Origin of the sequence: Tunturiibacter gelidiferens, assembly GCF_014201335.1 — a bacterium.
Taxonomy (GTDB): domain Bacteria; phylum Acidobacteriota; class Terriglobia; order Terriglobales; family Acidobacteriaceae; genus Edaphobacter; species Edaphobacter lichenicola_E.
Window position 1 is genome coordinate 173,015 of record NZ_JACHEB010000006.1, and the last position, 57,671, is coordinate 230,685.

At 54.7% G+C, this 57,671-nt stretch carries 42 protein-coding genes (2 of these 42 running past the window's edge); 21 read left to right on the plus strand and 21 right to left on the minus strand.

Features of this window, described 5'->3' with window-relative positions; genetic code table 11:
- The 3 genes from HDF14_RS14005 to HDF14_RS14015 all read right to left on the minus strand — a co-directional run.
- Window positions 1-41, minus strand: partial view of a TonB-dependent receptor gene (locus HDF14_RS14005; protein ID WP_221304692.1) — the beginning only. It extends 3,232 nt beyond the left edge of the window; only the first 41 of its 3,273 coding nucleotides appear in the window; its start codon is at window positions 39-41; the stop codon falls past the left edge of the window.
- Window positions 42-222: 181 nt separating this feature from the next.
- On the minus strand, window positions 223-732 hold the full coding sequence (locus HDF14_RS14010; RefSeq protein WP_183977727.1) for a hypothetical protein: 510 nt from the start codon (window positions 730-732) through the stop codon (window positions 223-225).
- Between the two features lie 27 nt (window positions 733-759).
- A complete protein-coding gene (locus tag HDF14_RS14015) occupies window positions 760-1,761 on the minus strand; it encodes a VOC family protein (RefSeq protein WP_183977729.1) in 1,002 nt (333 codons plus the stop codon).
- A gap of 197 nt (window positions 1,762-1,958) precedes the next feature.
- Here HDF14_RS14015 and HDF14_RS14020 point away from each other — a divergent pair, with 197 nt between their 5' ends.
- Entirely contained in the window at window positions 1,959-3,221 is a 1,263-nt protein-coding gene (locus HDF14_RS14020) for an MFS transporter (RefSeq protein WP_183977731.1), read from the plus strand.
- On the opposite strand, the gene HDF14_RS14025 is transcribed toward HDF14_RS14020, so the two are convergent.
- Genes HDF14_RS14025 through HDF14_RS14035 form a run of 3 tightly spaced genes read right to left on the minus strand, consistent with a single transcriptional unit; the run spans window position 3,218 to window position 6,183 of the window.
- Window positions 3,218-4,258: a ComEC/Rec2 family competence protein gene (locus HDF14_RS14025; RefSeq protein ID WP_313899579.1), complete on the minus strand. Its 1,041-nt coding sequence runs from the start codon at window positions 4,256-4,258 to the stop codon at window positions 3,218-3,220. The genes HDF14_RS14020 and HDF14_RS14025 overlap by 4 nt on opposite strands.
- A 36-nt stretch (window positions 4,259-4,294) precedes the next feature.
- Window positions 4,295-5,116, minus strand: coding sequence for an SDR family NAD(P)-dependent oxidoreductase (locus HDF14_RS14030; RefSeq protein WP_183977735.1), 822 nt, complete (start codon window positions 5,114-5,116; stop codon window positions 4,295-4,297).
- Window positions 5,113-6,183, minus strand: coding sequence for a galactitol-1-phosphate 5-dehydrogenase (locus HDF14_RS14035; protein WP_183977737.1), 1,071 nt, complete (start codon window positions 6,181-6,183; stop codon window positions 5,113-5,115). The genes HDF14_RS14030 and HDF14_RS14035 overlap by 4 nt, the downstream gene beginning before the upstream one ends.
- Before the next feature lie 207 nt (window positions 6,184-6,390).
- On the opposite strand from HDF14_RS14035, the gene HDF14_RS14040 reads away from it, so the two are divergent.
- The gene (locus tag HDF14_RS14040) at window positions 6,391-8,880 is read left to right on the plus strand and encodes a beta-galactosidase (RefSeq protein WP_183977739.1); all 2,490 of its coding nucleotides are present in this window, start codon (window positions 6,391-6,393) and stop codon (window positions 8,878-8,880) included.
- Complete coding sequence (locus HDF14_RS14045) at window positions 8,873-9,718, plus strand: aldo/keto reductase (RefSeq protein ID WP_183977741.1); 846 nt, start codon at window positions 8,873-8,875, stop codon at window positions 9,716-9,718. Before HDF14_RS14040 ends, HDF14_RS14045 begins: the two co-directional genes overlap by 8 nt.
- A gap of 8 nt (window positions 9,719-9,726) precedes the next feature.
- Here HDF14_RS14045 and HDF14_RS14050 read toward each other — a convergent pair whose 3' ends face one another.
- The 3 genes from HDF14_RS14050 to HDF14_RS14060 form a co-directional block, all read right to left on the minus strand.
- Complete coding sequence (locus HDF14_RS14050) at window positions 9,727-10,347, minus strand: response regulator (protein ID WP_260698276.1); 621 nt, start codon at window positions 10,345-10,347, stop codon at window positions 9,727-9,729.
- Between the two features lie 98 nt (window positions 10,348-10,445).
- The gene (locus HDF14_RS14055) at window positions 10,446-11,318 is read right to left on the minus strand and encodes an alpha/beta hydrolase (protein ID WP_260698277.1); all 873 of its coding nucleotides are present in this window, start codon (window positions 11,316-11,318) and stop codon (window positions 10,446-10,448) included.
- A 5-nt stretch (window positions 11,319-11,323) separates the two neighbouring features.
- Entirely contained in the window at window positions 11,324-13,348 is a 2,025-nt protein-coding gene (locus tag HDF14_RS14060; RefSeq protein ID WP_183977747.1) for a hypothetical protein, read from the minus strand.
- A 263-nt stretch (window positions 13,349-13,611) separates the two neighbouring features.
- Between HDF14_RS14060 and HDF14_RS14065 the strand changes: the two genes are divergently transcribed.
- Complete coding sequence (locus HDF14_RS14065; RefSeq protein WP_183977749.1) at window positions 13,612-16,122, plus strand: glycoside hydrolase family 2 TIM barrel-domain containing protein; 2,511 nt, start codon at window positions 13,612-13,614, stop codon at window positions 16,120-16,122.
- Window positions 16,123-16,135: 13 nt separating this feature from the next.
- Here the strand turns inward: HDF14_RS14065 and HDF14_RS14070 are convergent, their stop codons facing one another.
- From HDF14_RS14070 to HDF14_RS14080, 3 genes are all read right to left on the minus strand, one after another.
- Window positions 16,136-19,066: a sensor histidine kinase gene (locus HDF14_RS14070; protein ID WP_313899580.1), complete on the minus strand. Its 2,931-nt coding sequence runs from the start codon at window positions 19,064-19,066 to the stop codon at window positions 16,136-16,138.
- Between the two features lie 102 nt (window positions 19,067-19,168).
- On the minus strand, window positions 19,169-20,032 hold the full coding sequence (locus HDF14_RS14075) for a TIM barrel protein (protein WP_183977751.1): 864 nt from the start codon (window positions 20,030-20,032) through the stop codon (window positions 19,169-19,171).
- A 24-nt stretch (window positions 20,033-20,056) separates the two neighbouring features.
- Entirely contained in the window at window positions 20,057-20,929 is an 873-nt protein-coding gene (locus tag HDF14_RS14080; RefSeq protein ID WP_221304693.1) for a sugar phosphate isomerase/epimerase family protein, read from the minus strand.
- Window positions 20,930-21,212: 283 nt separating this feature from the next.
- On the opposite strand from HDF14_RS14080, the gene HDF14_RS14085 reads away from it, so the two are divergent.
- Window positions 21,213-23,828, plus strand: a complete 2,616-nt coding sequence (locus HDF14_RS14085) for a hypothetical protein (protein WP_183977753.1) — start codon at window positions 21,213-21,215, stop codon at window positions 23,826-23,828.
- 665 nt (window positions 23,829-24,493) lie between these two features.
- Here the strand turns inward: HDF14_RS14085 and HDF14_RS14090 are convergent.
- Window positions 24,494-27,943, minus strand: a complete 3,450-nt coding sequence (locus HDF14_RS14090; protein ID WP_183977755.1) for a TonB-dependent receptor domain-containing protein — start codon at window positions 27,941-27,943, stop codon at window positions 24,494-24,496.
- A gap of 503 nt (window positions 27,944-28,446) precedes the next feature.
- On the opposite strand from HDF14_RS14090, the gene HDF14_RS14095 reads away from it, so the two are divergent.
- The 3 genes from HDF14_RS14095 to HDF14_RS14105 all read left to right on the plus strand — a co-directional run bounded on the left by HDF14_RS14095 (window position 28,447) and on the right by HDF14_RS14105 (window position 30,734).
- Window positions 28,447-29,001, plus strand: a complete 555-nt coding sequence (locus tag HDF14_RS14095) for a hypothetical protein (RefSeq protein ID WP_183977757.1) — start codon at window positions 28,447-28,449, stop codon at window positions 28,999-29,001.
- 200 nt (window positions 29,002-29,201) lie between these two features.
- The gene (locus HDF14_RS14100) at window positions 29,202-29,519 is read left to right on the plus strand and encodes a hypothetical protein (protein ID WP_183977759.1); all 318 of its coding nucleotides are present in this window, start codon (window positions 29,202-29,204) and stop codon (window positions 29,517-29,519) included.
- Window positions 29,520-29,708: 189 nt separating this feature from the next.
- Window positions 29,709-30,734 (plus strand): alpha/beta hydrolase, encoded by a 1,026-nt coding sequence (locus HDF14_RS14105; protein ID WP_260698278.1) that lies wholly within the window; start codon window positions 29,709-29,711, stop codon window positions 30,732-30,734.
- A gap of 213 nt (window positions 30,735-30,947) precedes the next feature.
- On the opposite strand, the gene HDF14_RS26645 is transcribed toward HDF14_RS14105, so the two are convergent.
- From HDF14_RS26645 to HDF14_RS14130, 5 genes are all read right to left on the minus strand, one after another.
- Window positions 30,948-31,532: a tagaturonate epimerase family protein gene (locus tag HDF14_RS26645; RefSeq protein ID WP_313899590.1), complete on the minus strand. Its 585-nt coding sequence runs from the start codon at window positions 31,530-31,532 to the stop codon at window positions 30,948-30,950.
- A 611-nt stretch (window positions 31,533-32,143) separates the two neighbouring features.
- A complete protein-coding gene (locus tag HDF14_RS14115) occupies window positions 32,144-34,027 on the minus strand; it encodes an alpha-L-arabinofuranosidase C-terminal domain-containing protein (RefSeq protein ID WP_183977763.1) in 1,884 nt (627 codons plus the stop codon).
- A gap of 47 nt (window positions 34,028-34,074) precedes the next feature.
- Entirely contained in the window at window positions 34,075-34,785 is a 711-nt protein-coding gene (locus HDF14_RS14120) for an L-ribulose-5-phosphate 4-epimerase (protein WP_313899581.1), read from the minus strand.
- A 40-nt stretch (window positions 34,786-34,825) separates the two neighbouring features.
- Window positions 34,826-36,280 carry an L-arabinose isomerase gene (gene araA, locus HDF14_RS14125; protein WP_183977765.1) on the minus strand — a complete coding sequence of 485 codons (1,455 nt, stop codon included), beginning with the start codon at window positions 36,278-36,280 and terminating at the stop codon, window positions 34,826-34,828.
- A 458-nt stretch (window positions 36,281-36,738) separates the two neighbouring features.
- On the minus strand, window positions 36,739-38,331 hold the full coding sequence (locus HDF14_RS14130) for a ribulokinase (RefSeq protein ID WP_183977767.1): 1,593 nt from the start codon (window positions 38,329-38,331) through the stop codon (window positions 36,739-36,741).
- A 197-nt stretch (window positions 38,332-38,528) separates the two neighbouring features.
- Here HDF14_RS14130 and HDF14_RS14135 point away from each other — a divergent pair, with 197 nt between their 5' ends.
- From HDF14_RS14135 to HDF14_RS14150, 4 genes are all read left to right on the plus strand, one after another.
- Complete coding sequence (locus HDF14_RS14135; protein WP_183977769.1) at window positions 38,529-39,620, plus strand: LacI family DNA-binding transcriptional regulator; 1,092 nt, start codon at window positions 38,529-38,531, stop codon at window positions 39,618-39,620.
- 368 nt (window positions 39,621-39,988) lie between these two features.
- Complete coding sequence (locus tag HDF14_RS14140; protein ID WP_183977770.1) at window positions 39,989-41,722, plus strand: CRTAC1 family protein; 1,734 nt, start codon at window positions 39,989-39,991, stop codon at window positions 41,720-41,722.
- Window positions 41,723-43,000: 1,278 nt separating this feature from the next.
- Entirely contained in the window at window positions 43,001-45,304 is a 2,304-nt protein-coding gene (bglX, locus tag HDF14_RS14145; protein WP_313899582.1) for a beta-glucosidase BglX, read from the plus strand.
- 229 nt (window positions 45,305-45,533) lie between these two features.
- Entirely contained in the window at window positions 45,534-47,720 is a 2,187-nt protein-coding gene (locus tag HDF14_RS14150) for a beta-glucosidase family protein (RefSeq protein WP_183977772.1), read from the plus strand.
- A gap of 94 nt (window positions 47,721-47,814) precedes the next feature.
- Here the strand turns inward: HDF14_RS14150 and HDF14_RS14155 are convergent, their stop codons facing one another.
- Window positions 47,815-49,044: an amino acid deaminase gene (locus HDF14_RS14155; RefSeq protein ID WP_260698279.1), complete on the minus strand. Its 1,230-nt coding sequence runs from the start codon at window positions 49,042-49,044 to the stop codon at window positions 47,815-47,817.
- 126 nt (window positions 49,045-49,170) lie between these two features.
- On the opposite strand from HDF14_RS14155, the gene HDF14_RS14160 reads away from it, so the two are divergent.
- The 9 genes from HDF14_RS14160 (at window position 49,171) to pstS (ending at window position 55,946) form a co-directional block, all read left to right on the plus strand.
- Window positions 49,171-50,625, plus strand: a complete 1,455-nt coding sequence (locus HDF14_RS14160; RefSeq protein WP_183977777.1) for an N-acyl-D-amino-acid deacylase family protein — start codon at window positions 49,171-49,173, stop codon at window positions 50,623-50,625.
- 53 nt (window positions 50,626-50,678) lie between these two features.
- Window positions 50,679-51,071, plus strand: a complete 393-nt coding sequence (locus HDF14_RS14165; protein ID WP_183977779.1) for a RidA family protein — start codon at window positions 50,679-50,681, stop codon at window positions 51,069-51,071.
- A gap of 7 nt (window positions 51,072-51,078) precedes the next feature.
- The gene (locus tag HDF14_RS14170) at window positions 51,079-52,428 is read left to right on the plus strand and encodes a gluconate:H+ symporter (protein WP_183977781.1); all 1,350 of its coding nucleotides are present in this window, start codon (window positions 51,079-51,081) and stop codon (window positions 52,426-52,428) included.
- A 127-nt stretch (window positions 52,429-52,555) separates the two neighbouring features.
- The gene (locus HDF14_RS14175; RefSeq protein WP_183977783.1) at window positions 52,556-53,110 is read left to right on the plus strand and encodes a CorA family divalent cation transporter; all 555 of its coding nucleotides are present in this window, start codon (window positions 52,556-52,558) and stop codon (window positions 53,108-53,110) included.
- Between the two features lie 840 nt (window positions 53,111-53,950).
- On the plus strand, window positions 53,951-54,385 hold the full coding sequence (locus HDF14_RS26650; protein WP_260698280.1) for a hypothetical protein: 435 nt from the start codon (window positions 53,951-53,953) through the stop codon (window positions 54,383-54,385).
- A complete protein-coding gene (locus tag HDF14_RS27575) occupies window positions 54,295-54,585 on the plus strand; it encodes a carbohydrate porin (RefSeq protein WP_406707224.1) in 291 nt (96 codons plus the stop codon). Before HDF14_RS26650 ends, HDF14_RS27575 begins: the two co-directional genes overlap by 91 nt.
- A 25-nt stretch (window positions 54,586-54,610) precedes the next feature.
- The gene (locus tag HDF14_RS14185; RefSeq protein WP_183978083.1) at window positions 54,611-54,997 is read left to right on the plus strand and encodes a hypothetical protein; all 387 of its coding nucleotides are present in this window, start codon (window positions 54,611-54,613) and stop codon (window positions 54,995-54,997) included.
- A complete protein-coding gene (locus HDF14_RS27580; protein WP_183977787.1) occupies window positions 54,967-55,293 on the plus strand; it encodes a substrate-binding domain-containing protein in 327 nt (108 codons plus the stop codon). The genes HDF14_RS14185 and HDF14_RS27580 overlap by 31 nt, the downstream gene beginning before the upstream one ends.
- Entirely contained in the window at window positions 55,290-55,946 is a 657-nt protein-coding gene (gene pstS, locus HDF14_RS14195; protein WP_183977789.1) for a phosphate ABC transporter substrate-binding protein PstS, read from the plus strand. Before HDF14_RS27580 ends, pstS begins: the two co-directional genes overlap by 4 nt.
- A gap of 326 nt (window positions 55,947-56,272) precedes the next feature.
- On the opposite strand, the gene HDF14_RS14200 is transcribed toward pstS, so the two are convergent.
- On the minus strand, window positions 56,273-56,959 hold the full coding sequence (locus HDF14_RS14200; protein ID WP_183977791.1) for a rhodanese-like domain-containing protein: 687 nt from the start codon (window positions 56,957-56,959) through the stop codon (window positions 56,273-56,275).
- 43 nt (window positions 56,960-57,002) lie between these two features.
- A protein-coding gene (locus HDF14_RS14205) for a serine/threonine-protein kinase (protein WP_183977793.1) crosses the window boundary here: on the minus strand, window positions 57,003-57,671 show its end. 2,127 nt of this gene lie beyond the right edge of the window; only the last 669 of its 2,796 coding nucleotides appear in the window; its start codon lies beyond the right edge, outside the window — the gene reads right to left on this strand; the stop codon is at window positions 57,003-57,005.

Sequence of the window (57,671 nt, forward strand, 5' to 3'; positions counted from 1 at the left end):
AAACTCCCAAATCCCCGAAATGCTGACACACCGGTCTTCAAGTTACAACCTCCAAAAGTGTTGCGAACAGATGCCTAAGCCGCTCTTCCTGAACCGCGAACGATGACGAACACCTATGTTGCGAATCGGACACACATTACTCTCTCGGAACCACGACGCGAATCAGTCAAAAGTAGGAGTGGTCAGCTCGAGGAGGAGCTGCCGCGCCTGCGCGGGCACAGGTCAGGACAACAATCGATGAAGCGCCACAGCTCTAACGCCGAACCCTCCGACTGTGGAGTTTGAAATGGCCGGACGCTGCGTCGTCGAAGGCGAGGCCTCCGGCATCCCGAGAGCCCTCTCTCGCGAGCTGTTGATGGTAATGCGCGAAGGAAGGCGTTCTATAACTCTGTGCTGCATCAAAATGCGGAGCAAATCGATCTTCAGATTAACTACGAGCTGGAAGCTAGAGCCCTTCCTTGAGCTTCGACAAACCCGCTCGGGAAACCTGAACATCATCTTCGAACTCCATGATTGGAGCGTGTCACCTTCAAAGTAAGCAACCACCGCAACGCCGCCGATCTTCAACTCGCCGGCTTGTGCTCGCATCGCCAGAAGTGCCGCATCTGCGACGGTATCAAAACGGTTCACGTACGCTGTCGGAACGGACTCTGCCATGTGCTGTGGTTGTCCCACTCCTTTCGTTCCGACAAGCGAAATTACTGCCAGAAATAGGACTTCTGAATGCTTCACCCTGCCTCCTTCATATGAGTCGCGTTCCTACCAATCCGTAGAAGCCGTCGGCGGTTTGCCCGTGAAAGACGAGCAGCACGGCGTCCGCGTTGTATGAAATTCCATGAACTCAATCCGCGTGCCATCCGGGTCGTTCAAGTCAAGCTGTAGTTTCCCATCGACGCCAAGCACCTGCGGATTCTTCCCGGCTTGCGCTTTCCAGCCACGCTCTTCCAACTGACGTTGCAGCGTAGCCACGCTGTCGACTCCAGGTGCTATATGATCTGCACTGGCCAGCGCAGCGCGCGAAGGGTTTATCGGCAGATAGAGCATGTACTCGATCCAATCACTCCCATCAGGCACCTGCATCATCACCCAGTCGATATCACCCTCTTTCGCTCCGCCCTGCCAGTAAAGATGAAATCCCAATAGATCTTTGTAGAAGTGGTCGAGTGCAACGCGATCCTTCACGACATATCCTGCATGCATGATATGAGTGCTCAGGCGGTGTCCCAGCGCAGCGGGTGAAGGAGATGTAGGCGACTTCTTGCCCTCCTCTGTGAACTCAACCGGATTGCCCTCTGGGTCGTGAACGAGAAAGCTGCGGCTTCCATCCGGCTCTGTCTTTACTGAATCCGGAACAGGCAGGCCCTTGGCTGCAAGAAACCTCCGGAGTCCGTCAGCGTCGTTTGTAGCAAAGCCCACAAGGTCCAGCCGATGATCCTGTCCCGCAACGGGTGGTGAAAGAAGCTCTACATATTGCGCGTGGTTTGGATAAAAACGAGGGGCATTGTTCGTCTCGCCTGTGGGCACATACTTCCACCCGAGCAACTGTTCATAAAAGGTTACAGACTGTGCCATGTCATCCGCATAGAAGACAACATGAGAGATGCCCGTGATGGTGGGTCTCTGGGCAGTGAGCGGCGCTGTAGCCACAATCAGGAACATCGTCACTCTATAAAGAAAGTAATCTCCGAGGGCGCTTATCCAACGCAGAAAGCTGGACCTGCCAACGCGCTCGCAAGAGCAGCGTCTTGTGACAGCAATCATCGTATTCATCCTTTTTACATTAGTTACTGTGAGTATTCCTCGACATACATTCCCCATCGTTCCCTACGGTCGCAACGCATGTATAACAGAACGGGAGAACGGTACGCTCTCACGCTTACAACGCGAATCCGGCAAAAGTTGGAGTGCACCTCAATGCCATTGGACAACCGATCGTGATACCTAAGCGGGCACACCCTATGGGCCGGCGCCGATGGAGCATTGCATGGCTCCTGGCTGCTGGAGTTCTTGTCAATTACTTTGACCGGGTCAACCTCTCCGTCTCTCATCTTGCGTTGTACTCAACCTTCGGCATCTCCGATATTGCATTTGGCTATCTCTCAGGAGCCTATAACTGGACATACGCTCTCTGTCAGCTTCCAGTCGGCCTGCTTCTGGATCGACTCGGCGTCAAGCGAATCGGCCGCGTAAGTATCTTGCTCTGGAGTATGGCCTCCTTCGGGGCTGCACTTTCCCCCGGGGTCGGCAGCTTTTTCGGCGCTCGTCTTTTACTCGGTGTTGGGGAGGCTCCAACGTTTCCCGCAAATGCAAAGGCGATCGGCTATTGGTTCCCCCAATCTGAACGCGGCCTTGCAACGTCGCTCTTTGATGCCGCGGCCAAGTTCGCCTCTGCCATCGGGGTGCCCCTTCTCGGCCTTCTGCTTTTGCGTGTCGGATGGCGCTGGAGCTTCGCTATGACCGGAGTTCTAAGCCTTCTCTACTTCGCTGTCTTCTGGAGGTTCTATCGCGATCCCAATGAAGATCCGGATCTGAGCCTTGAAGAACGAACCTACATCGCAGACGAATCGGAACAGCGCGCGGAAGCCGCGCCGCCATCCTCTCTGGGATACATGCTACGACAACGAAAAGTTCTCGGTCTGGCTCTTGGTCTCGGATCGTATAACTATGTCTTTTACCTCCTGCTTACCTGGCTGCCTAGTTATCTCTCTTCAACACTACACATCGATCTGCTGCATTCCTTTCTCTACACTGGAGTACCCTGGCTGATCGCAACAGGCACCGACCTCCTCGGAGGTTGGGGATCTGACGCACTCATTCAACGGGGATGGAATGCAAGCCGCGTCCGCAAGACAGTGCTCGTCTGTGGAACCGCGTTCGGGCTCGGGATTCTGGGTGCTTCGAACGCGCATACGCCGACACGGGCGCTCATTTGGATCAGCGTCTCAATCGGAGGCCTCGCCGCGGCAGCTCCGGTGGGGTGGTCGATACCCTCTATGATCGCTCCGCAGGGCAGCGTCGGAACTGTTGGAGGTATCGTAAATTTCTCCAATCAGATCTCCGGCATTGCCGCTCCAATCATCACCGGCTATCTCGTCGCGGCGACCCACAGTTACGTCTGGGCCTTCCGCATCTCCGCTATCTACGTGGTCATTGGGGTCTTGAGTTATATCTTCCTGCTGGGAGAGATCAGGCAGATCGCTCCTGAGATCATCAGGACTTAACGCGCGGGATATCTCTCCGTAAAGCCGGTGCTCGAATTGCGAACCTCAAAGCTCCCATCATGATCTGCACTCACTTCGAGAGAATGACCGTCCTCGCCAGGAGGGTTAGCAATATATCTTTCTGCAGTATTGAACTGGGGTCCACCTTCTTCCGAGAAGTGAAGCTCCCACAAACGTTCGAGTGCCGACGTATTCGTAATCGTTTCCAAAGTAGGGATTGAGCCACCCTTCTTCGCACCGTTATCCATGATGGCAACGCGAGGACGGATCGCATCGATCAGCGCCGGACTATTGCTCTGATACCAGCCATGATGGGAAACAACATCGATATCGATACGTCCAAGCTTATTGGTCGGGCACATCAGTTCCCTTTCTTTATCCCAGGTCAAATCGCCGAGATCGAGAACCTTCAACTTGCCGAAGGCAAGCAAAACTCCAAGCGATCGGCCATTCTCGGTATTATCGGCAGGACGAGTCTCGGAGCCTTTACAGAAGGAGTTCGCCTGACCTCCGCCCTTCACAGGTTCGGAAATCAGCTTGCCATCCGCGCTGACCACGATCACATCAAGCCCATGGATCGGTAACGTATCACCCGGCCGAGCCACAATATGGTGCGCTCCCGTAGCAGCCAAAACCCTCTGATACTCAGCGTAACCATGTTCCGTAACTCCATGATCGAGCTCCCGGTTCGGACCATGATCGATAAAAGTTCCGACAGGAATCTGTGCTACAAGTTGCGGAACGCCGCCAACATGATCGTCGTGATAATGCGTGATGAGCAGGTAGTCGATTTTTTTGAGTCCCGCCTCCTTCGCCGCGGCGACAATCCTATTCGCATCTCGTCTATCGTTACCCGGCCAGCCTGCATCGATGAGCAGCGACTCCCCAGACGGCGAAACAAACAACGTAGCTTGACCGCCCTCTACATCGACAAAGAAGATTCGTAGCTTACCGTTTGTGGTGGCATGTGGAGCGTCTTGCGCCTGCACTCGCGTGGACGCTGTTCCAGAAAAAAAACCTACGGTTATTGAAACCACTGCTCCTTGTAGCAGACACCTGACCCTTCGAATCATCTAGCTCTCCTTAATGCCGGCATCGTTCGCAGAAGGTTTGTTGATCGTGGCGCGCATGGCCCCGGTGGAGATCCCTCCGTCGATAAGAAGCGTCTGTCCTGTCACATAGCGGCTCGCCTCGGACGCGAGAAAAACAACTGCGCCGTCAAGGTCGTGCGGCTCTCCCGGCCGCTTCAGCGGAATTCGGTCGACGAGATATTCAACCCACTCCTTGTTCTCGTACATCACGCGGTTTTGCGCAGTCTCAAACCACCCAGGAGCAAGGCAGTTCACCGTAATCCCATACCTTCCCCAATCATCCGCCAAGCTCATCGTGAGCTGTCGGATGCCGCCGCGGCTCGCGCCATAGGGTGCAAGTCCCGCATAACCGAAGACGCTTGTGACCGATCCGATATTGATGATGCGACCGTACTGTTCCGCCTGCATCCGCTTTGCAATCTGCTGAGAGACGAAAAAACTGCCGCGCAAATTTGTATCCAGTATCAGATTCCAGTCATCCCAGGTCACCTCGAAGGCTGGCTTCCTAACATTGCATCCCGCATTATTCACGAGGATATGAATCTTCCCATAAGCAGCGAACGCGGCCTCCGCCATCTGCTCGATGCTGCTCTGATCCCTCACATCCAACGCCAGTGGAACAGCACGCCTGCCCATCGCTTCAATCTCACCGACAAAAGGTATCAGATCCTCTCTTCGTCGGCTCGTAAGAATCAAATCAGCGCCTGCTCCGGCAAGAGCCCGCGACAGATACTGGCCCAACCCACGGCTCGCGCCAGTTACTAATGCCACCTGTCCCGTCAGATCAAATAACTTCGAGCTCACTGTGTCACCTGCGCGTTCTTCTCGTCTTTTCGCATGCGAGGATCAAGCACAATCTTCATCAGGTTCGGCTCACGCGCGTGCAGGCGTGAGAACCACGACGATCCTTCCTCGAGTGGGGCAACCGCCGTAATCAACGGCTTCACCTTGATGACGCCGTTTGCGATCAGCCGGATAGCCTCTGGATACTCACCCGCCGATGCGCAAGATCCCTGCAACCGTATCTGCCTTGACACAATCTTCTGCAGCGGCAACGCTACCTGCGGAGAGATGTTCCCTACCAGCGTCACCGTGCCGCCCTTTCGCATACAGTCGATTGCCGTTCGAATGGTCTCTTCGCGCCCCACCGCTTCCAGCGCAACATCCACACCACGGCCCTTGGTGACACGAGCAATCTCGGCGATCAGCACTGCCCCGGACATACAGAATGTTGCATCGGCCCCCAGCTCCTTCGCGAGGCGTAGTCGCGTCTCATCGACGTCTGAAACGAAGACTCGCGCTGCCCCCGCGGCCCTGGCTGCTTGCAGTAACAGCAGCCCAATCATCCCCGCGCCAATCACCAGAACCTCTTCATCGCCCTTCATCGCCGACACCGCAACTCCATGCAGAGCGACAGACACCGCCTCCAGCATCGCCGCCTCCACGAACGAAAAATTTTCCGGCAACTTGTAAATAATTCGGGCAGGCACCACAAGATACTCTGCAAACGCGCCCGCGCGGCGATAGTCTCCGCATGACACCCCCATCACCTCCCGGTGATCGCACAGATTGACCTCGCCCTTCTGGCAAAAACTGCACTCTCCGCAATAAACCGTGGAATCGAACGTTACACGATCCCCGACCGACAACCCGCTCACCTGCGAGCCAACGCCAGCCACAACACCAGCCGCCTCATGTCCCATCACGATGGGAGGAATCCGTCTGCCGCTGGAGCCATCGTAACCGTGCACATCGCTGCCGCAGATACCGCATGCCGCAACCTCTACCAACACTTCATCCGCCCCCGGTACCGGGCGTTCCATTTCGGTCACCTGAAGATCGTTATATTCAGAGAGAAGTAGTGCTTTCATCAGGCAATCTCCGCTATGCAAAATAGCCACCGCTTGTATTCTGGCGCTCCCTTGCAGCCACCATCATAGAGAAGCAAGGCTGAAGCAGCAAAACGAAGTATCTACTCGGCGTTTCATGCAATCGTTGATTCTTTTTTTCGCCGCACTCCATCCTTCGGAGGATGCGTCAATTCCATCGCAGATATCCAATGTCGCAGAGGTTATCGATTGCTAAGCCCAAGGCAGATCATCGCACCAATATTCGTCACTCTGCTTGCTCCCATCCTCTTCGCCCAGTCGATAGCTGTCGGCCCGATCACGGTTGACGCGACCTCTCCCTATCTCGACCCGGCGCCATCGTCATTTCAACCCGGATCTGCTCGGAGTCCTGACGGACACACCATCGGCTTGAATCAGCGCTATCTCACCCTCGACGGGAACCCCTGGCTTCCCGTGATGGGCGAATTCCATTTCTCCAGACTTCCAGCCGACGAATGGGAAGATCAGATTCTCAAAATGCAGGCTGCGGGTGTCAACATCATCGCGACTTACGTTATATGGATTCATCACGAAGAGATCGAAGGCAAGTTCAACTGGACTGGCGACCGCGATCTTCGTCGCTTCGCGCAACTCTGCGCCAAACATCATATGTATCTCTACGTCCGAGTCGGGCCATGGGCACATGGCGAGGCGCGCAACGGGGGCTTTCCAGACTGGCTGATCGCCAAGGGACCGACACGCGTCAACGATCCGACCTACCTCAATTATGTGACTGGTTTTTATAGGGCTATCGGGGAGCAACTCCACGACCTTCTCTGGAAAGACGGTGGCCCTGTCATCGGCATCCAGCTTGAAAATGAATACGCCAATCGCACCGCGAACGGTGGAGAAGCGCACATACTCAAGCTCAAACAACTCGCTATCGCCAGCGGACTCGATGTGCCACTCTACAGCGTGACTGGCTGGGATAACGCGACCATCCCCTCCGGCGCGGTCCTGCCTGTTTTCGGCGGATATCCCGATGCGCCTTGGGACGCGTCGCCCGGAACTCTCCCCGCCAGCGAAGTCTATACTTTCCGTTTTGGCAGTCGCGTTGCAGGCAACATGGGCATGATCGGCGGTAGCGCAACAGCCCACACCACCTCAACCGACACTCCCTTCATCACCGCCGAGATGGGGGCAGGAATCGAAGACACGTACCATCGACGTCCCGTCATCTCGGCCAATGACGTAGCCGCCATGTTTCCTGTCATGCTTGGCTCCGGTGTCGATCTCTACGGCACCTACATGTTTCAAGGTGGCGAAAATCCCGACGGCGAATTTTCTACCCTTCAGGAGTCGCAGGCAACCGGCTACCCCACCGATGTCCCCATCAAATCCTACGACTTTCAAGCTCCCCTCGGTGAATTCGGCGAGGAACGCGAGTCCCTTCGCAAACTTAAACTCGTGAATTATTTCCTCAACGACTTCGGCGATCAACTCGCTCCCATGATTCCGCATCCACCCTCCAAACTCCCGAAGACACCTGCCGATCTGTCCGTGCCACGCTTGTCCGTACGTTCCAGCGGAGAACGCGGCTTCGTCTTCGTCAACAATTACGTTCGCGGCGCCGTCATGCCCTCACGTCCTTCCTTTCAACTGAAGATCTCTCTCCCGAACAGCACGCTGCTTCTTCCCGACCAGCCCGTGGATCTTCCCACCGGCTTGTACTTCGTCTGGCCCTTCAATCTTCAATTGGGCAACGCTCATCTGCGCTACAGCACGGCCCAACTTTTCACACGACTCGCCAACCCCACAGGCTCTACGTTTGTCTTCTTTTGTCTCTCAGGCATCCGCTGCGAACTCTCCTTCGTAGACCAACCTGGCATGACCATTTACGGAACCCACGGTCGCATCCTGCGAGCTAATGGCATCATCACGGCCACAGATCTGCCCCCTGCCCTCGACACCACACTCTCCCTGAGGTTCGAGGGCAGATCCCCCGCTCAAATCCTCATCCTCTCTCAGCAACACGCGGAGGACGCCTGGAAGGTACGCCTCAAAGGCGAAGAACATCTCCTCATAACCCAACAACAGTTCTTCGCCAGTGACTCGCAGGTCACGCTTCAGTCCGACGAAGACCCCGCCTTCCAATTCACTGTGATCCCCGCCAGTCACGCGTGGCCCTTTCCCGCCAGCAGAACCAGAGTTCAGCAACAATCCAACGGCACGACTACCGTATCTGCCCATCTACCGGTTGCTCACCCAACTCTGGCACTCACCCCGATCAAGCAGGCTGGAACGGCGGCCCCGGTAAAGATCGGCCCTCCACCATCGTGGCGGCCACAAGGAGTCCCACAAGCCCCAGCTGAAGACACCTTCGCCGCGACTGCCGCAGCATGGAAACTCTCACTCTCCAACGCCTCGCTCAGCAATCTCGGCAATCTTTATTTGCGTGTCGATTACACTGGTGACATCGCTCGTTTGAGTAACGACCACCATCTGCTCGTCGACAACTTCTTCAACGGAGACCCCTGGAAGATCGGCTTGAAACGGTTTGTGAATCGAAATCAGACCGGCGATCTGCTCCTTCAGATACTCCCACTTCGAGGAGACAGCCCCATCTTCCTCGAAGACCGCATTCGCAAGACAATCCCGGCCACCGGTCAGACTGAGCAACTACGCTCCGTTCAGCTCATCCCGCAATATAAACTCACGCTACCGACAACCCATGACTGATCTGCGTGCTGCAACCACCCAATCCCCGCAACGTTGGTCACTCCCGAACTCACTCTTTCCCTCCGTTGGCCGCCGTCTCACCCTTGGCCTCGGTCTTATCGGCATCGGAAAACCGTGGGGCCATGCCAACGACTCAGTTCCTGATGAAGCCAGCGTCCGACAGCTTCTTGAAACCGCATTCTCTTTGGGCATTCGTTACTTCGACACAGCTCCCTCCTACGGCGTCAGCGAGCAGCGCTTCTCCGGCTTCCTCCGCAGTCTCACGCCGATTCAACGAGCCTCTCTCACCATCGCCACCAAATTCGGGGAGCACTGGGATGCAGCCCGCCAGCAGCCGTTCGTGGATCACCGCTACGACGCCCTCTTCCGCAGCCTCGACGACAGCCTCGAGCGCCTCGGGAAGATCGACATCCTTCAATTGCACAAGACAACCGCCGCCGCCCTTCGCAGCTCCGATCTGCACCGTGTCTTCCGGCATGCGGAGTCGCTTGGAATTCGTAACCTGGGTGCCAGTGTCAGCGATCTCGAATCCACAGCGATCGCCCTCGATCTGCAGAACCTCTCCGTCCTGCAACTGCCACTGAATCCCTCGTCGCTTCAGTTCCATGAAGTTGTCAGACAAGCCACCGACGCAGGCATTCTGGTCGTTACGAACCGCCCCTTTGCCATGGGCAGCCTCCTATACGCCGAACAGCCCATCACCAAGCACGCCGCATTCAACTTCCTCAACCGCGCAACCTTCGACGGGGTCGTGCTCACAGGCACAAAATCCGCGGAGCACCTGCATGAGAACTGGACGGCCTTCCACCAGGCTGTACTCTGTGAGCCGACGTCGTAGAGATCGTTTTAAAAATGAACCAGCCCACGCTGCAACGCCGACACCACAGCCTGCGTCCGGTCCTCCGCGTTCAATCTCATCAGGATCGTGCTGACATGGCTCTTTACAGTCGCCTCGGTAATACCTAGAAGCTCTCCAATTCCCTTGTTGCTCTTGCCTGCTACCAGCAGCTCGAGAACCTGCCGTTCGCGATGGCTCAGATCGGAGTCCGGCATGCGTGAGGCGAGGGCCCGCTTGATCGGAGGCGGCAGAAATCGTCCGCCTGCATGCACGCGTTCGAGCGCCTGCAGCAGCAAATCGTACGGCATGCCTTTGATGATGTACCCCTGCGTCCCCGCTTCAAGCGCCTGATGAATATCCTCGTCGCCCTCGTAGGTCGTTAGCACAACGAACCGCGCCTGCGGATGCCGCTGCCGGATGGTGCGTATCGCCTCCACACCGCTCATCTGCGGCAGGCGAAGATCCATCAGAGTAACGTCAGGTCGATGCTGCTCATAAAGTTCAACTGCCTCTTCGCCCGTGCTTGCCTGAGCAACCGTCATCATCGTGGCCTGCCCATCGATAATCGCAGCGACCCCAACCCGCATCAGAGGATGGTCGTCGACAATAAGCACTCGAATCTTTCGCATCTCTGACATCCGTGTACTCCAGTCGTTGAAAATTTTACGCCTGCAGAATACAAAGCGATACTCTCTCGCCCGACGTCGACTTGTCGTCTTCCCGCCCGTTACGTGTGCCTCAACAACTTCTCTGTCGCCATCCAATCAAGAAATAACTCCGGCCAATCCGCCACCGGCTTTGGATTGTTGCTACGTATACCGAAGCCATGGCCTGTACCGGCATATATATGCAGCTCCGTTGGCACCTTCAGTCGCGCCAGGGCGAGGTAATACTCCGCCAGCCCCTGCGAAATCCTGGCCTGGTCCATCGCTCCGCATGCAAGGAACGCCTTCGGGGTGTCAGCCGTTAGTCGGCTGTCATGTGGCAATCCCGGATAGATCAACGCCTGAAAATCGGGTCGCGAACTCACGTGATCCACTGCATCCGCTGCGTCCTGCTTTCCAGAGTCGGAGCGGGTACTGGCCAGGGCCGCCAATTCTCCTCCCGCTGAGAAACCGATTACCCCAATACGAGCCTTATCCACACCCCATTCCTCGCTCCTGCTTCGCACCGTGCGAATCGCCCGCTGAACGTCTCCGAGTTCAGTTCCCTCGACCGTATAAGTCGAACCCTTCTCCCGAGCCAGTCGGTACTTCAGCACAAACGCGGCGACGCCATGGCTACTGAGATACTCCGCAACCGCATACCCCTCATGATCGATCCACAACTCGCTATGCCCTCCGCCGGGAATCACAACCACCCCCGCACCAGTCGCCTTATCCGCACCAGGCAAATAAACCGTGATCGACGGTTGATCCACATGTGTGATGACGTGATCACCTTCCGGGGCCACGCGCATCGTCTCAGGCGTCGAGCCCTGCGAGTCCGGCGCGCTGTTTGCCCATAGTTGTACTGTCAGATGTCCGTTCGCACTCTGCCCCAGGGCGGTCATCGCAATCAGCCCTAACGCCATTCCTCCTACTCGAAAGAACCTCTTCATCCTCATCATCGCTCCACCGTAATCTCATACCAGGTTGTGGTGATAGTACCTAACGGAACCTTCCATGTGCCCTGCTCTTTGCGTACTTCCACCGGAGCGCCCAGCGACTGGCCAGCCCCATCGATCGCTTGAATCTTCACGCTCCGGGCGCCTTCAAGTCCTTTCAGGGTGAGCAAGCCCGTCACTGGCTCAACCAGTGTTGGCGACTCTCCCAGAGAGATCACACCCGTTCTAGCGGTATTCCATCGCTGCCCTGTATTTTCCGCACGCCCGCCCGCAACCAGCAGCAGCCTTGCACTCTTCGCAATTGGCAATGCATCCATCGAACTCAACCATATCGTGCAAAAATGATTGTTCGTCTCCGCACTCATATTCTGCAACGAGATGGCTCCATGCTCTTTCACAAAACCGATCAAAGCCTGGTTGTTCGGAGTGTTTACTGTCACCAAACCGTTCGTGTGCCCCTCGTCCAGTGACCACTTGAGCTCATGGGTGTCTGAGACGATCGTGTTGCTCGCGATAGATTTTACGAACGTACCTGTCGGCGGCCCACTGAGCGAAGAGATCCGCACCTCATGCTCCAGCGGAAGAGTCAACGGAAATCCATCGGTGTAATACGGCCTCTCCGTGGTCGGAATCAACATACTGTCAAAGACCTCCTGCTCCGAATACGACCGCTCACTGGTCGTACGAGCCTTTGCCACATCGCCCCGTAGGAACTCAAGTGCTCCCGCAGCCAGCTCCGGCATCTTCAGTGGGTCAAGAGAGATATCAAACGCATCCCCGACATAAGGCTTCCATACCGGATCGCTCTTCGGCTCAAACGTATACCAGTAGATTGCATCCCAATCCTGCAAACCCGCATACGCCGCAAGAATTGGAATCCCCTCCCCCGCATAATCATTCGGAAAAGGATTGTTGACCTCACTTACCGTGTAAGGCTTGCCGGCAAGCGCCGACCGGGAAAGCTCAACCACAGTGGAGTTCTCAGGATCGTTTACCATCGGTAGCTTCCTGACGTAAGACTCAGGATGTTGCCAGTAAGTATGACCGTCGATAATATCCATGCCGGTTGTCGCCCGCAGAATCGGGTAACCGCTGTTTGCGTGACTATGATCTGCAGTCGCAATAATCAACGATCGCGACTTCAGCCTCTCTCGAAGATACTTTTTCATCTCGAGAAAATAATCCCGCTGTAGATCGTTGTAGAACTCGGCCTCCGCATAAAACCTCTCAGTCGGCGCCTGCGCGACCTGTGTCTTGCGCTCCATCAAGGGCACAGCTGCCTCTCCTGCGACCTCGCACACCTGGCGCAACCGCTCTCGTTCCGCTACGCTGCGATGCTTAGCAAGCCACTCGTTGTACAGCCCCCTCAACTCATCACGGTAAAACTCCGATGGCGCGCGAAACCCGGTACTAATCGCATTCTCATTATTGATCTCAACAATCGCCACCGCCGGGTCTTCAACGTAAGTGAGTTTTGTGTAAGGGTTTCGATGTGTCAAAAGCTGCTTCGCATACTCCTTCTGTAGCTCGATCATCTTCGTATCGTAGAGCGAAGTTCCCTTCGATCCCTGATGCAGGAGATCAACATCCTTGACGCCTTCCTCGGCAAGGAACCGTCTGCCCACTAGGAGGTTGAAGTCGATATAGATCCCTCGCCTCTCCAGCTCCGCAATAAAATAGTCCTCGCGGTCCAGCGCATCCGCATCGAAGATCTCCACGTCGGTTCGTTGTTTCTTAAGCAATCCACGTGGAACGTCGAGATCGAGAAACTGGAACCGAACACTGTTCACTCCAAACCGAGCGAGCGTTGAAGCCAGAAAGACCGAGTCCTCTTTCGAAGGAATCTGCTGCGATCCTTTGCTCCAGTCGGTGATGTTCACTCCCCAGAATCTGATCCGTCTGCCATCACCCGTCGCCAGGTGACCATCCTTCATCTGAATGAAGCCATGCTTACCGGCTGGCGCATCGAGCAGGAACGAGACATCCACCGGCGACCGCGCCAACGCACCTCGTCTATGATCCATGCTGAACGGCTTCATCAATGACTCGCTTTGCGCACTCACGAGCTGCCCTATAATCAGACTGCCACCTGCCAATGCAATAGCAGCCGCGGCGGTTATCAAAAATCGCCGGCTCTTCATCCACGATCACCTCTGCCTCTCTAAGTGCGCGACAAGCCTACGCTCAGCATCACATCGCGCGAATCCGACTTTCGTCGGATTCGCATCCGGTAGCCACACGCTACGCTTTACCTCCATGGTCAAAAGACCCGAAAGGCTGCCCTACTATGTCTTCCCGCCTCACACGCAGAGATTTTCTGAGCGATACAGCCTTGGTTGCAGCAGCCTCCGCCCTAGGAGTCGCCACACCCGTCACTGCAGCCACCACCTCATCTCCCCGGAAAACTCAGTCCATCGCCACCAGAAGATCGAACTTCGATCAACAATGGCGCTTCTTCCAGGGCGATGCTCCGGATGCAGACAAAGTTACATTCGCCGACGCCACATGGCGCACGCTAGATCTGCCTCATGACTGGAGCATTGAAGGCTCCTTCGATGAACACGCTCCTGCAAAAGGAAACGGCGCCTATCTACCCACTGGAATCGGATGGTATCGCAAGAGTTTCGTTTTGCCTCCGTCTGCCAGGCAAAAGCGAATCGTGCTTGAGTTCGATGGTGTCTATCAGCGCAGCGAGGTCTGGATCAACGGAACCTTCCTGGGGATGCGGCCTTACGGCTTCATCGGCTTCTCCTATGACCTAACGCCGCATCTGGCTCCCTTGGGCCGCCTCAACCACATTGCTCTTCGCGTCGATAACTCGCTTCAGCCTAACTGTCGCTGGTACTCGGGCTCCGGAATCTATCGCCACACGTGGCTCCGTATCACGGATCCAGTTCACATCGCTCAGTGGGGCATTTGGGTGCGCACGCCTTCTGTCAATGCGCAGACTGCCACGATCATGGTTTCGGCGCATCTCTCCAACCTCGGTACGCAAGACACAGATCTCAGCCTGACCACCGAGATCCTCGACCCATCTGGCAACGTCATCCAGCACGCGACAACGTCACATTCGCTTTCGAAGGGAGCCGATGCGCTAGTGGACCAGCAGCTCACCATTGCTGCTCCCTCGCTTTGGTCGCCAGCAACGCCGCATCTCTACCAGGCTCGCTGCACCATCCGCACTGGCGACACGCAAATCGATCAGCAGACAACTACCTTCGGCATACGCTCTGTCCAATTCGACGTCGACCGCGGCTTTCTCCTCAACGGCGAACACATTAAGATGAAAGGCGTCTGCATCCACGGCGACGGAGGCTCAGTTGGCACTGCGGTTCCCGAACGCATCTGGGAACGCCGCCTGCAGTTACTTCAGGAGATGGGCTGCAACGCGATCCGGCTAAGCCACAATCCCCCTGCGCCGGAGCTGTTAGATATGCTCGACCGCAAGGGCTTCCTAGTCATGGCCGAAGCCTTCGATGAGTGGAGACAACCAAAACTGCAGACTCCCGAATTTGGTTATCACAAATACTTCGATGAATGGTCCGAGCGCGATATGACAGCAATGATCGAACGCGACAGAAACCATCCTTCCATCGTCATTTGGAGCGCAGGCAACGAAGTGCCGGATCAGAGCGACCCACAGGGACCCGCGACTTTGCAGACTCTTATGGACATCATTCGCAAAAACGATCCGACGCGACTTATCACCGTCGCGTGCGATCAGATTGCCGCAGAGCCTAAAGCTGCGCTCCCGGCATTCCTCGACAAGCTCGACGTAGTCGGTTACAACTACGTGGATAGATGGCGTGACCGCCGCGAAAAGGCCTATAGTATCGATCGTCACGACTACCCGCAACGCCGATTTGTTGGCACCGAAACGACCGCTCCCTACGGTGCGCGCGGAGTCTACGCAGTCGATCAGTCGGACGATCTCTTCTTCGAGCGAACCTCCAACAACGCCATCGAGGTAGAGCAACTGCAGAAATTCATTCAGACCTATGATTACGTATCCGGAGACTTCATATGGGTGGGCATCGACTATCTCGGAGAAGCACGTTGGCCAAATAAACTCGCGGCAACGGGCCCGCTAGATACCTGCGGTTTTAAAAAAGACATCTTTTACTTCTATCAAAGTCTCTGGACGAGAGAACCAGTTCTTCACCTCTCGCCGCACTGGAACTGGGCAGGTCAGGAAGGCAGGACAATTCCCGTCACCTGCTACACCAACTGTGACACCGTGGAGCTCTTCCTCAATGGAAAAAGTCTTGGCGTTAAAGGCTATGCCTTCCCACGGCCAGGAATGGTGGGGACCTATGGTAACTACCCACCTCGCGCAAAAGCCCTTCAAACAACTGCAGATCTCCATATCACCTGGGACGTCCCCTACGCCGCGGGAGTGCTCTCTGCCAGGGGCGTCAAGGATGGCAAAGTCATCCTTACCTTTGAAAGAAAGACTACAGGTGTTCCGGCTAAAATTTTGCTTACAGCCGACCACAATCGCATTCGCACCTCGCCCGAGGATCTCTCTCACATCACGGTTTCGATCGTCGACGAACAGGGACAGGTCGTACCTACAGCCAACGACGAGATCACCTTCTCCGTAAAGGGAGCGGGTCGAATTCTCGGTGTTGACAACGGTCAACCGGACAGCCACGAACCATATAAGGCCACGAGTCGGCGCGCCTTCAGCGGTCTCGCGCTCGTTCTCCTTCAGTCCAGTGGTACTGCCGGCGCGATAACCCTCTTCGCCTCTAGCCCTTCGCTGACTTCTGCGGACATCACAATCAACGCGAGCTGAAAACTGCTGCGTCTCATCGCCATGCCTCGGCCTTCTTCAACACAAGCGCCGGTCGTGCGATAGACAGCTCTGCACGCGTTCCCTTTCCGGGCTCGCTCGTCAGCTCAAATTCTCCCGAGACGCGTTTCATGCGTTCATACATGCCGATGATCCCATAGTGTCCCTCGGCAGGCACAACTCCGGTCTGAAACCCGACACCGTCATCGACCACAAGGATGCTCAGACGTTTCGCATCATAGCAAGTCGTAATCGATATCTTGTTCGGTTGTCCATGCAGAGCCGCGTCATACACAGCCTCCCTTACAACCATCAAAAGTTCCCTCGAGATCGATCCCGGTACAGAGTAGACTTCGCCCTCTACCTTACAATCCACCTCAACTTCAAACTCTTTGGTAGTCTGCTTTGAGATTGCCTCGATCGAAGTCGGCAGATCAATCGCCTCGCCATCATCGTGCCTCAAATTCCACACCGCATAGCGGGCCTCATCGATAGTCGCGCGAACCTGTGTCCTTGCGTGGGACAGCAAGTCCTCGACTACCGGGTTCGGCTCTTGTCGTCGGCTCGCAACTGCCTCAAGCAACGCCGATACGCTGGTGCATCCCTGAATCACAGTGTCATGCATCTCCCGTGCCAGTCGCCCGCGCTCTTCCAGAACCGCTTTGAATCGTAGCCTTACCTGGTGCATCCGAAGCCGGTAGATGACCCACGTCAATAGCAGCAGGACTGCCACGCTCAGCACGAGGAACCACCAGGTCTGCCACAGAAATGGCTCGCGATGCACCTCCACGTGAGCCTCCATCACCCTTGCAGGATCGCCTACGTCAAACGCCTCCACCTCGAAGCGATAGTAGCCCGCAGGGAGGTTTGTATACGAGGCGGTCAGATTGGTACCCGCATACACCCAGCCTTTATCAAACCCCTTCAGTCTGTATTGGTAACGGATTCCGCCCTGCGGCTGTAACGAAAGAGGCGCATAACCGAACTCCAGGCGAGTCATTCTTGCGGGCAACTCAACCGTGCCCGCAAAAGGAAGGCTCCTCCCATCCAGCGTTACACTTTGCAGCGTGATGCGCGGCAGCGACGGAGCAGAAGGACTATCCAGCACGATATGCGTTGGCCCCTTACTGCTCGGAAACCAGACGCTCCCATCCGGAGCCAGGTACCCTGAGGGCTGACGTCCGCCGTACATCTGTGCATCCTCCGCACCGTACGGCATCGTGTACAGCGACACGCTCAGATGATCCGCAGATATCGGAACCTTGTGCAGCTGCCGTTCATCCATTGATGAGATCGTGTTCGGGCCACTTAGCCAGAATCTCCGGTGAGGATCTTCCAGTATTTGATAGATGCTGTTGCTCACCAGGCCCTGCGCAGTGCTGAAGTGCGCAATCTGTCCATCCTGGTACCGAAAGAGCCCATGGTCTCGCGTCCCATACCAGATCGTATGAGTCAGATCCTCGTAGATCGACCACACCTTCTCCTGCCGCAACGTCTCCGTCGCCACATCCTTGACGAACCGGCCCTCATGCCAGTGACTGAGCCCCTGCTCCGTGCCGATCCAGACATCCCCCGTATGGTCTTCGAACAGGCTGCGAATACTGAAGTGAACCAGACCATCCTTCATCGTCAGCTTGCGCATTCCCTGCGGTGTCACATGACTTAGACCCTCGTCGGTACCGATCCACACCTCTCCCCGGCGAGTCTCGAGAAACCCCCTCACAAAATTGTTTGTAAGCTCGCGCGGCGCCGAGTAGTGCACGGTCCCATGCTTCGTGATGTGAAAAGCGCCGCTACCATCGGTGCCGACCCACAGATCTCCTTCATGGTCGCGAAACACATTCCGCACCATCACCCCCGGCAGCTCCTTGAACTGATAAGGCCGGGCCACGCCGTCACTGATCTTATAAACTCCAGAGCTCACTGCCCAAAGACTTCCGTCACCGTTCCCCGAGATCGTCGCAAAATCCGCATCCGCGCCGCCCGGCAACGGTACGACATGTACGGACGTCTGGTTGAGCCGAACCAGTCCTGCCTGCAGGCCCAGCCATATCTGGTGATCGGCATCCTCAAAGATCTTTAGGACTGTATTGCTCGGCAACAGTCCCGTAAGGTGCGAAAACACCCCCTGTTTATAAGTCCACAGACCATTTCCGATCGTGCCGATCCACAACGTCCCATCGGCTGCCTGCTTCAGGGTACGCACAGTGCCTTCAACCTCCGGCACGCGTTTGAACTTTTCACCCTCCAGCCGTTCCAGGCCATTGACCGTCCCCACCCACAGCGCTCCATCCGTCGTCTGCAGAACCGTCTTGACCCGGTTGCTGCTATAACTTCCCGGCAAATCATAAAAATGAAGCTTCCCGTCTTCGATAGTGAGAAGCCGCGAGCCTCCCACCCAGATCCTGCCCTCTCTGTCTTCAGAGATCGCGTGAACCGCCAGCGGTCCCATTCCCGCCGCCATCTCCACGCGCTCCACCCTGTTCCCCTTAACCTTGAAGAGCCCGTTATCCGTGCCTACCCACACTGTCCCTTGCCGATCCTCAAGCACAGCCCTCACAAAGCCGTCCGTCAGACCGCTCGCCACCCCATAGCTCCTCACCTGCCCGTTCAGCAGATGCAGCAGCCCTCCGCCCTCGGCCCCGATCCACAAACCGCCGTCGCCCGAGGGCTCCAGGCAGAAGATGCTATTCACCCCTAACGCTGGCATGGACGACGACGCTTCGTACATCGAAGACCTAGTCCCGTCGAAGCGCGTCAGGCCACCCGTCGTTCCCACCCACAAATACCCATCTTTCGTCTCAGCAAGTGCCTGAACGGTGTCCTCGGGCAGACCATCCTGCACCCTCCACACGGTCCGCGTGTACTGCGGCTGCGCGGGACTCACGCCAAACATCCCATGAGTCATCATCAGCAGGAGCAACAGCCCTAACATGGAAGCCCGCACTCCCGCGATCCTGTCTCTCTGAACTGGCAAGCGATTCGTTTCGGCCGTCGTAGACGACGCTCGATTCTATAACGCCTTACCGGCCAACAGGAACAAACGCCCCTAAACCGTCCCAAGCGCCCTCTGCGCCTCCGCCTTCGTCTTCTTCAGCGAAGCCACCGGATCTTCCGTAGGGTAGTACTCCATCGCGATCCAGCGGTTGTACTTCAGCTCCGCCAGCTTACGATAGATCGTCGTATAGTCGATCTCTCCGGTCCCCGCCTCATGTCTTCCCGGAACGTCCGCTATATGAACCAGCCCCACCATGTCCACATTTTTCTCGAGCTTCTCGATCAGGTTTCCGAAGCTCCTCTGCTCATGGTAGAAGTCATAAAGCACCTTCACCTGTGGCATATTCACCGCGCGCGCAATCTCGAACCCATCGCGCACGCTCGCCAGGTAGATCGGTGGATTCTCAATCAAGTCGATCGGCTCGATCACGATCTCAACGCCTTCTTTCGCCGCAATCTCCGCCGCACGCTTCAGATTCTCAACCGCTGTCTCACGCTGCCCCGCTGCTCCCGCAACACGTTTGCCGGACAGCAGAATCACCTGGGGGCACTCCAGCTCCTTCGCATAACGCAGATGTTCGACGAACTGCTCGCGAAAAGCCCCCGTCTCCTCCGCCACCGCGAACCCGGCTCGAACCCCACTCATCGAATCCACCACCAGCCCCAGCGAACGCAGTCTCGCCATCACCCGCCGCCGCTCCTCCGGCGACCACTTTTGAAACTCTCCCGTCAGCTCAATCCCCTGGTAACCCGCCTCAGCAACAATCTCCACGCAGCGGTCGAAAGGGGCCTGAATCTCCAGCGCCCACAGCATAAAGGAAAACCGCACACCCTTCGCCGTAGTCCCTCTGGCGTGAAGCCACCCAGGTTTCGCCAACGCAGCGGTCATCATTTGAGCAAACGCTCGACGGTTCATCTCTCTCCCAAACGGCAGCGCGATCTAGATCGCACGCAGATAACGATAATCCACTCCAACTGCTTCCATCGCCGTCATCGAAATAAACGGCGGCTCCTGCTCAATGTAGTAGTCCTTGATTCCCGCCTTCGCCGCTGCCGCAAGAATCGGCTTGTAATCGATATGTCCTCGGCCCAGCTCCGTACCCTGCGGTCTCTGATCCTTGGCGAGCGAATAAATCGGCGCAGGCGTCGCCACAAAATCCTTCACATGCAGCATCCGAAAGCGTCCAGGATTTCGCACAAAATAATCAGCCGGATTTACGCCTGCCGACACCGCCCACCCGCAGTCCAGCTCGAAGGCAACCGCCTCCGGATCAGTCTTCGTCAGCAAAATGTCATAACCGGATTGACCGCCTTGCAGCTTCTTAAACTCGAAGTTGTGATTGTGATACGCATATTGCAATCCCGCCTTTTTCGCCTGTCTCCCAATCTCGTTCAGTCGCTCCGCCAGCATCGCGTAGTCCTCAACCGTCGCCTCCTGCCCCTCCTGTCTCTTCGGTAGTTGCGCAGAACTCACCACATAATGCGCGCCAACCGCGTGGGCATCGTCGAACAAGTGCCCCAAGTCGCCGTCGCCCAAAGGCATATGTGCGCTCAGACAGGTCAGTCCAACCTGGTCCAGACGAACCCGAAACTCCCTGGCTCCCAATCCCGCAAATCCCGACGACTCCACCCTCGCATATCCAATCGCGCGTAGTTTCTTCAGCGTTCCCGTTACATCCTTTTGTAACTCATCGCCCACAGTGTAGAGCTGCAGACCAATCGGCACACTCGCCGACAACGACAGCATCGGCCGCGCTGCCATCGCCGCCGCTCCTCCGCACGCAACAAACCACCGCCTCGTATACAAACTCATAACCCTCGCATCCCCTCAGTCTTAGCGACGATCACCTTATGCCCTCCGCCCCGCGTCGCGAATCCGACGAAAGTCGGAGCGCACCTCTTTCGCAAACTCTCTCCTCTTCAATTTCGAGCCCGTCACAGAAAAGACACCGTTCGACTTTAGGAGGATGACACCTGAACCCATCGAATCCTACCATTCGCTTGCAGTTTTCTAAGCTTGGAAAATCTTCACAACAATGTGTCGGTCTCATTTGCAACCCCTCTTCCACAAACCAGAACCTTCACGAGAAAACACAATGCGTCGCTTCCTTTCCGCTGCCCGTAACTGGAATCTGCCGTCTAAGCCTCTCCTCCTCCTTGCTCTTGCCGCAACTTCAGGGATCTGCCTCGCACAGGCAGACCACATACGGTCCGTGCGGCTCGACGATCAGGGTGTCGTCCGCTGGACTGACGACAACTCCGAAGTCAGGCTGCTTGGCACCAACTACTCCCCCATGTCCGCCCACGACTACATGACCGTCGGCTTCTACGCCAAAGACACCGAAGACCGCCACAAAGCCATCGACCAGGATCTTGCCCACTTCGCTCGCATGGGCTGGCACATCATCCGGCTCGCCACCTGGGGAGACTGGGAGAGCAGTGACGAACAAGGCAATCTCATCCAGAACGATCACGTCGATCTCATGGACTACCTCATCGCAAAAGGACGAGAGAGAGGAATCTACTTCCTCCTCACTCCCATGCACACCTACAGGCCGTCCATTCCGAAAGAACAGACAGACAAGCTTCGCGGCTTCGAGCACTTCTACAAAAAAGATGAGCTGGGAACCAATCCCAAAGCCATCGCCGCGCAAGTCAACTTCCTCCAGCAGACGATGAACCACATCAATCCCTACACCCACGTCGCGCTCAAGGACGAGCCTTCTATCCTCTTCGTCGAACTCATCAACGAGCCCATCGATCATGCCGAAGACTTCAAGGGCTCAGTCGCCTACATCAACGCCCTCGCGGATGCCGTTCTTTCCACTGGCTGCAAAAAACTTCTTTTCTTCAACCTCATGCAGGACGAGGCCATCGCGCCTGCCATCGCTGCGTCGCACGTTCAGGGTGTAACCGCAGCCTGGTATCCAACCAGCCTCCTCTACGGCGTCAACATGCCGGGCAACTATCTCAGGACCGTCGATCACTACAACCCGCTAAAAAATCCCATCATCAGCAAAATGCCCCGTATTGTCTACGAGTTCGACACCGCCAGCCTCGTAGAGCCATACATGTACCCCGCGATGGCCCGTGCTTACCGCGAGGTTGGCGTCCAGTCCATGACCATGTTTACCTACGACGCCGTCATCGCAGGAGCCACAAACGTAGGTTGGGCAACTCACAACCTCAACATGATCTACACCCCCGGCAAAGCCGTCAGCGCCATCATCGCGGCACAGGTTCTTGAGCGCACGCCGCGAGGCACCAGCTACGGTAATTACCCGGCAAATAAAAACTTCGGCCCATTCCGCGTCAGCTATGAGGAAGACCTAAGTGAGATGAACGCTGACGACAAGTTCATGTACTCGAACACGACTCGCAGCACACCAGTCAAACCAGCCGCGCTCAAGCAAATCGTCGGCCATGGCTCCTCCTCCACCGTCACCTATCCCGGCCAGGGCATCTACTTTCTCGACAAAATCTCCGCAGACGAGTGGCGGCTCGAGATCTATCCCGACTCGGTAATGGTCAGCGATCCCTTCGTCCATCCAGCCATCGACCAGATCAAATGGCGCCTCGTCAATCGCCCTTGGCCCATAGCAGTCTCTCTTCCCGGTCTCGGAAAGAGCTTCACCATACAAGCCCTCAACGAAGGAAACACCTACAAGACCGAGGCGCACGACAAGAGCTTCACCATCCGTCCCGGCGTCTACCTCCTCAGCCGATCGAAGAACGTAAATCTCGCCGCACTCCCCGAAAAGCTCGGAGACATAGGCTTCCGAGAGTATGTCTGCCCCGAAGCCCCTTCTCTGCCCCCGCAGATCCTGCTCAAAACGCAGAGCCAGTATCTAAGCGGTCAAGACACTCGCATCACCGCCCAGTTCGTCGCACCATCCTCCGCATCGAACATCACCCTAAAGATCCGCCAATCAGGCACGCAACAAATCTCTTCATATCCCATGAGTTCTTCAGGAGGATATGACTACTCTGCGACCGTACCTGCATCAACTCTCACTCCCGGCTCTATCGAGTTTGCAGTCGAAGCCTCATTAGACGGCGCAACCACCCGCTTCCCCGCTGACGGCGGCTTCGTCAAGGATGAAGTCGTTCAATCTCATGACGCGCTGACCCTCTTCGATCCCGCAACCGATCGCCAGCGAATGTCCTTCACGCGAGTCAGCGACTCTGTCCGCGAGCCGCAGATGACGATCGCTTCCTCCAATGGAGACGACAGCCTCAAGCTGCGTCTCCCGCTCAAGTCGGATCCTGCCTTCGAGGACTACAGCCTCTCGGCGATCATCAACGACCGCATCGTCGATCGCCATTACTCCGACTCCGCCGGCAAGGTCCTCTCCTTCCGCGCTCGCGCCAGCGCCAACCACAAGCAGGCGTGGCTCACCCTTGTAGAGATCGATGGAACCGGATGGACTACCAATCTCGACCTGACAACAGAGTGGCAGCAGTTCAACATTCCATTGGATCAGTTGACTGTCAGCCGTAGCGTCAAGCTTCCCCATGGTTACCCGGGCATGTGGTGGCTCTACTGGTGCGATCCCGCCGAAGGACGCGGCACCCCGGAAGACAAGGTTCGACTAGCCAACGTAGAGCGTCTCCAGCTATCGCACCGTCAAAAAGTAGACCCCGCCAACCATACAGAAACCCAGGACGATCCCTGGATCGAAATCAGCCCCATAAAACTAGTCGCACAATAAATAAGCTTGCCATCAGGTAGCTCGCAGAGGAGCTACCTCGATGGCAGGCAACTAACTGTCAACCCGCATCATGCTTTCTACGGCTCACGAGCATCCCTTCTAGCGAACAAACAAGCAAAGCGAGGCTCCTACATCTCGAGCCTCAAGCAGCATCATGTCGTTTACGCCACTCGTACATACTGGCTCACACGTCGAAGCTGGCGTGCCCACGATGCTCTGCAAACACCAGAACAATCAACCGTGAAATCGTCGTCTCATGAAACAAGGCGTCCCCAACCACGAGCGGCAAAGAGATTAGAAGATGAGTGGAGGGTAAATCGGAGAAGGGGTAGAGCAAGAAGTGACCGAAGGCCTGAGCAGCCTACACTCAGGAAACACCTGCAGCTCATACTCACACCCATCCAAAAATAAACCTTCCAGCCGTGTCACTATTTTCGAAACCAAAAAGAGTGATGCTAAAGCACCACGATTACCATGCAAAACACCACGATCCCACCACAAAAAAACCACGTTGTAACACCCAATTCTCTCAAATATCCCCGCAAAATACCAACTTCTACACCAGTAGAACCACCTCAAAAAAAATGCCCACAATACGAAAATCTAAACCCGAAACAAAACAAAAAAAAGGCGAGACCCGCAAGCCTCGCCCCTCTTCTTCAGATCTAGAACACAAACCGCCCGCTGAACTGCAGTTGACGCATATTGCTACCCGGCAGAATATCGAAAATCTGCCCCGCCCCTGACGCAACCGTACAATCCACGCAAGGAGTGCTTGGATTCGCCAGATTCACATGGTTGAATACGTTCTGCGCCTGCGCCTCCATCTGCAATGTCAAACCCTCATGAATATTAAAACTCTTGATCACAGCGAGGTCAGAGTTGAAGAAGTGTGGCCCAAAGAGCGAGTTGAAACCCAGGTTTCCGAACTGCGCCACCAAGGGTCTCTGATAAGGACCCGCCACCTGTCCATTCTGAGTAAGCGGCGCAACTACCGGCAAAAACGTTCGCGAGTGAGTGATAATGCTCAACGGACCAACCGCACTATTCGGTCCGCCGCCTGATTTCGAAGGAAAACATACGCCTACGTCTTCATCCGATCCACACTCGTTATAAGAGGGCGTAAACGGCAAACCACTTGCCCAGTTAAGGGTCCCATTCACCGATATCCCACCAATAATCCCATTCACCCAGCCGGGAACATCGTTGCCAAACGTTCTTCCATGACCGAAAGGTAGATCGTAGTTGCTGTAAGCAATGAAGTTATGTTTCCGGTTATAGTCGAACGCACCGTAACTCACCCGTGGATTGTAGAGAAGATAGGCGCCATAGTCTCCATTCGCCATCGCCCTTGACCAGACATAGCTCGCCTGAAACTGCAGTCCCTTCCTGAATCGCTTGTCGAGTACTGTCTGCAGCGAGTTATAGTGAGAGGTGCCCGCATTTCCGAAATAGCCTATGTATTGACAGTCGCCAAACCTCGCAAAATAAGGCGTCCGGTTACAGAATGGAACATTCGGAAAGCCTTCGATCGTAGCCTGATTGGCGTTATAACCGCCATACGTAGAATCGCCAATCTGGTGGGTTCCCTTGTTTCCTACGTAGCCAATTTGAAAGCTCAAAGTAGGTGCAAGTTGCTGCTGGACTGTCAGGTTCCACGCATCCACTGTTGGAACTTTCATCTGTAGAGGACGAGTCGCAGGGCTGATGTCCGTCGGAAGAGCAATCAATCCATTCGAAGGAATCGGCGCGAACACGTACGGTGCCGGACCCTGCGCCAGCGTAAAGCCTGTGTAGTTATATTGATCAGGAGCAAAGATATTCTGGTTGGCCAGTACCGGAAGGGTCTGGGTAACGACAGCCGAGAAGATATCTCCGAAGAATCCTGGGTCGTACGTCCTGCCATAACCGGCACGTACTACTGTCTTCTCAGTAGCCTGGTAGGCCAGACCAAGACGCGGCGCAATATAACTGAAGGTGTTCTTCACATTGAAGTTCGTTCCGAACCCTCCGTAACCGGCCACACGGATGTTCATTGTGTTCAGGTCGAGAAAACCTCCGTTTCCTTTGGCATTAACCGTTTCAGGAAAGTAGATCTCCCAACGGGCGCCATAGTTAACTGTCAGCTTTGTCGTAACTCGCCAGCTATCCTCTCCGTAAAAGAAGGTTCTTTTCTGGCGTTCTGCGGCGTTATTGCTGGAGCTGACAAACCGCTCAAAGTTGGTCGGATCTCCAATGAGCAACGTAGCCAATCCAAGGCCACCAGGGACCGCAGAACTGCCAGAAGCTGTACGCGTCGAAGCGAACGTGAAGCTTCCGGCGCGATTCTGATCGCTGGGTATACGTAAATTCATTACATATCGGAGATCTGCACCAAACTTGACGGAGTGGTTTCCAATGATCTTCGTCCAGTTATTGACAACCTCAAACTGTTGTTCCTGTTCATTGAGCGGGCAGTTGCACGCATTAAGAGTCGAGCCAGAGCCGAAATTTGACAGGCCGGTAACAAAAAATGCCGAAACGCCTCCAGTTCCAAACCCACCACTATTCAGCCCGGGAATCCCCAGATTCGACTCGAAATTATCGGAACTACCGTTGAATTTATCCTGGAAAATTCGGTAACGAAGAAAAGCGAACCGCAGATCTGCCAGAAGATTGGGACGAACAGCATAGTCAGCGCCTGCCGAGAGGCTCTGGTTGCGTCCATTCGACTGACCCGCAAAGCCTCGATTTCCAAACCCTTCCCCTTCCAACACGCCAAAACTTCCCGGTGACGAAACGACCGATCCGAAATAACTATAGTGACCGAAGATATGAAGCTTTTCCGAAGCTTGGTAGTCACCACGCGTGTCGTACTGATTAGTGTTGTAGACTCCAAAACCGCTGGCGACAAAATTATTTGCAATACCTCCGGTCGTAGGTAGAGGCAATAGAGAAAGAATCTTCAGCCCTTGTGGTGAAAGAGAAGGATTCGGAATGAGATTGCCTGCAAAGGGCGTACGGCCTGTTCCGGTCCCACCTGTCTGATCTCCCGTGCGCGGATTATAGATCTGTCCCTGTCCGCCCTGAAGATATTCACTTAGGTCGCACCCATTCCCAGATGCGCAAGAGGTGTGAACGAGATTCGTCGGCACTGTTTCGATCAGTGCAGCACCTGTCTTTTGCCGGATTCCCTGGTAGTCGCCAAAGAAGAAGATTTTGTCTTTTTTGATCGGGCCGCTCACTGAACCGCCAAAGAGGTTGAAAAGACTATGCGGAACATCGGGCTGTCCTGCGGAGGCACCCACCCCTGGATACTCGGTGAACGGATCCCTCGCCTGCTGAGCGTCACTATGCCGATACTCGAATGCGTCGCCATGGAAGTGATTGCCTCCTGACTTCGACTGAGCAACCACGATACCCGCGACGGCGGCTCCAAACTCGGCGTCATAGTTCTGGGTCGTGAACTTCAATTCGGAAATGGAGTCCAATGGAGGATTAATCACAACGACCCCTAAGAAGGAGTCTTTATTGTCTGCTCCATCAAGAATAAAACCGGCAGAAAAAGGTGATTGTCCGTTCGCGGCCACAGGAGTAGAAGCTTGCGGATTCTCGCTGTTGGAGTTTGAGAAGGTGGACGCTGTCGTACCCGGAGCCAGCAAAACAAACGAGGTTGTATTGCGCGTGATATTTGGAAGATCCTGCAGCGACTGCTCATTGAGCGTATTGGATACATCCGCACGGTCGGTCTTAAGTTGGGCAGCTTGCGTATCGACATCGACCGTCTGGGATGCGGTCCCGAGAGTGAGGGTGGCATCGACTTTTTGCGTTGAATCTGCCGATACCTGAAGCGTTTTGATCTCAAAGGTAGAAAAACCTTGAGCCTGAATGCGAACGCTGTAAGTATCGGGGATCAGATGTTCGACAAGAAAGTTTCCAGACTCGTTGCTATGGACGACCTGTCTTGTTCCTTTTTCCGCATCCGTCAAAGTGATCGATGCATTGGGAATGACAGCGCCGCTGGAGTCAACGATTGTTCCGTTGACAGACCCGTAAATAGCTTGCGCATGTGCAGTGGCAGAAACAACCATTGCCAGGGAGGCGCAGAGATAAAACCAAACAAGTTCTCTTCCCAAGCTTGTAAATCTACTTAGAATTGTTGATTGCTCATTCTTATAAAATTGAATCATCTGGCTCTCCTGTTGTAACCAACTCCACGGTCAGATCTCGATCTGACCGTTGTCTATCGGAACTGGCCTCGGCACTCGCCGTCTTTGAGCGAGATTTTCAAGGGGTATCGGTAGCGGGTGCAACTCTACAGGGACAGGTCAATATTTCGAATCAGCCTAAAGTCGGAGTGAAATGCTTTCTCTTTTTTTTCCTGCCAAGCACTCTCTCTTGTGTCCCTATCGGTATAAATTGAGGAAAACGCGGAGTTTGTCTCCTCTTGTCATGTCACGCGGTCGACGGTGGCAAAAGATATGGCTTCCATCCCGCCAAAGTAATTTACAGTTCTTGGCAGAACCATGACTTGCCGCCCGACAGTTCGGCCAACAAAACAACTTCGACTTCAATCTTTAGTTTTAGCCGCTAAGATCGTCCCTTCGCCGAAGCTGCTCCACATTGGGTTAAGCACTACATGAAATTGACTGTCGCTGTCCTGCTGCTTATGCTTGGCGCGAACGGATGCCACAAACTTCACGCCAATAGAGGCTCCTTAATCGATTCAGCTACGCCGAAGGCAACCGACGGCCTATTTTCAAAACAGGAGCTTGCGGCGTTCACGGCGCTTGGACCGATAGATGCCCACGCGCATGCCTATCAGAACGCTCCTGAGTTCTTCGCTCTTTTCAACAGACTCAATCTGCACATTCTTGACATCATGGTTACAGTAACGCCGAACGATACAGACTTGATGAGTGAAAGAAACAAAGCTTGGAACTTTGTCGACGCAACCGACCACTATGTCTCTTTCTGCACAACTTTCAATCCGTTCCAATACAACAAACCCAGATTTTCTTCTAACACCATTAGCGAGATCAATCGTGACTTCGATCGCGGGGCAATCGCGGTAAAGATCTGGAAAAATATCAGGAAGGAAGTAAGAACGCCTAATGGCACCTATATTCTTTCGGACAACCCAGCGTTCTCAAAGATATACAGAGACATCGCCGCGCGCGGTACAAGACTCTGATTGCTCATATCGCCGATCCCGATGAAATGTGGGAGGTGCCTGACCCTTCGTCCCCCAACTATGCCCACTATCTAAAAAATCCGCACTGGTACATGTTCAACAAGCCAAATGCCCCTTCGAAGGCAGCCATCCTGCTTGTCCGCGGTCACGTGTTAGAACAAAATCCGGACCTTCTTGTTGTAGGAGCGCACCTTGGAAGCATGGACTTCGCAGTCAATCTCGCTGACCGTATCTCTTACTTCGTCAAAGCGCCACGAGCAGATGCCATAGCATTCGTCACGAAATATCAGGATCGCTTGCTCTACGGCACCGACAATGAGTTCCCGGAGTTTCCTTCCGCTGCACATGCGGCACTCTCGGCGAATCACTGGGAAAATGGCTATGCCTCTGATTGGCGTTTTTTGCCACCAACAACGTACTCGAATTCCAGGGGAAAACGTATCGAGGTCTGGCGTTGCCGAAATCAATCCTCCAAAAGATCTACCACGACAACGCAGAGAGGTGGCTCCCGGGATTGATGATCCAGTCAACTGAAGGAGTCGTCTCAGAGATGCATCGACTGAAACATCCTTGAAAACAACGAGAAACCTACTTTGGTCTGATGCACGACGCCAATTCATTCTGCTAATCTCCCGGGCACCACCTATGTTGACCATCTCTGGTACCCAAAAAAACGCTCACTCCATATTTCTGGCCTTATGCTCGCTATGTCCGTTCTCGCAACCATTGCGCAGCAGCCAGGACGTAAAGAGAACGCGGCGCCGGAGGTAAACAGCTTTTCTGTCGACCAACAGGGAACAGTTCGCATCACTCGCGTAGTTCCGGTTCCCGAAACGATAAGCCCAGAGGCTCAGAAAAGGCTGCGTCTACCTGAGAAAGACCTCTCCACCGACTTCGCCGAGCGAAGGGCAGCCACCGATTCTTGGCAGACTCGTGCAGGCAAAGAGTCCTTGACCGCGTACCCTGCGAAGGTCGGATCCATGACAATCGCTGGTGTTCCCGTTCGCAACGTAACCCCGCTCGACCATTCTCCTATCCACCCCGACTGGGTACTCCTAAACGTGCATGGCGGCGGCTTCACCTCTGACTCTGGTTCGTTGACAAAAAGTGTGCCCATAGCAAATATCATGCATGTCAGGGTCGTCTCTGTTCTTTACCGTCTTGCCCCTGAACATCCGTTTCCCGCGGCAGTCGACGATACGGTAGCCGTCTATAGAGAACATCTCAAATCCTACAAGCCCACACACATTGCTCTCTACGGCACCTCTGCCGGAGCAATCCTGACTGCAGAAACAGCCGTGCATCTAAAACAACTCAACGTTCCGCTGCCTGCAGCACTCGGCATATTCTCTGGCATGGGAGACTTCAGTCAGCCCGGCGACTCCCAGGCGATGTACGGTCTCCGCGACCTCGCAAGTGATGTACCACTGCCGGGACCGGGACAGAAAAACTCAGACTACGTAAGCTCAATCAACCCACGAGATCCCGTTCTGTCGCCTCTGTATGCTGACCTTCACGGCATGCCGCCCACTCTCTTCATTACAAGCGGTCGCGACATGCTCTTGAGTGGCACAACTATCCTCCACCGTGCCTTCCTGCGAAACGGTGTGGATGCCCGGTTAGTCGTCTTCGAAGCCCTCGACCATACATTCTGGAACGATATTAGTTTGCCGGAGACCAAAGAGACTTACGCACTCATCTGCGACTTCTTCAGCGGACAACTGACGCGATGATCCATTTGACGTCAACTAACCGTGGACACACGCTCCATAAAACCCGTTCAACGCTAAAGATGGGTTGTCCGAATCTGTCGCTCTTATTCAATCTACCGTCCGCTCCAAGTCGGAGGAGGAGTCACAAGCCCAGAAATACAGATCGAATGTGTCGTGCAAATAAGTTGGTGGTCACATTCCGTGAGATGACGGTGTGGTGGCTGTCCAACTCCTTCAGATATCGGTCTCCCATCTTGGCTGCCACTTTGAATCCCACATGAAGCAGTTGACGAAAGCCGGTGTTGTATTCCCTGTTGCCCTGATCGTGTCGGAGGTCGAGGTGAATCGCTGACTGCTCCAGTCATTGACAGAATCCGGCCTTGGCAGCACAGCGACATCAATATCGATCACCGTCGCGTATGGCGCGCAAAGCTCAGCGCTCTGACTGTAAGCCTCTGCATAGATCTCCCTCGCAGCAGCAAGACCTGAGCCGCCCGACTCTGCTAATCCAGTCAGCTCTTCGAGCCAAGTGGTTCCGGCTGTCTTCAGATGCAAGCCCGCGCCGGACTTCTTCACTGCTTCATGAATCGCCTGGTAGATCGAAAACTTATCCGAACCCGAGTGCACGCTCAATTTCAGATTTTGTGGCAGGCCATAGGTCTTCACCGCAAAGGCAATCGCAGCAATGTCCTCGTTGAACTCCTTGGCAAACTGAGCCACATTCTCTGCATAGTCCACACCTTTATTAAACCGACCCGTAAACTTCGGAGCTATCGTCTGAATCGGGACATCTTCATCCGCAATTGTTGCAAATATGATTAGCTGCTCTACCGGGTCTGCGGCGCATCAGTCTCGTCCATCGAGATCTCGGTCACGAACTGGCCCTCGCCTTTTTCTCCCGATAGAAAGCGGTATATCTCTCCTGCATGCTTTACTGCCGCGAGAAACTTGTTCGCCACGTCTTCAACAAAGTGTCGATCCGTTTTAAAAGCAAGTCAATGTTTGAAATAGACACCGCGCCGACCCGCGCCGGATGACTCTGTATGAACCTCGCCAAATCTTGCGGATCGGCTGGGCTTTCCGATTCGATTTGCCACATCCAACGTGAAAAAATTGCAGGGAACGATATATCGTCCGACTGTATTCAGGTTTGTATGATCAGCGTCGACAAGTACGGTGCATCCCAGCCGAGTTCTCTGACGGCTACGTATGCAGCTTTACGAGTTTCGTCTAGCTCCGATCCGATGATGAGGTGCTCACGGTTGGACTTATTCCATACCGCACGACCTCGACACCTTCCAGAGCCGCAAGCAGGCAGGCTGAAAGCTGAGCCTTTGCCTGATGTTCGAACCGATCTCCGACACCTACCGAAAATTGTGGAAGTATCACCCTCTCCCATTTTTTCAGACAATTTGAACTCCCTTTTTTAGCTATCGCAGAGGAATATCGATCACTTCAATCGTATTCCCCACCAAATTGTGGCGCCAGTTTTTGGAAGCGATGGTCACTTTCGAAGGAATCGGTTTGATGGCATCCGGCTTGTTGATCGTGTTTGTATCCCACCATGTTGCAGCATGCAGCGAGTTCATTGCTGCTGGGCCCTCCCTCGCCCCTGTCACATCCATCACTAACTCCTGGTCCTCGTCGGAGGCATTCACCAACTTCAGATGCAACATCTTATCTTTTGTGGATACGGTTGCCGACCAGAAGAACCTCGCATTCACTAAGTCCGCTGTCGACTTCACCGTATGATCGCCAAGATGCTGCGCAAACAAAACCTGAGCCCAGTAGCTCGGTGATCCGTACGAGCAAAGTGCATCGTACCCGATCAAATCCGTCGACCATTGCATCCCGCCAGGTTTCACATTCGTCAGCAGCGGAGCGTAGCTGGCCATGACGATAAGATCGCTATTGCGCTCCATACTCGTCATCCACGCCGCATCTCCCAGCGCCGCACCAAAGTTCGGCGTCGGAGAACCCATTCGTGTCGCCCACTCTCCCACAAAGATCTTCGGTCCGTTTCGGTCCATCGTGTCGTACTTATGAACCAGATCAAAGAATCCCTGCGGAGTTAGGTAGTAGTGATCGTCAATGACGTCCGGTATCACGCTCTTTACCGGAGTGGTCGCAATCAGCTTGTACTGTGGATACTTTGACCGGATCGCCTTTGCAAACCGCGCAAACCGATCTTCATAGCTACCCGACTTATCGAACTCATCTTCGTTGCCAATCTCAACATAGTGCAAAGAGAACGGCTCTGGATGTCCATCCTTCACCCGCTCCGAACCCCACTTCGTGCTCGCATCCCCCGTGACATATTCGATCTCATCCAGCGCATCTTGAATAAATGGCTCAAGCTCCTTACCACCCACATGTTGTCCTTTCAGGGAGTATCCGGCGTAGACCGCAAGAACAGGATCCATTTTCAGGTCTTCGCACCATTCCAGAAACTCAAGCAAACCCATACCGTCGGTTGATTGATAGTTCCAGGGACTCCGGTGTGTCGGACGGTCGACCAGCGGCCCCACAGTCTCTTTCCAGTTAAACCGCTCTTCAACCGTGTCCCCCTCCAGATAATTGCCGCCCGGCAGTCGCAGAAAGGCCGGCCGCATGGACGCGAGCATCTCCATCAGGTCGGGCCTATTGCCATTTGGACGATTGTGAAATGTCGGAGGAAATAGAGATATCAGTTGCAAACTGACACTGCCCGGATGTGCGAAGGTTATCTCAAGATGGTTCTTCAAACTCGGTTTCACATTCGCTGCCGTCTTCAGGTTGTAGCTGTACCGCTGCCAATCGCCATCCTTCACATCGACAGCAATCTCGGCCAGTGTCGCCCCCGTCTCATCCGATACCAACCTCGCATGGGCGGCGCCAACCCTCTCCGCCTTGGCATAAAAGGAACCCCGGTAGAGAGTCGAAGGCCGCACTGCCATCCCCCAATATCCGGCGTTAGCTAAACCCGCCTCGTTCCCAGGAGAGCTCTGTGCGATGTTCAACTTCAGGCTCTTATGCAGAGCCTCACTCGGCCCGGTATCATCCGCGTCGATTTTTTCTTCTGCGTTCCCATGTGTGACAGTAACCCAATGCTCAAACCGCGGCCATTGAGCATCGAAGGTCCGGTTCCGCACCATCTCGCCGTAGAGCCCACCGTCGTAAGAGAAGTTGATCTCCTCCGTCATCAACCCATACAGCGTAGGGCTAACCGGCGACGTGTTGACCGAAGTATCGATCACAAGTCGGGCGGTCTGCGCCATCACACAAATCGAACCAGTCAGAAGACCGTATGCAAAAAATCCAAAGACGCATCTCATGAATCAAATCCTTTATCTGGAGTTTTTTGATGAGTTGGGAAACGCGACTACCCCTGCCCATACGTTGCATCTTTTCCGTGTTTGCGAAAATAATGCCTGTCCAACAACGCTTGTGAAACCTCTGCCGAATTTGCCTCAAGAGAAATTGTCCGATAAGCCATACGCGCGACGGCCTCCAGCACCACAGCATTGTGCGCGGCATCGTGCGGCGTCTTCCCCCACACAAACGGAGCGTGACCGGCCACCAGACACGCCGGGACTGCCCTTGGATCAATCGCCTCCGAACCACTCTCGCCCTTAAACCGCGCAACAATTGCCAGTCCGGTCTCATGAACATACCGGCCGCCGATCGCTTCATCCGAGAGCGGCAATGTCACTGGAACTGGCCCATAGAAATAATCAGCATGCGTTGTGCCCAGCGCCGGGACCGGCAGTCCAGCCTGCGCAAAGCTCGTGGCAAACTCCGAGTGCGTATGCACCACTCCGCCGATCTCGGAGAACTCACGGTACAACAGAGTATGCGTATCCAGATCTGACGATGGCCGCAATGTACCCTCAACGATCTTCCCCTCAAGATCGGTGACGACCATGTGCTCCAGCTTCATCTCATCGTAAGCAACTCCGGACGGCTTGATCACCACAAGTCCCTGCTCACGGTCGATGCCCGAAGCATTTCCGAAGGTGTACAGAACGAGCCCATGACGCAGAAGCTCCAGGTTCGCCTCCAGGACCTCCTCCCTCAGCTTCTCCAGCAACATTGCGCCCTCGCTTCCATGTCGTTCAAATTAAGGCCCCTGTCTATCGAAGCTGCCGGCGGAGTTCACGAAGCCGAGTCTCCCCATCGATAACGACCAGTTCAATCCCCGCAATCTCCGCGAAGTCTTCCATATGTTCCGTCGTCAAGGCCTGGCTGAAGCCCGTATGATGGGCCCCGCCGGCATAGATCCACGCGGCCGCAGCTATCTTCAGACTAGGCTTTGGCACCCACACAGCCCGCGCCACCGGTAGTTTTGGCAGAGGCTCATCCGGCTGAATCACATCCACCTCGTTCACAATCAGTCGAAAACGGTCTCCCATATCAATCATAGAAGCCACCAGCGCCGGTCCGCTCGGAGCCGTAAACACAAGTCTCACAGGGTCGGCCTTCCCGCCGATGCCAAGAGGATGTACCTCGAGCGATGGTTTCCCTGCCGCAATCGACGGGCACACCTCCAGCATGTGCGAACCAAGAACCTTTGGCGTCTCGCCGAAATCGTACGTGTAATCTTCCATAAAGGAAGTACCGCCCTTCAGGCCATGCGCCATCACCTTCATCGTCCGGACCAGGGCCGCGGTCTTCCAGTCGCCCTCACCGCCGAACCCGTAACCGGCAGCCATCAGACGTTGTACCGCAATTCCAGGAAGCTGTCCCAATCCATGCAGATCCTGGAAGGTATCAGTAAAGGCGCCGAACTTTCCCTCTTCGAGAAACCCGCGAAGACCCAGCTCAATCCTGGCCGCCTCACGCAACGCGTCGACCCTGTCATGCTCCTTCGTCATCGAGTAAGACTCACGGTACTCCGCGACCAGCCTATCCACCTCTGCGTCCGTAATCTCGTTCATCCGCACAACGAGATCGCCCACTCCATATCCGTTCACGCTATACCCAAGCTGCGCCTCTGCGGAGACCTTGTCCCCCTCTGTCACCGCAACCTCGCGCATATTATCCCCGAAGCGAGCTACCCGCAGGTTCTGCGATTCGTGCCAGCCCGCAGCGGCCCGCGTCCATGCAGCGATCTCCGCAATCGTCTCCGCATCCTGCCAGAAGCCGACCACCACCTTGCGTGCCAGCTTCAACCGCGCCGTAATGAATCCGAACTCACGGTCTCCATGCGCAGCCTGATTCAGATTCATGAAGTCCATGTCGATGGAGGACCACGGAAGATCGCGGTTGAACTGCGTGTGAAAGTGCAGGATCGGTTTGACAAGCGAACTCAGACCCGAGATCCACATCTTTGCCGGAGAGAAGGTGTGCATCCAGAGAACGAGCCCAATGCATTGCTTGTGACTATTCGCCTCTCGGCAAAGCGCTCGGACCTCATCGCTCGTTGTAAGCACGGGTTTGAACACGACCTTGAAAGGGATCGAGTTATCGGCACTCAGAAATGCAGAAACCTTCTGCGAGTTCTCTGCCACCCGGGTCAGTGCTTCGGGGCCGTAGAGATGCTGGCTCCCCGTAGCAAACCATATTTCAAGGTCTTCAGGATTTTTCATATCTCTCTTTTCCGAACACCCTAAGTTTGATTAATGTCACCTGCCCGCGCGGACGGAAGCGAACGGTGTAAAAGCCTCCGAACAGAGTCAACAGGCCCTACCAGAAGGTGGGATGTAGTAGATTGAGAACCGTCGCAGCTTAACGATGCGCAAACCCGCCTCAAACTTCCACAGAGAGCGTTTGCAGAAAACGTTTGCTAAAGCCCCCACGGTACAAGGTCAACTTCTTACCTGTCAACAGAAAATCATTGCATATCTCATTACCTTCAATCCGGAAAATCGGGTACTTGTAGCCATACAAATGACCACAACTTCACCACGTTTACCATGCGAAAACACCACGTTTGCACACCGTCCTTTTTGCAAGAATCCCTAAAAACGCATACAAGACCATCTATAGAAAAGCCTGGACAACAGAAATGTAATCCTGATCAGACTTACATCAGGGAGAGTCCTGGCTACATCTCAGAAGCCGCGATGCGTGTCCGAGCGGCGATCCGGCGCAGCTCTGGAAGTACATCGCCCATCGTCGCAGCAGCGCTCTCGCGTCGGCCAAACGCAAAATAAACCTCTCGATAAAGCCGAAATAGCTCGTTGTACCGCTCAACAGCTTCAGCTCGCGGAGTGTAGGCCTTGAAAGGAAGGCACATCTTCTGCTGCGCCTCTTCAATCGAGGTAAACACGCCCGCCGCAATGAACGCGAAGATCCCGGAACCCAGGCTCGTAGGGATTCCATCCGGAACCAGCACAGTCTTGCCCAGCACATCCGCATACACCTGATTCAATACAACATTATTCTGAGGAATTCCGCCCGCATTGATCACTCTCTCAACCGGAACATGATGCTGAGACATTCGTTCCAAGATAATTCGTGTGTGAAAAGCGGTGCCCTCAATGGCAGCGAAGAGCTCGTCCTTGGCGGTATGCATCAGGTTCCAACCAATCGTCATTCCGCCAAGCTCAGCGTTCACCAGTATCGTGCGGTCCCCATTATCCCAGCTCAAGCGCAGCAATCCCGTCTGTCCAGGTCTGTATTCTTCCAATCCTTCTGAAAGTGTACGAACGTCTGTGGCCGCGCGTCGCGCGATAGCCTCAAAGATGTCTCCTGTAGCAGAGAGGCCTGCTTCAATACCAGTAAACTCAGGGTGTACGCTTCCGGGAACGACTCCGCAGACACCCGGGACAAGGCGTGTTTCGCTGCTGATTGCAATGATGCATGTGGATGTGCCTACGACATTCACAATATCGCCTTCGCGGCAACCTGCCCCGATTGCGTCCCAATGGGCATCAAACGCCCCTACTGGAATCGGTATTCCGGATTTGAGCCCCATCTCTCGGGCCCAGTGATGGCTGAGATGGCCAGCAATACACTCCGATGTGCGGTAGATGCCATCCAGCTTGTCACGAATACCATCGAACAGAGGATCCAGGCGGGATAAAAACTCTTGCGACGGTAGTCCGCCCCAGCGCGGGTTCCACAGCCACTTATGCCCCATCGCGCATACACTTCGCGGCACCAGCGTTGGCTCGGTGATACCGATGAGTGTTGCCGCCACCATATCGCAATGCTCTAATGCCGTGGCGAAGAATTTTCGCTTCTCTGGGTTGTTGCGCAGCCAGTAAAGTAGCTTTGCAAACCCCCATTCGTGAGAATAAAATCCGCCGCACCATTCAATCGCTTCGAGGTCTTCGCTATGAGCCAATGCTGTGATTTGATGAGCCTCTTTGTGCGCCCTGTGATCGCACCAAAGGAGATACTCATCAAGTGGTCGGAGCTGCGCGTCGACTGGAATCACGCTCGACCCGGTGGTATCGAGGGCGAGTGCGACCACATCAGTACCATTCGCTGCACTCTGATGAAGCACGTCACGCATTGCCTGAACCAGAGCATGCATCTGGTCTTCGTGAGACTGGGTCGCAAAGTCCGGGTCTTCCCGCCTTCGGTGTAAAGGATAGCCTGCAGACGCGGTGCCGAGCCGCCCACCTTCACTATCAAGAAGACTGACTCGTACGCTTAGCGTTCCGAAATCTACCCCAGCGACGATTGGCATTTAAATCCCTGTCGGAACTGAACTACGGCGGGGAGCCTTTAGCGGGTAAAAAAAGGTGATGATAGCCTGATACCCTGTAAACGTTTCCTGATATCGACAGTAGCGTTGCAGAGGTTTGGATGTCAAGTCCAATTCCTCTTCTCGCTTGTAATTGAATCACGCCTTATTCTTGTAGCTTATTTCGGAATCAAACCACGATGAGACGTTCCGCAGATACCCGTGCCGCATCGAAGATCGACATTCACGTAGTCGCTGCGAGAGCGCGCGTCTCCATTGCAACAGTATCGCGAACGATCAACCATGTACCCACGGTCGACTCACGGCTGGCCCAGCGAGTCTGGAAAGCTGTAGCCGAGCTCGGCTATTTTCCCAACACCCAGGCGCGAGCGCTCGTCTCCGGTAAAAGCAACCTCCTTGGCCTGATTGTTTCAGAAATCACCAACCCGTTTTTTCCGGAACTCATCCAAGAGTTCGAACAGGTGGCCGTGGAACGTGGATATGAGATCCTTATCGGCTCAACTAACTATGAGACCAGGAAGATGGAACTTTGCGCGCGGCGCATGCTTGAGCGGAAGGTAGATGGTGTTGCGATCATGACCTTCGGCTTCGAGGACTTGCTTCTTGATCGCTTCGCCGTCGACAAGATACCCGTCGTTTTTATCGATCCTGCGCCGTCGCGCCCGCTAAGCAGTGTGCTGGCGGTTGATTACCGTGCAGGCATTAACGAAGGTGTGCAGCATTTAGCCGTTCTTGGCCATCGCAAAATTGGTTTCATCAGCGGTCCTCTTCGCTTGCGTTCTGCGGGGAGTCGAAAAGCTGCATTTCTAAACTGTCTGAAGTCTGCGGGAATCAAAGCTGACGTTTCTTGGATGGTCGAAGGAGATCATACTTTAGATGGAGGGCGGAATGCGATGGCGCGAATTCTCGCGCTGAAGCATTTACCCACTGCCATCATGTGTTCCAACGATATGACAGCCATCGGAGTGCAGCATGCTCTTTTTGATGCTGGATTCAAAGTTCCCGAAGACTTTTCACTGATTGGTTTCGACGACATTCACTTGGCTGAGTATACTATTCCACCGCTCACAACCGTTCGCATGTCCTGCAAAGATCTTGCACAAAATGCAGTAGGTGCCCTCCTGTTGAGTCTGGACCCAGCAAACATCATAAAGTCGGAGGCTCTTAACAAGATTAGTACACGACTGATAGTACGCCAGACCACTGACCTACCTAGAAATGCTCTTTCTGATTTAAAGCGAAGTCCCAAATCAAAGAGACGCAGTCGGTGACGCTATTTCCCGGCTTCACCTTTCAAGCAGCGGCCAAATGCTGCGAAGGTTGCTCCATGCCGACAGGGCGTCGACCATTTCACCGCCCAAATGTTGTGGCGCTTGACGATACGACCAATCGAATCCTTATGCAGCGATCTTTCACAGACTTGACCGTGTCTCGAGACCTCTCGAAATAGAGGCCCCGTGTCGATTTCGACTGATGAGACCCACCCTCGCAACGACCGCACCGCATAGGTATGCGTGCAGGGATGAAAATGCTGCATTTAGGCATTACCGCCGGTCCAAAGGTGGTCCGTTCGCATGACCATGACAAATAGTCCTGCATGTTATCTTCATTTCCTCTACAAAAAAGGAGAATGGATCTGATGTTCAAGAGTTTGATCATTCTTTGTTTCCTGTGCCCGCTTCTGCTCTCTATTGCGTCAGCGCAAACAAAAACGGCTGAAGATGTGACATCTTCGGAACCGGCATCTACAGTTGCTTTCCCGGGTAAGTTTGTGGACATCACGGCAAAGAGTCATCTTCTCTTCAACAACAAAGCGAGCCACACTCCAACGAAGTATCTGATCGAAACCATGGGGTCCGGGGTGGCCCTCTTTGACTACGATAACGACGGTCTACTGGATATTTTTTTTGTGAATGGCGCGCCCCTGGCCAGCACGATGCCAAAGGGCACCATCCCGCAAAAGACCGATTCGAAGTATTGGAATCGACTCTTTCATCAGAAAAAAGATGGAACCTTTGAAGATGTTACCGAGAAGGCTGGCCTCCAGGGAATTGGCTATGGAATGGGCGTGGCCGTTGGCGACTACGATAACGACGGATACGAAGACCTCTACGTTACCTCTTACGGAGGCAATCGTCTCTATCACAACAACGGAAATGGGACCTTCACCGATGTCACCGAAAGATCCGGCACCGGCGGCAGCGGATGGTCAACGTCGACGGCCTGGGTCGATCTCGATAATGATGGCCTTCTGGATCTTGTTGTTTTGCGCTATGTTAAGTGGGACTTTGACGACGTCTGGTGCGGTGAGCACCGGGAGGGCTATCGATCGTACTGCCATCCCGACATCTTCCCTGCGATCTCTGCGCTGGTCTACCACAACGACGGGGACGGCAAATTCAGTGAAGTTTCGGCAAAGATGGGGCTCGACAAGCCTGGCAAGGGACTGGGCATCGCCATCGGTGATTTTGACAGGGATGGAAAGATTGACCTTGCAGTGGCGAATGATTCCATGCTGGAGTTCCTTTACAGAAATAAGGGTAAGGGAACATTTGAGGAAGTTGGGTTGCCAGCAGAAATTGCCGTCGATGGCGAAGGTCGAACATATGCCGGCATGGGTATCGATTTCCAGGACTTCAACGGAGACGGCCTACCTGATCTGGTAATCACCAACCTTGCTAACCAGAAATATGCTCTCTACAGCAATAACGGAGACGGCAGCTTTACTTACGATAGTTACATGACTGGGATCGGCGGCATGACCCTTTTGCATTCAGGTTGGGGCATCCATTTTCTCGACTACGACAACGATGGACGAAAGGATTTGCTGGTCGCGCAGGGCCACGATCTTGACACAATTCAACTCAATTATCCTCAACTTCGCTATAAAGAACCCATGTTGCTGGCCCGTAATACTGGCAAAGGTTTTGTCGATGTTTCAAGCCAGTCTGGAGATGTGTTTCATCAAGCTTGGGTAGGCCGAGGGCTGGCCGTAGGGGACATCGACAATGATGGCCGTATCGATGCTGTCGTCACGACCAACGACGGTCCTGCTTACCTGCTGCGCAACGAAACTCCAACTTCGAATCATTGGATCACGTTGACCTTGGTCGGGCACCGTAGCAACCACGACGGAATTGGCGCAGAGATCAAGATTACTACCTCGCTTGGCGCTCAATACAACATCGTTTCTACGGCCGGAAGCTATCTCTCCTCCAGTGACCGCAGAGCTCACTTCGGCTTAGGTTCAGACACAAATGTAAAGACAATCGAAATTCATTGGCCGAGCGGAATTGTACAGACCCTCAAAGATCTCCCCGCGGATCAAATCCTCAAGATCGATGAGCCTGCAGGGACGCCTGCAAAACGATGAGGCGGTCTTTCAACCCTCAAACCTGCGAATTCAATGTTTCACGAAATATCTTCATGAGCCGTCGCGCGAGATATGTGACGCGATCATAGTATGCGGAACGACGGCAATCCTTTTCGAAACCAAGGTTGCGACCTGTGCCGCGACAATCCGATATTCCGGTTGTTACAAAACAATGCGTACGTTCTGGAAGATCGGCCTGTGCCCGGACGACCCGCGGTGTTGGCGTGTGTCAACATTTTGAATGTCATTGAAAATCTGACGACGAACCCGCCGCCCTGGCTGTGCGGCATCAGGTCACCAAAGACGAAATCGGGCCAAGCTGGGGGGGTGAATTGTTATCTGAATGAACGTTTCAAGGATCAACTATTCCGAAAAGCCTACAAGAACTACACAATAACACCGCTGGTATGCATGAGCGTCAACGCTCGAACGATCCGTTTGTTCCTGAAGAAAATGGTCTTTAGCAAAACACTCGAAAACCGCATTACAGCCGATCCGAAGCTTAAATTCCCGTTCGAGTGGGCAAGCAGATACGTCCCAAGGGCCCGACGCGATGCGTGCATGCCCATATGGAAACGGTGACGAAGCTCGTCGAGAACAATGTGATGGATTTCGGGATGTACGGCTAAGACTCGGGTCTTGCGTCACAGTTGAAAATCGACGCAACAAAGACGTAAGTTTAGCGTGAGCAACAATCCAAACAGCACAAGACAGAGCATCCAGCTTATTTATCATGGATTTGGCTTACGCAACACGCTTCCTTAACTACCTAGAATCGGCCATACACGCAATTTAAGTCCTGTTGCCGGGGCCCGGCCGTTCAGATATTTCAGTGACCCGAAGAGCTGATGCCGTGACTATTGATTGCGGCCAACCAACCAATCGCCATCATCAACAGGGGCATTATTGCCAATGCGCTCAGGGACTCCAAAAATTGGGTTTCGGGTGGGAACCTCGCAATGGGCGTAAACTTCTTTCGACCACGACTGATCAACACGAGCGACAAACAAACAAACAAACGAAGCGTGCGTTCAAAAATGTAAGTCGTGGGAAGAGCGGTGATCAGTTTCGTTTTCGCAGAACCGCGCGTATGTATTCACCCGGTCGTCAGGATCGCAGGGCTTGAGAATGTAATCGTCGGCTCTGCCACCGCGATGAATCTTAAGAATTCTTAAGAAAATTGTCTAGCTTGTCACGCGGCGGGTACTATGGCTGTCTATGAAACCCAGCCCCACTGTCGCAAAATCTTCCCCGACGATATATGGACGAAATCGAAGCGTGCTTCAGCACAAGCTGCTGGCCAGTTTCACAGCAATCAGTATGATCTTTCCGCCCGCTATCCTGCCGCGGGGATTGGCTCAGGAGGCGAAAAACGCGACGCATGCCGTCCAGGACACGGCGGTGAGACAACGTGCGGATACGTTGCTTCAACAGATGACTCCAGAGGAGAAAGCTGGCCAGTTGAGTCAGCTATTTCTCTTTACGAAGCCCGACGCCGCGATGGAGAGCCGCATCGCAAAGGGTCAAGTCGGTTCCCTGTTGTTTGTGACAGACCCGAGTGTGATCAATCATCTGCAGCACGTTGCAGTGGAGCAGAGCCGGCTTCATATTCCCTTACTCTTCGGCTTCGATGTAATTCATGGCCTCCGAACTATTTTCCCGGTCCCTATTGCTATGGCGGCGTCGTGGGATCCGGACACTATAGAGCGGGCACAGGCTGCGGCGGCAAAGGAAGCGCGCGCTGTCGGGATTCACTGGGCGTTTGCGCCGATGGTGGACATAGCGCGTGATCCGAGATGGGGCCGCATTGTCGAGGGCGCGGGAGCCGATCCTTACCTGGGGAGTGCGGTTGCTGCAGCTCAAGTTCACGGCTTTCAGGGAGCGTACCTCGGGGCTCCGGACCACATCGTGGCTTGCGCAAAGCATTTTGCTGGCTACGGGGCTGCGGAAGGAGGCCGCGACTACGACTCAGTTGACCTTTCCGACGCACAGCTTCGGAATGTCTATCTGCCCCCCTTTAAGAGTGCCGTGGACGCCGGTGTCGGCACGATCATGAGCGCTTACATGGACCTGAACGGCGTTCCGGCAACAGGAAATCGCTGGCTTCTGCACGATGTTCTACGGGGCGAATGGAACTTTGGCGGCTTCGTCGTGAGTGATGCGGACGCGGTAAACAACTTACAGACCCATGGTTTTGCTGCAGACAAAGCAGATGCCGCAATGCGCGCATTCACGGCAGGCGTAAACATGGAGATGGCGTTGAACAAGGACGCCTATGACAATCTGCCGGCGGAGTACAAGGCAGGCAAGATCAGTAGCGAACAACTAGACGCCGCTGTCCGCCCCATTCTCGAAACAAAGATCCGTCTCGGCTTGTTCGAAAACCCCTACGTGGATGAGGCCAGGGCCGCGCAGGTTCTCGGTGCCACGGAGCAAAAACAAGAGTCGCTTCGGGCTGCTGAACGTTCTGCCGTTCTTTTGCGCAACGAGCACGCGCTCTTGCCGTTGCAGAGTTCCGGTAACAGAAATATCGCCGTCATAGGTCCACTGGCTGACTCAAAGCGGGACATCACCGGGCCATGGGTGTTCGTGAACAAGGAACAGGAGAGTGTTTCTGTCCTGGAAGGTCTGAAGCAGGTCGCTCCGCAGGGGACGCAGTTCACCTATTCCCAAGGGGTGCAGATTTCGCGCAAGTTCCCTTCCATGTTTGATGCGATCTTTGGTGGAGATAAGACCCCAGTATGGACAGAAGCTGAGCAGAAGCAGGAGTTCGACAAAGCAGTTCAGACGGCGCGCAGCGCTGACGTGGTGGTAATGGTTCTGGGTGAGAGGCAGAATATGGATGGTGAAGCGGCCTCTCGCTCATCGCTCGAACTACCGGGGCGTCAGCAGGAGTTGCTGGAAGCAGTTGCTGCCACAGGTAAGCCGGTCGTGCTGGTTATGATGAGCGCACGTCCTCTGGAACTGAGGTGGGCGAGCAAGAATATTCCTGCCATCCTTGACGCATGGTATCCCGGAACGGAGGGCGGCATTGCGATCGCCAATCTACTGTATGGCAAAGCGGTTCCGGCTGGAAAGCTGCCATACGATTGGCCGCGCGATGTGGGGCAGGTGCCCATTTTTTACTCGCATGACGTCACTCATCAACCAGAGAAACAAGGCACTCGGTACTGGAATGAGGAGAGCACGCCACTGTTTCCCTTTGGCTATGGGCTGAGCTATACGAACTTCCAGTTCTCTAACCTGCATATCAACCATGAGCAGATTCACAGAGGCGAGGGTCTGGACGTTGCGGTCGACGTACGGAACAGCGGTACTATCACGGGCGATGAGGTCGCACAGTTGTACTTGCATCAGCAATCAGGAACCAGTTCCCGCCCAGTTCGTGAGCTCAAGGGCTTCCATCGGGTCACGATTGCTCCGGGAGAGACAAAGACCGTGCACTTCAACATAGACAAAGTCGACCTCACATACTGGAGCGCGGCTACTCGCTCGTGGGTGCAGGACGACACCCGCTTTGACCTGTGGGTCGGAGATGACTCTAACGCATCGTTGCATAGCGGTTTCACCGTGGCTCCGTAGACCGGGTACAACTACAAGGGCCGGCATGCCTTCGCTCCATTGGTTAGAGAGGTCCACCGCCGCACTCCGTGCACCTCATCCAATGGGATCCGCAAACAGGAGAGTATTTCAGACTTGCCTGCTCGGGGAACCTATATAGAAAGCGAGCCGTGGTCGAAGAGCCTTAACCGAACGACTAATTGCTTTACAGTCTGTCTCTCACGCATGATAAAAGACTGGAAGGATTTCGATGTATTTGTATAACCGCAAGTTCGCGGCGATTTTGCTGTACTTTGGCTGTGCAACCGCTCAAAGTGTCCACGGCCAAACAAGCACTCCCGCTGATGCCCAAGTACAGTCAAGGGTGAATTCGCTCCTGCAACAGATGTCACTGGACGAGAAGCTTCAGTTCATCGCGTCGAAGTACCCTTCAAATGCGAGTCCCGGCGGTGGTGCCGGGCTTATACCTGGTATCCCGCGGCTCGGCATTCCAGACCTGAACATGGTTGATTCGGCAACGGGCTCCGGGAGCACAACACAGGCGAGTTCGACGTTTCCAGCAACGATCGCCCTTGCCGCAAGCTGGGAGCCGCATCTCTCATACGACTACGGCGTTCAGGTCGCCAAGCAACTGCGTGCTCAAGGGTTCGGAATGGGTCTTGGCGGCGGGGCCAATCTAACGCGTGAACCGAGAGCCGGTCGGACTTTTGAATATCTCGGAGAAGATCCCATTCTTGCTGGTGAACTGCTCGCTGAACGGACGAACGGCACTCAGAGCCAAAGGGTGATCGCAACGGCTAAACACTTCGCCGGTAACGAACAAGAAACGAACCGAATGGGAGGCAACAGTCAGATTGATGAACGCACTCTGAGGGAACTCTACTTGTTGCCCTTCGAAATCGCGCTGGAGCGAAGCAACCCCCTCAGCTTCATGTGTGCTTATACCCGCCTGAACGGAGACTACGCCTGCGAGAACAAATCTCTTCTCACCAATATTCTCAAGACCGAGTGGAAGTTCCAGGGAGAGGTCCAATCCGATTGGGGTGCCACTCATAGCACAGTAAAGGCGATTAATGCCGGCTTGGACGAGGAGGAAGGCAGCGACGCTGGTCCGGCTTTCCTGGCACCTGTCCCGGTGAGATCCGTCTTAGCCAGCCGCGCCGTGTCGCAGGATCGTCTGGACGATATGATCCGTCGGAAGCTGTATGTGTTGATCGCGTCCGGAGTCATGGATGACCCTCCGAAAGGTGGCGGAACGATCGACTTTGTTGGAGCGAATTCCTTCGCACAATCAGTTGAGGAGCAGTCAATTGTCTTGCTTCGTAATCAGAGCAACCAGCTTCCACTAAAGATCAACGCCCCGAAGCGGATTGCCGTAATTGGCGCGCATGCAGATGCTGCTGTGATGACTGGCGGCGGCTCGGCGGATACATTCCACCCTGTCACTGGCGCCTTTGCCGGTTGCGGTGGTCTTCGTTTCGCAAAGACAGGTGGATGCGGCTGGTGGCGTAGTCCTTGGCTGAAGGTGGACGCTCCTTTAACCAAAACGCTTCAGCAACTGTCACCGGCCTCTATTATTTCTTTTGCAGGAAACAGAGACGAGAACGCGCCCTTTCGTGATTACACACCTGATGAGATACGCGATGCGGTCACCCTCGCACGTAATGCAGATGTTGCCATTGTTGTGGTGGCACAGCCAGCCGGAGAGGACTTCGGAGATCTCCCAAGCCTTAACCTTGCAAACCCCTCAAATCAAAACCAGCTCGTAGAGGCCGTCGCGGATGTAAATCCACATACCGTCGTTGTGATCGAGAGCGGCAACCCTGTGCTGATGCCTTGGAAGGACAAGGTATCGGCTATTGTCGAAGCTTGGTATCCGGGCGAAGGTGGCGGCAGGGCGATTGCGAACGTGCTCTTTGGCAAGGTGAACCCGTCCGGTAAGCTCCCTATCAGCTTTCCAGTACATGATCAGGATTCGCCTACGTGGGGCACAGATGGAGCCTTCGCCGCTGACCCAATCTATACAGAGAAACTCGACATCGGCTACCGCTGGTACGACGTCCACGATATCAAGCCACTGTACGAATTCGGTTATGGACTCTCATACACACACTTTCGCTATTCCAATCTGTCCGTAGAGAAGACTGACGAACATGGCATGGTAGCAAGATTCTCAGTGAGCAATGACGGGCATGTTGACGGAGCGGAAGTTGCTCAGGTCTATCTCGACATTAGGAGCCCGGGTGAACCGCCACGACGATTGGGGGGTTGGGCAAAGGTCAACTTGACGCCGGGTGAAAAAAAAGAGGTGCGGGTCGTTATTCCGCCAAAGGCTTTGCGGGTCTGGAGCCTTGATGGCGATCGATGGGAGTTTGTAGTACCCAGCAAAGTTGAGGTGGGTTCCTCTTCGCGTGACATCCAGCTTTCGTCTCAATAGCTCCGCAGCAAATGACTAACGCTCTAAACGGGTGATACCGCCGCATCGCGCGTGACTTCCAGCAGGAAGCGGCTCTTACGGCTTCGAGGACCGGTTAGAAGAAGGTCTGAATGACGTCGACAACCTGATAGTTGGCATCCAGAACCGGTAGCAGACGCCATTTATCAAAAGTCAGGCAAGGGTGCGAGATATCGAAGCCGATCATGTCGCCTACGTGTAGATCATCCTCACCGGTGATTTGCAGGTAGGCGTGCTGATCCATCATTTTGGTAAGCGACCAGTGCGCGGGAGCCATTTTAGGCGCTGCATCCCCTGGCCTGAAGTGCAACGCGGGCGTTGGGAGACCGGCATCAAAGGCGGCATCGCGCTTTCCCATTCCGATGATCGCCCTCTCGGTCTCTGGTATAGACTGCACGTAGGCCCAGACCTGAAGTGCGGGCAAAAGGCTTGAACCCATTTGGCCTGCGATAGGATTTCGTTGATGGATCTTCGCTTGCGCCTCGCGATACGCACCTACGTCGTGTGTGAGATAGCAACCCGGGCGCAGGACGACCTCGATGGTGTCTCCGAACCCTGCAGCGGAGAATTCTTCGGCAACCACGTCGTACCAGGCAGAACCGGCGCCTGAAAGCAGGATGGGTGATTGCTGAAAGCGTCTCTCATCAGCAAGCGTGCGCGTAATGTTAACCGCCCTTTGAAGAAATGCGCGTACGGAAGACTCTTCCTCCAAAACACCTTCATAAATCTCGACGCCGCTGAGGGTGATGGAACCGCTCCAGCGGGAAAGAGCGTCCAGCACGGACTGTAACTGCTGCTCGTTGCGGACGCCAGATCGACCTCCCATCACTCCTAACTCGAGCAACACGTTGAGACGCTGCTTCCCTTTCGAGAAGAACGCACCTAGTTGTTCGACCTGGGCCGCTGAATCGATCAGGCAGTAGTAAATAAACTTCGGATCTTCGAGCAGCCGTGCGACCATGGACATATTTTCCTTACCGATCAGTTGATTCGCCATGAGAACACGACGCACTCCGTGCCTGTAGGCGACCAGTGTCTGATGTGCAGTCGCAAGTGTAATTCCCCAGGCGCCCCCCTGTAATTGCAGCTCAAATAATCGGGGAGCCATGGTTGTCTTGCCGTGGGGCGCAAGTTGGACACCATAGCGGTTTATAAACTGCTGCATCCAATCCAGGTTGTGCAATATCCTGTCTTTATACAAAACGGCTGCGGGCAGGCTGAGATCTTCTCGCAGCAGGTTCCAATCCAGTTGTGCAATCTCTTCATGTTCGACCGCTCGCTCAAGAAAGCCCACACCTTTATTCAAGGGGGCAATCGCGGAAAGAGTGGATGTGCGCGTCGAGCTTCGATTGTTCAATTCAAGGGCGTCCATAATCGAGAGTGCGGGAACGAAGATACCGATGAATATAGCCTATATCTTGAAGGAGCCAGGATGCCACGTTGCGACACATTGATCCGTAATGCACGGGTTCTTGACGGCACCGGTGCGGAGTCTGTCTCCATGGATGTAGCTATTCGCAACGACAGAATCTGCGAAATCGGCAGATCTCTTGACTACGAGGCGCCAGAGTCGATCGACGCCGATGGTCTGGTGCTGGCGCCCGGTTTTATTGATGTCCATACCCATGACGACACCGCCGTGATTCGTACACCATCGATGCTGCCGAAGATCTCGCAGGGTGTTACCACAGTCATTGTTGGCAACTGCGGCATCAGCGCCACTCCAGTCGCGTTGCGCGGCGAGCCGCCTGACCCGATGAACCTGCTTGGCGGAGCGGAGGATTTTCGCTATCCAACCTTTGCCACGTATCTCGACGCCATCCGAGTTGCGCAGCCCGCGGTGAACGTCGGCGTGCTGATCGGTCACACGGCCCTGCGCAATAACCATATGGACCGGCTTGATCGCGCTGCAACGGAGGCTGAAGTTGAAGCGATGCAAGAGCAATTGCGGGAAGCTCTCGACGGCGGAGCACTGGGTTTGAGTTCTGGCCTAGCCTATCTCTCCGCTTACGCGGCGTCCACCGAAGAGGTGCTAGCGTTGGCGAAGCCACTGGAGGCGGCAGGCGCGGTGTACACAACGCACATGCGCACTGAGACCGACGGCATCCTCGATGCGATGCGCGAGGCGTTCGAAGTCGGTCGTCTGAGCCATGTGCCGGTTATCGTCTCTCACTTGAAGTGTGCCGGCATCGCCAACTGGGGCCGCGGTGGTGAGGTGCTACATGCGCTGGAGGTCGCGCGAACGTCGCAACCTGCGGGCTGCGATTGCTATCCCTATGCGGCAGGCTCAAGCACACTCGATCTTCGCCAGGTAGATGAGCGGGTTCGCATCACGATTACCTGGAGCACGCCACATCCGGAGGTGGCTGGGCAATACCTGGCGCAGATTGCAGAGCACTGGCAGATGAGCCAGTTGAATGCGGCCCGACAACTACAACCGGCTGGCGCGATCTATCACAGCATCTCCGAGGACGACATGCGCCAGATCCTGCGCCACTCCGCGACTATGATCGGATCCGATGGTCTGCCTAACGACCCGCGACCGCATCCCCGCCTGTGGGGCACCTTTCCACGTGTTCTGGGACGATATAGCCGCGACGAAGGATTGTTCTCGCTCCCAGAGGCCATTCACAAGATGACCGGACTGCCAGCGCAAAGGTTCGGGCTAGCCAAGCGTGGACTGATACGCAAGGACTATCATGCCGATTTGGTGCTCTTCGATCCGGAGACGATCATTGACATGGCAACGTTCTCCGATCCAATACGTCCAGCCCACGGTATTGCGGCTGTATGGGTGAACGGCGTTCTCTCCTATACCATCGACGGAGCTACGGGATCTCGCGGGGGACGCTTTCTGCCTCGCGGCGAGAGTTCATGGATTCAATGATTCAATAAGTAGTTGAATAAATGATTTGGTAGTTCAATCTTAAGGAGTTCGGGATGAGCATCAAGCGATACGGCGTTGAAGGCGGAAAGGGTACGGGTGGTCAGCATCTTCCTTTTGCGAGGGCGGTCGAAGCAGACGGATGGCTGTATGTATCGGGCCAGGTTCCGATGGTTCAAGGTGAGATCATAGCGGGCAATATCGTTGCCCAGTCGCAACAGGCGATTCGCAATCTGCTGGCGATTCTGAACGAAGCCGGGTATGGCCCGGAGCATGTGGTGCGCTGTGGCGTCTGGCTTGAAGATCCGCGCGACTTTTCTTCATTCAATGCCGTCTTTAAAGAACACTTCGGCGAAAATCCCCCTGCGCGCGCGTGCGTCGTATCGAGCATGGTTGTCGACTGCAAGGTGGAGATCGATTGCGTGGCCTATAAGGCGCAGGGGAATTGATCCGCCGATGATCGATCACCACAGTATCTTTTTGCTGGTCTCCGCATTCGTATCGGTGATTTGCCTGATTCTGCTGATTGCAGTCGTAAAACTCAATCCAGTAATCACGCTTATTGTCATAGCCCTGTCTCTTGCCGTGGTTGTGGGCATGCCACTCGCTACCGTAATTCATTCTTTTGAGGCGGGTGTCGGCTCGACGCTTGGGCACATCGCGATCGTGGTGGCGTTGGGCACAATGCTGGGCAAGATGATGGCAGAATCTGGTGGTGCGGACCAGATCGCATATACCCTTATCCGGCTGTTTGGCGAGAAGAATATCCCGTGGGCCATGGTGGTTATCGGGTTCCTGGTAGGCCTGCCTGCTTTCTTCGAGGTAGGCTTCGTTCTGCTGATTCCGATTGTGTTTACCGTGGTCCGGCGTACAGGAACTTCGCTTATCCTGGTCGGCTTGCCCATGCTGGCTGGGCTTTCCGTGGTCCACGGATTGGTGCCGCCACACCCTGCGGCACTGCTGGCGGTAACAATTTACAAGGCTGATGTGGGTCGTACGATTCTTTATGCATTGATTGTCGGAATTCCGACGGCGGTGGTTGCAGGACCGATTTTCGCGAAGCTAATTGCGCCGCACGTGCACCTCGGCAAGGAGAATCAGATGGCGAAGGATTTCTCTGACCACGATAAAGAACGGAACCTGCCAAGCTTCGGGCTCACCTTATTCACCATCCTGCTGCCAGTGTTTCTGATGTTGATCGGGAGTTGGGCAGACGCTATTTCCGCGCGTGGCAGCGCTCTGAATGGTGGGTTGCACCTGATCGGCAATGACGATCTGGCTCTACTCGTCGGTGTGCTGTTCAGCTTTGTGACGTTAGGCAAGATGAGGGGTTTTTCAGGAGAAACGATCCTCCGTTTCAGCAATGAATGCCTGGCGCCCACCGCAACTATTACGCTCCTGGTTGGCGCGGGCGGCGGCTTCGGACGGATACTGCAGGACAGCGGTGTATCCAATGCGATTATTGTCCTCGCGATGCATAGTCACGTTCCTTTGATCCTGCTGGCCTGGATTCTCGCTGCGCTGCTCCGCCTCGCGACTGGATCGGCAACCGTGGCCATGACAACAGCTGCCGGCATTGTGGCCCCAATCGCTTTGAATAGCCCGGGAGTTCATCCCGAGTTGCTCGCCATCGCCACGGGCGCGGGTTCGCTCATCTTCTCTCATGTCAATGACGGCGGTTTCTGGCTGGTGAAGGAGTACTTTGGGATGAGCGTCGTCCAAACGATCAAGACCTGGTCCGTCTGTGAAACGATCATCTCCGTTATGGGGCTAATTCTCACGATCGCTTTATCGCTCGTAGTCTGACGCTGCTGATCGAACTGCCACTTGCCACGCAACACTTGGTGATTGCATCATCTCGCCTTTTTCGTAGGTTTAATTCTGGCTCTGAGGACAAGAGATTTCCCTCTGCCGAAAGTTTTCGGGAGGAACCGTGCGTCATCGTCACATTCAGCTAGCAACTCAGTTGATGGCTGACTTCCACTACTTCAATAACTACTGGTTTCACCTGGAACCCACCACCAAGGACGAGGAACTCGAGAACTTTGCGCTGTTGAGCAATGCGTATCAGCTTGGCCCCGCAAAGGAGAAGCTCGAAGACCTAATCGATAGACTTTCCGGATACATTGATCGACTCTACGCCCTACGCAATAGCGACGCCGTGAACAGACTGGCCATGATGAGCGTCATACTGGGCGTCGGCGCTCTGGTCACCGGCTATTACGGGATGAACATTCCGCACCTTGCGACCCTGTTGCAGAACGGCAAGACTTCGGTCTGGTCGCTGGTGCTGACTTCTTTGATGGCTGTCGCTTCGCTGTGGTTCATCTTCTACATCGTGGCGTCGAATTGGCTGGATTATCGAGCCAGCATCTTGCCCCATCGTTATCGAAAAGCCATCGGAACAGTTAGCCTTCGAGGGCTGCACCGCCATGATGAGGCAAATTTAGGGACGTCGAAAGACAATCCTGGTCTACCTGAGAGTTAGGCACGCCACGGCAGTCTCTAGAGATTCAGAAACTGATCAATTATGGAATACGCTTGGTAGGTTGAGACGGATGATCGAGGCCGCTCCCAAACGCGACTGGCGAAGACGACGAGGAGGTTCTTCGCCGCTGCCGGTTCGCGTCTGGACTCGTATGACCTCGTTTTTCTGTTCTGGATGCTTGCATTCGTCTCTCAGGCTGCCGCGCAACGTCCGGATATTACAGAACCCTAGAAACCCGGGGTCGTAGTGGGAAATGAAAGCCCGATCATAATGTTTCCGCATGCCGCCGAAGGTCGGTTCTGGCTGTCTGGTCAGGCGACTTTTGTCTATCAGACGAACCGGAGTTTTATGCGGCGTACTCGGGAGAGCATAGTTTTAGGGCAAACTACGACAAGGCTACTGGGCGGATCATGATGCTCTATGGGGGCTATCAGTTCTCTAGGTTGGGGGAGGTGTTGGTCTCGGCCGAAGAAGCCGGCGGCCTCGGTTTAAGCTCAGCGCTGGGCATCGCTGCATTCCCCAATCTAGACGCGGTACGAGATGCAACTCTCATGAGACAACAGTTAGTCGCGGGCCGCTTTCGACATTGTCCCAATTACCTTCCCGTCGTCTGGAACTTCGAATCGGGAAATTTGCGGTAACCGATTTCTTCGATACCAACTCGGTACGCGGGGACAGTCACCTGCAGTTTTTGAACTGGGTCATTGACCAGAACGGAGCTTATGATTTCACCGGATACTCGCGCGGCTATACATTGGGGGTAATGATCGAGTATCAAAGCCCAAAGTGGGGAGCGCGATTTGCCGAGGCTCTCATGCCCGGGCGAATAATGGAGGCCCATTGGTTTGGAACCTGCGCAAAGCCAACACTTCCAATCTGGAGTTCGAGCTGCATCGCGGTCTGTTACCGAAGAAGGACGGCATCATTCGTTTGCTGGCCTATGTGAATAACGCCAATATGGGCATTTACCGCTATGCGAACGAACAGTACCTGCAGGGAACGGTGGCCCAACCGGACATAGACAATGATCCCTTTCAGGTGACGACGAAGTATGGTTTCGGAATCAATATGGAACAGGCTTTGTCTAAAGACGTTACTGCATACGGGCGTTTCGGATGGGACAATGGCAAAACCGAGTCGTGGTCGTTCACGGAAATAGACCAACGTTCGCCGGCGGCATCGGCGTGGTCGGGAACGCATGGAAACGAAATAACGACCGCGCGGGTCTCGCGTTTGCCACAAACGGAATTGCGAAAGACCACATCCTCTATTTGAGCCATGGGGGACTAGGTTTCGTCCTTGGCGATGGAGGATTAAAGTATGGACGCGAGAACCTGTTGGATAGCTATTACACTGTCCACATCTGGCGAGGAATCTACCTTAGACCCGACTTCCAGTACGTTGTGCATCCGGGATATAACGAGGCACGAGGCCCGGTGTTCGTGCCGTCGTTCCGGGTGTACGTTGAATTTTAGACGGACTGTCAGACAAGTGAGGTCTTTGGCGAGAATCGGGATTGCAGCCGCGATGGTGGCAGCCTTATTGGCTTGCCATGCTCTTGGCCGGACGGCGACCTCGTTTCCGTCGGTTAAGAAGCTCTTTGTGCAACCATTCGGGGCTGAGAAACAGGACGACCTGCTACGCCTAAGCCTGTTGGGACGCCTCAAGAAGAGCAACGAGTACCAGGTCGTTGACAACGTGAGTGACGCAGACGCAATTCTCAAAGGGAATGGCCGGATATGGGTGAAGGGCCACGTCACAGTTAACTTTAGAGCGCCTGCAGCCAATCGCCAGCCTCTGTATGCAGGGTTTTTTTCGATAGAAATTACCAGCAAGGGAGGAGAGCCGCTGTGGTCATGCTTAGTGACGCCGAGCAAATTTTCCTAGACGAACATTGCCGACGACCTTGCGGACAATCTGACCCAGGAGATGCTCGCGCAAGGAAAGATACTGCCATCACGGGCTCAGCATTTAGTGTCAAACAGAGCCTGGCAAAAGCGGACCTGCACGGCGCCGGGGCAACATTTCCGGCCCCGATTTACCTCCTATGGTTCCAGTCGTTTCAGCGAGAGCACCCTGAGGTTCGTCTCAGTTATTCGGCGGTCGGCTCCGAATCAGGAGTCCGGATGCTTGCTGAAAGAGGGGTGGATTTTGCGGCTTCCACGTCTCGCCGCAGGAGATGAGTACTGCTGCATCTCACAACGTCAAATTTCATCGGTTTGCAACCGTGCTCGGAGGTGTCGTTCCTATTTACCACCTGGAAGGTTTAACCAGGGATCTAAACTTTACAGCGGACACGCTTGCTGCCGTCTACCTCGGCAAAGTGACGAGGTTGAATGATGGAGAGATCAGAAATTCGAATAGAGGGGTAAATCTCCCAGATGCCCCCATCGTCGTTATTCACAGGTCCGACGGTAGCGGATCAACGTACGCATGGAGCGACTTTCTGTCGAGAATCAATCCTGAGTGGAAAGACAAGATAGGCAGGGGCACCAAGCTCAAGTGGCCGATCGGACAAGGGGCCGAAGGCAGTGAAGGAGTGGCTTCGGAAGTCGAGAAGACGCCCAATGCGATCGGCTATGTCGAATTTGTCTATGCAATCGAACACCAACTATGTTTTGGTGCGGTACAGAACAGTTCGGATAAGTTTGTCAGGGCCAGCCTCGATAGCCTCGCGGAGGCGGCAAAGACAGCGGCCGCTGATGCCACTATCAATTCATCTGCTTCGATAACAGATCCTTCCGGTAAGGCGGCTTACCCAATCGCCAGCTTTACCTGGTTGGTGATTCCTGAACAAATCTCCGATACCGCAAAAAGCAGGCCCTGCTTGAGGTAATCCGATGGTTACTTACATCCGGGCAAAAGGAATGTTCAGCGCTGGGGTACGCTCCCCTGCCCAACGAGATTGCAAATCAACGGTTCAATCTGCTCGATGCTATCAAGTAGGTCAAGAACGATATGGACCGACGTCCGCCTAATTGTCGTCTGTCTTCGCCCACACGAGCCCGGCCGCTATGAGCAGAAGATACGGGTCGACTAAAAGCTGTAGAGTTGCGCCGATGAAGTCTATGGTCACTGCATTACCTCCTTACTCGCATTGCGTAGAGTGGAGGGACAATCGCTCATCCACGCAATACCGGCATCCTTGAAGATTGGTTGTGCTTACCCCTGCGTTACACCATCGAACTGTTCAACTCGGATATCTGGAGAAAGCGTCAACTCAGCGGTGAGCTGCATTTCAATCCCTCCAGGCAATACCCTGACATCTCGAAGTTCATGCCGCAGAAGTAAACTTGCCGCGATCATAGCTCGATATCCCTCTCGGCAGTAAATGATTGCCGGCTTCGAATCCTGGGCCAGACGTGATGCCGATACCCTGTCAAGCTCCTGCAGCGGTTCACACGACGAACCCGCCAAGTGATCCTTTAGCCACTCAGCCCGACTACGAACATCCACAATCTTGAACGGTGCATTCTGTTGTCGCCACTCATGAAGTAATTCATTGCCTAATATTGTGATCTCCTCAATAGGTAGTTTCGCCTCCCTCCACCTCACCTCATCCGCCAACAAATAGCCGATCACACCTTCGATGCCCACTCTTGCCAAACGGATTTGAGCTTCTCTTGCATCGTTTGCGTCCTCGACAACCAGCAGCAACCTTCGCTTAGGTTCGATCATGATCGCTGACCAGCTGGCGAAAGGCCCAGACAGGCCGATCTGCAAAGAACCTGGTAGATGGAACGAGGCAAACTGTCTCCAGTGTCGTGTGTCCAGGACAAGTGTGCCTCGACGTTGCTCTTCTATTACATTTTCCGCTGCTAATTCGCCTAACTCCGCCAAATCAAACATGATTTCCTCTGTTATTAAAGGCGAAATTGTCTCGGAGTTTCGATCAGAGCCGGCTCATCTTATGTGACCGGAGGTCCTGGGCCAGACGCCTGACCCGCGTGCTTTCCCTCTTGCTTTCGGGAGTCTCTGCCCCGCGCCGGACCCACTCATCCCAAACCTGCTCACTCGACCGGTAATACGCGAACGCCGCTTCTTCAGCGGAGTGCCTGTCCGAGGATGATGCTCCCGGAGCGAACGCCAGACGGCGTTGTAGGTTCCCCTCGGTTTCAAGACATAGTCCAATATTTCGCAGAACCTGCAGGCTCGGGGATGAATCACCAAATTCCTGCAACAACGGTAATGCGGCATCCGCGTCTCGCGTCGCGCCGGATACATCGTTGACGCTGAGTTCAGCGTCGCTGAGCTTGCAGTAGGATCCCAATAGGTGCAGCCTGCCATGTGGGCTGGTCTCTGCCAGAGCCTGACGAATCTGGTTAGCCTCCCGCAGCGCAGAGAGGCGTTCAGTTGACTCCTTTGGCCGAAGCAACACATCTGCGAGCGCCTCGTCCCGCACTGCGATTCTATGTTTCGTCTCGGCCGCATAAAGGGGCTCCAGATTCTTCGTCAAAGCGATCGATCTTCGATACCAAGACGCCGCTTCCTCCGGCATGACTTGCCGATAGGCGTCACCCATAATTGACATCGAGACTGCCGTATCGTAGCTGGCCTGCGC

Bases quoted from the DNA above. Each gene is read 5' to 3' on its own strand.
- HDF14_RS14035 (WP_183977737.1), bottom strand. From the start codon at position 6,183: ATGAAAGCACTACTTCTCTCTGAATATAACGATCTTCAGGTGACCGAA.
- HDF14_RS14160 (WP_183977777.1), top strand. From the start codon at position 49,171: ATGCCACGTTGCGACACATTGATCCGTAATGCACGGGTTCTTGACGGC.
- HDF14_RS14080 (WP_221304693.1), bottom strand. From the start codon at position 20,929: ATGAGTTTGTATACGAGGCGGTGGTTTGTTGCGTGCGGAGGAGCGGCG.
- araA (WP_183977765.1), bottom strand. From the start codon at position 36,280: ATGAAAAATCCTGAAGACCTTGAAATATGGTTTGCTACGGGGAGCCAG.
- HDF14_RS14105 (WP_260698278.1), top strand. From the start codon at position 29,709: ATGTCCGTTCTCGCAACCATTGCGCAGCAGCCAGGACGTAAAGAGAAC.
- pstS (WP_183977789.1), top strand. From the start codon at position 55,290: ATGAGTACTGCTGCATCTCACAACGTCAAATTTCATCGGTTTGCAACC.
- HDF14_RS14140 (WP_183977770.1), top strand. From the start codon at position 39,989: ATGTTCAAGAGTTTGATCATTCTTTGTTTCCTGTGCCCGCTTCTGCTC.
- HDF14_RS14115 (WP_183977763.1), bottom strand. From the start codon at position 34,027: ATGAGATGCGTCTTTGGATTTTTTGCATACGGTCTTCTGACTGGTTCG.
- HDF14_RS14150 (WP_183977772.1), top strand. From the start codon at position 45,534: ATGTATTTGTATAACCGCAAGTTCGCGGCGATTTTGCTGTACTTTGGC.
- HDF14_RS14100 (WP_183977759.1), top strand. From the start codon at position 29,202: ATGGACTTCGCAGTCAATCTCGCTGACCGTATCTCTTACTTCGTCAAA.
- HDF14_RS14085 (WP_183977753.1), top strand. From the start codon at position 21,213: ATGCGTCGCTTCCTTTCCGCTGCCCGTAACTGGAATCTGCCGTCTAAG.
- HDF14_RS14055 (WP_260698277.1), bottom strand. From the start codon at position 11,318: ATGAAGAGGTTCTTTCGAGTAGGAGGAATGGCGTTAGGGCTGATTGCG.
- HDF14_RS14050 (WP_260698276.1), bottom strand. From the start codon at position 10,347: ATGCGAAAGATTCGAGTGCTTATTGTCGACGACCATCCTCTGATGCGG.
- HDF14_RS27580 (WP_183977787.1), top strand. From the start codon at position 54,967: ATGCTTAGTGACGCCGAGCAAATTTTCCTAGACGAACATTGCCGACGA.
- HDF14_RS14120 (WP_313899581.1), bottom strand. From the start codon at position 34,785: ATGTTGCTGGAGAAGCTGAGGGAGGAGGTCCTGGAGGCGAACCTGGAG.
- HDF14_RS14065 (WP_183977749.1), top strand. From the start codon at position 13,612: ATGTCTTCCCGCCTCACACGCAGAGATTTTCTGAGCGATACAGCCTTG.
- HDF14_RS14015 (WP_183977729.1), bottom strand. From the start codon at position 1,761: ATGATTGCTGTCACAAGACGCTGCTCTTGCGAGCGCGTTGGCAGGTCC.
- HDF14_RS14135 (WP_183977769.1), top strand. From the start codon at position 38,529: ATGAGACGTTCCGCAGATACCCGTGCCGCATCGAAGATCGACATTCAC.
- HDF14_RS14045 (WP_183977741.1), top strand. From the start codon at position 8,873: ATGACTGATCTGCGTGCTGCAACCACCCAATCCCCGCAACGTTGGTCA.
- HDF14_RS14200 (WP_183977791.1), bottom strand. From the start codon at position 56,959: ATGTTTGATTTGGCGGAGTTAGGCGAATTAGCAGCGGAAAATGTAATA.
- HDF14_RS14060 (WP_183977747.1), bottom strand. From the start codon at position 13,348: ATGGATCATAGACGAGGTGCGTTGGCGCGGTCGCCGGTGGATGTCTCG.
- HDF14_RS14170 (WP_183977781.1), top strand. From the start codon at position 51,079: ATGATCGATCACCACAGTATCTTTTTGCTGGTCTCCGCATTCGTATCG.
- HDF14_RS14020 (WP_183977731.1), top strand. From the start codon at position 1,959: ATGGGCCGGCGCCGATGGAGCATTGCATGGCTCCTGGCTGCTGGAGTT.
- HDF14_RS14075 (WP_183977751.1), bottom strand. From the start codon at position 20,032: ATGAACCGTCGAGCGTTTGCTCAAATGATGACCGCTGCGTTGGCGAAA.
- HDF14_RS14130 (WP_183977767.1), bottom strand. From the start codon at position 38,331: ATGCCAATCGTCGCTGGGGTAGATTTCGGAACGCTAAGCGTACGAGTC.
- HDF14_RS14095 (WP_183977757.1), top strand. From the start codon at position 28,447: ATGAAATTGACTGTCGCTGTCCTGCTGCTTATGCTTGGCGCGAACGGA.
- HDF14_RS14165 (WP_183977779.1), top strand. From the start codon at position 50,679: ATGAGCATCAAGCGATACGGCGTTGAAGGCGGAAAGGGTACGGGTGGT.